Origin of the sequence: Huintestinicola sp. (assembly GCF_050874005.1) — a bacterium.
GTDB lineage: Bacteria > Bacillota > Clostridia > Oscillospirales > Ruminococcaceae > Huintestinicola.
The window spans coordinates 1-56770 of record NZ_JBNMJV010000002.1 but is presented as its reverse complement, the minus strand read 5'-3'; the positions used below and the strand labels follow the sequence as shown (position 1 = coordinate 56770).

The window sequence follows — 56770 nt, the reverse complement described above, 5'->3', positions numbered from 1 at the left end:
TCCCATCATCACATTTTTCGTTCACTACTTTATCTATGACGTGGGAGCGCCCAGAGCGCTTCTCCACACAGGACTTGTGCTCTGCACCAGCCTGCTTCTTATCTATATGCACCGCTCTAATATCCAGCGCCTGAAAAACGGCACCGAGAATAAATTCGGCAGCAAGAAAAAGGCGGACGGCGTAATGAACGACTCGGACGAAGTGAAATAAATCAAGGAGGATATGTCAATGGATAAAGCAAATATAATGGTTCTCGGCTCAGGCGGTTTCGGACTCAGCCTTGCGGTAATGCTGAACGGTATGGGACACGACGTTACCGTTTGGTCAAAATTCCCCGCCGAGCTTGACGATATCAGACGTGACGGCGAAAACAAAGCCAAGCTCCCCGGAGTAAAGATAAGCGAAAAAATAAGGCTCACCGACGATATTTCCGAAGCAAAAGGCAAGGACCTTGTGATATTCGGAATACCCGTAAATTTCGTAAGGTCTGTGGCAACGGAAGTTGCTCCATATATCGACGAAAAAACCGTCCTTGTGAATACGGGAAAAGGACTTGAAGGCGGCTCACTTAAATTCATAAGTCAGGTTATTTTCGAGGAAACGGGCAAGAAAATAGTAGTTCTCACAGGACCCTCCCACGCCGAAGAGGTGGCAATCGGAATGCCTACCACCGTAATAGCCGCATCCGAAATACCCTCACAGGCGGAATATGTCCAGAGCGTAATGTCAAACAGTACCCTCAGAATTTACAATAACGATGATGTTATCGGCTGCGAGATAGGCGGAGCGCTTAAAAATGTCATCGCCCTCTGCGCAGGAATATGCGACGGAATGGGCTTTGGCGACAACACAAAGGCAGCCCTTATGACCCGTGGAATATGGGAGATAACCCGTCTGGGAATGGCTCTCGGCGGCAAGCAGGAGACCTTTGCGGGACTTTCGGGAATAGGCGATCTTATCGTTACCTGCACCAGTATGCACAGCCGCAACAGGCGTGCGGGAATACTTATCGGACAGGGCGTTTCCCCCGATGAAGCAGTAAAGCAGGTGGGAACAGTGGAAGGCTATTTCTGCACCAAAGCAGCATATGAGCTGTCGAGAAAATGCGGTATATGTCTGCCCATAACCGAAAAGTGCTACAACGTGCTTTATAACGGAGCAAGCCCCCGAGACGCAATACGTGAGCTTATGGCAAGACCCAAGCGCCAGGAGAGCGAGATATCTCTTTACGATCTGAAATAAATTTTTTTCAAAGCCGCTTGAGTTCAAAAGCGGCTTTGTTATATATAATAGCACATCTGTACCAATTTGTCAATATCAAAAAGAACAAAAGTATCATATAAATTCAATTTCGTACAAATAACCAAAATCCACCGAACAAAATCATATAATCAGCACAAAAGTGCCAAGCGTATCGTTCACCCCTCCACCCTGTGAACGATACGCTTATTTTTTAACCTCAAGCATAAAACATTCCGCAGCCGAATAGAATGTACAAACAAAGGAAAGGAATGATATAAAAATGACGGCAGTTTCAAATGTTCTCAGATATTTCAGTCCCCGTATCGCAAAAGCCCTCACCGAAGTAAGAGGAAACATCAGCGAGATAAGGCTCCGTTCGGGAGCACCCCTCAGTATTACTCTTCCCGACCAGTACATCTATCTCACAGAAAACGGCGCATATACCACCTCAGCGGACAAAGCCCTGCGTATCACAATGGAGGATATCAGACACACGTTTGAAGCAGTTTGCCGCTATTCGGTGCATAGCTGCCAGAGCCAGATAAACAACGGCTTTGTCACCGTAGCAGGCGGTCACAGAGCAGGACTATGTGGCACAGCAGTCTACTCTCCCTCGGGAAATATAGAAAACCTCAAATACATAAACGGCATAAATTTCCGCATAGCAGGAGAGATGCGTGGAGCGGCAGATGAAATAGCCCGGAGTGTTATGAAGAACGGACTAAAAAGCGTCCTCATATTCGGCGCCCCCTGCTCGGGCAAGACCACCATACTCCGGGACCTCTGCCGTCAGGTGGGGGACAAGTACCCCGTCTCCCTTGTGGACGAGCGTTTCGAGATAGCCTCTGTCAGCGGCGGAAATGCGAATAATCACGTGGGAGCAAATACCGATGTTTTCAGCGGCTTTTCCAAAACCGACGGGATACTGACAGCCATACGTGTAATGTCCCCGAGAATGATAATCTGCGACGAGATAGGCTCAGACAGCGATATCTCTGCGCTTAGGCAGGCGTGGATAAGCGGAGTAAAGATAGCCGCCACAATGCACAGCGGCAGCGTGAGGGAGATCATTGACAGCAGCGTATATCCTCTTATCGCCTGCAAAGCCTTTGACTTTGTTGCCATAACGGAGGACAGGCAAATAAAGCGGATATTCAAGTCCGAGGAGATTATAATGCTTAAAGAAAGCGGTGGTGAATAATGATAAAGCTCATAGGAACGCTCCTTCTGCTCATAACATCGGTAATGACAGGCTCTCTTGCGGCAGAGGGGCTGAAAGCCAGGGTCAGCGCATTAAAGCAGGTTCGGATAATGCTTGAGTCCTTACGGCTTATGATACGCTACGAAGCCCTTGAGGTCTCCGAAATAGTCCGCCGTCTGTCCGAGGACAGGGAACTGTCGGGACTAAAATTTATTTCGCCTTTAAAAAAATATTCCGATGACTGCTTTGAAAGCGGACTTGTCACCTTTGACGAGATATGGGGAAGGGCATTATCCGAAAATACAGGCGACCTTACCACCGAGGGTGTTTCCGTATTATCAAGAACAGGAAAAATACTCGGCTCCTGCGACTGCGATGGTCAGCTTTCCGCCCTCACCATACTCTGCGAGGAAACGGACAGGCTCATTGCTGAAGCAAAGGAGCAGTATCTTGCCAAAGGAAAGCTGTACAGAGCGCTTGGAGCGGTGGCAGGCGCATTCATAGCAGTAATAGTTGTATAATGCGTTAATAACGAAAGGAACGGTAAAGCAATGGATATCGAGCTTATTTTCAAGGTGGCAGGGGTAGGGATAATCGTGTCGGTGCTGAACATTCTGCTTAAAAAGGCAGAGCGTGACGAGCAGGCGCTTATGACGACCCTTGCAGGGCTTGTGGTGGTGCTTATGCTTATGATAAGCGAGATAGGCGAGCTGTTCGAGACCGTCCGTGAGACCTTCGGTATATAGCTATGGCAGGGGATAAGCTTATAATAATAGCAGGGGCGTGCATATTCGCCGCCGTAATGTGCCGTGTGTTCGACAGTACAGCAAAGGAGTACGGCGTTCTGATAAAAACAGCCCTTGCCGTAGGTATTGCCGCAGTTGTTATCGGCAGTCTCGTTCCCGTAATAGAGCGGATAGAGGATATGTACAGCAGAATTTCCGCCGATGAAGCCTACCTTACCATAATGCTGAAAGCCCTGGGCATATGCTATCTCACCCAGCTTGCTTCGGATATCTGCCGTGACAGCGGCGAAGGCACTCTTGCGGTACAGTCGGAAATGGCAGGCAAGACCGCTCTGCTCCTTATCTCGCTCCCGCTTTTTGAAAAGACAGCACAGCTTGCGCTGGAACTAATATACTAAAGGAAAATAAAATGAAAAAGCTAATACTTGCCATAATAACAGCGGCACTTGCCGTCCTGCTGTGTTCCTTCTCGGTATCCGCCGAAGAGATATCCCTGGGCGAACTTGCAGAGGAATACGGCATAAACGAAATATCCGAAGCCTTGCCCTATGATGCCGAAAGCTTTCTGAGGGATAAGGGCATTTCCCCCGATGACCCCGACAGCATAACAAAGCTCACTCCAAAGACCGTAATTTCCTATATGTGGGAAAAGCTTAAATACAGCGCCGCCGCTCCCGTAAGACTGTTCGGGATAGTCCTGTCGGTCATAATTCTGGGAGCCGCCTCGGGAGCGGCGGCAGACTCAATTGGAAATAAAGGCAGCACCGGGCTTTACAGAACAATAACCGTAATGACAGCCATAATACTTACCGTTCCCTCAATGGAAAGCTGCATAAAAAATGCCGCCGCCACACTTAAAAGCGGCAGCGAATTTATGCTCTGCTATGTGCCCGTCTTTGCGGGCATATCCGCCGCCGCAGGAAACGCCGCCTCGTCGCTCAGCTACAATGCCATAGTCCTGCTCATTGCCGAAGCAGCCGTAAAGATCGCCTCGGATATGCTTATGCCCGTCATATCCGTCTGTATGGCAATGAATATCATCGACGCAGTAAACCCCACATTCAGCCTGTCATCGGTGACGGGGCTTATGAAAAAGATGACAACACTTCTTCTCGGTTTTGGAATGACCGTTTTTACGGGGCTTCTGTCCATTCAGTCCATCGTGGGAGCTTCGGCGGACACTCTCGGCGTAAAAGCGGCAAAATTTGTGGTGTCAAACTTTGTCCCCGTGGTGGGAAGTGCTGTAGCGGACGCATATTCCACAATGCGCTCGGGTCTGGGGCTTCTCAGGGGAGCGGCAGGAGCTTTTGGGATAATCGCTCTCTGCGTGACACTTCTGCCACCCGTCCTCGAGACCCTCTGCCTTTATCTTGCTATGACCGCAGGGGAGGCGGCTGCGGAAATGTTCGGGGTAAAGGAGCTTGGGACATTTTTCAAAGGCGCAGCTTCGGTTATGTCTCTGACAGCCGCAATACTTGCCTGTTTCGGGGTGATGTTTGTGATATCCACCGTCATACTTATGGCGGCAGGTCTCGGGACTGTAAATGCATAGGAGGGAAAGCTTTATGGATATGCTCTGTCAGATGTCGGCATCGGCGTGTGTGCTTGGGATATTATTTTCCGTAATAAGCAATATGACCCCCTCGGAAAAATTTTCACGTCAGATGAATATAATTTTTTCTCTTATCCTTATCCTGGTTATCGTCACACCCTTTGCGGACGGTGAATTTGACCTTGAAATGTCCCAGATCTCCGAAAGTACCCCCGAGGATTATTCGTACATATACAATGAGCAGACGGACAGGCTCATAAGCGAAAATATCAGCGATAATCTTGGACAGGCGCTGGCGGAGAAGGAAATTTTCCCGTTAAAAATATCCGTAGATATAAATAATTCCGCTGATGGCAGCATATCTATTATTGGAGCAGAGATCATTCTCCCGGAAGGTTCGGACAGTGAAGGAGCTGCAATGCTGGCGGCGGAGGCACTTGGAGTTGAAAAGTCGCTCATAATCGTAAAAACGGAGGATAAGGACAATGGAACTTCTTGAAAAGCTGAAAGGTATATGCAGCAGGCTCACAAGCAGCAAAAAAGCAATGACAATAGCTGCATTCCTGGGCATTGCAGGAATGATGATGATATTATTTAGCGGAGGTAAGGAAGATGAGGTACAGAAAGAGAGCGTCCCCGAAACGCCCGAAGAAAGCGTGTGGACAGACTATTGTGCGGACACGGAGCGGCGGCTTGAAGAGCTTCTTTCCGCCATAGACGGGGTGGGGGAGGTAAAGGTGATGATAACAGTCAGCTCCACCGAGGAGTACATATATGCACAGGCTGAAAGCGTAAACGGCGACAAAAAGGAAAACGAGTACGTGACAGTCAGAACCGAAAAAGGAGAGGAGGCGCTTTTAAAGCAGGTCAATACGCCTGTAATAACAGGTGTTGCGGCAGTCTGCGAGGGCGGAAAGTCGGACAGGGTGCGTGAGGAGATATACCGCACGCTCACAGCAGTCCTTGACATTCCCTCAAGCAGGATATACGTTACAGCTATGGAATAAATTTTTTAAAACGGAGGAAAAACTTATGCGCAAACCAAATCTTATCATCGGAAAAAAGCAGATAATACTTGCAGGTCTTACCCTTGTACTTGGAATAGCGGTTTATATGAACTATGTATTTTCCGAGGTGGGCGAGGAGATCGCGGCAGATGCAGATATCTCATCTGCCGAGAATGCCAGAGTGAACTACGGCGAAGCAGCCTTTGTGAATTCCGAAAGCCCCGAGGAGGTAAAGGATGTCTCCGCCGAGGTGGACTCATCGGATTACTTTGCCCAGGCAAGACTTTCGAGAATGACCTCCCGTGACGATGCCGTACAGACCCTTTCGGCAATACTCGGCGGCGGAGACCTTACGGAGGAAGAAAATGCGGCATACACAATGGAGGCTGTAAACCTCTCCCAGCTTTCCGAAAGCGAAAGCAAGATCGAATCACTCATCAAGGCACAGGGCTTTGAGGACTGCGTTGTATATCTTGATGGGGAGACAGCAAGCATAGTTGTCCGTTCCGAGGGGCTTGCCGCCGATGAAGCAGCACAGATAAAGGACATTTTGTTAACAGAGGTGACAATTCCTGCGGAAAATATCAGAATTTTTGAAGTTAAGTAGTTGTGTATTTCTCAAAGATGTGATATAATAAAAATAGTGAATATATTTGCCGCTTTTGCATAGTAAAGCGCCGAATGTAAGAACAAGCCTGTAGAGTACCGAAAAAAAATCGGTATTCTCACAGGCTTTAGGGCGTATGTTACATAATCACATCTGATTACGGGAAAGGATATTTAAAATATGGGTAAAGCATTAAAGAGAAGTCATATAAGAGAAGCTGCATTTCTGCTTATTTTTGAAAAGATGTTCAGGGACGACAGCTGCGATGAGATAATCGACTCCGCAAAGGACGCAGACGAGTATGATTTCAACGATGAGGTCTGCCGTATCTTCAAGGCAGTTACCGAAAAAGCCGAGGAGCTTGACAGTATCATCTCCGAATACAGCGAAAAGCGTAAGGTAAACAGGATAGGCAAGGTGAGCCTTGCGGTTTTAAGACTTGCCATATATGAGTGCCTCTATGAGGAGACAGTTCCCACAAGCGTTGCCATAAGCGAGGCTGTTGTGCTTACAGAAAAGTATGCCTTTGATACAGACAAGCAGTTTGTAAACGGCGTTCTCGGCTCATTCTCACGCAGCGGAAAAATACCCGAAAAGAACATTCCCGAAAAGTCCCGGGGAGACGAGGAATAATGCCGCTTTTCTTAGGGCTTGACACCAGCAATTACACCACCTCGGCGGCGGTTTTTGACAGCGAAAGCAGAAAAATGCTGTCACATAAAAAGCTTCTTTCCGTAAAAAGCGGAGAAGCGGGACTTCGCCAGAGCGACGCCGTGTTTCAGCATACAAAGCAGCTCCCCGAGATAGTAACGGGACTTTTTTCGGAGCTTGGCGAAAACACCGGTATCACCGCTGTAGGAGCGTCATTCAGACCACGTAATATCGAGGGTTCATATATGCCCTGTTTCTTATGCGGAGAGGGGCTTGGGGAAAGTATCGGAGCGGTGAGCCGAATTCCCATTTATAAGACCTCACACCAGATAGGGCATATCCTTGCCGCTTTGTATTCGGCGGACAGGCTTTCTATGATAAATGCGCCATTCATCGCCTTTCACGTAAGCGGCGGAACAACGGACTGCCTTTACTGCGAGCCTGATGAAAAGGAGCTTATCAAGGTCACCGAGACCGCTTCCTCACTTGATCTGAAAGCAGGACAGCTTATCGACCGCACAGGGCTTATGCTTGGGCTTGATTTTCCCTGCGGAGCCGCACTTGAAAAAATAGCTCAAAAGGCGGATAAAAGCATTAAGGCGAGGGCCGTGATAAAAAACGGTTCCTGCTGTCTTTCGGGCTTTGAAAACAAGGCGCAGGCAATGCTCCGAAGCGGCGAGACCCCCGAAAACACCGCAAGATATATCCTTAATGCAGTCTTTTCCTCGGTGTATGAAATGACCGAATATGCCTATGGGGTGTACGGAAAGCTCCCCGTTATTTTTGCGGGGGGAGTTATGTCAAACGGATATATCGGAAAGCTTTTATCACAGAAGCTTGATAATGTTTATTTCTCCGCCCCCGAATTTTCCTGCGACAACGCCGCAGGCATTGCGCTGTATGCGTATTATACTTACGAAAGGCAGATAAAATGAGCAGCATATTGACCGTATCACAGCTCAACAGATATATGTCCTTCAAGCTCAAAGAGGACAGCAAGCTGAGAGGACTTCTTGTCAAGGGCGAAATATCGGGCTTTACCCACCATATGCGAACGGGTCATTTCTATTTCACCCTAAAGGACGGGCAGTCCTCTGTCAAGGCGGTAATGTTTAGCAGCTATGCGAGCGCCTTGAAGTTTATGCCCCAGAGCGGTATGAACGTTATCGTTATGGGCAGCCTGCAGGTGTTCGAGCGTGACGGAGTATATCAGCTTTACGTGACCGATATCCAGCCCGACGGCATAGGTGCACAGTATCTTGCCTTTGAGCAGCTAAAAGAAAAGCTTGCCGCCGAGGGACTTTTTGACCCCATATATAAAAAGCCCGTTCCGAAATTCCCCGAACGTGTGGGAATAGTTACCGCAAAGGGCGGAGCCGCTCTCAGGGATATACTTAACATTTTAGGCAGGCGTTATCCCATATGCGAGGCTGTGATTTTCCCCTGTGTTGTGCAGGGAGAATATGCCGTTGACTCGGTATGCGAAGCGCTTGAATTTGCGGATAAAAGCGGCTGTGACGTTATTATCTGCGGCAGAGGCGGCGGTTCATACGAAGATCTGTCTGCATTTAACAGCGAAAAGATAGCCCGAACCGTTTTTTCTATGAACACCCCCGTCATATCCGCAGTAGGACACGAAACGGACACCACCCTTATCGACTTCACCTCTGACCTTCGTGCTCCCACTCCATCTGCGGCGGCAGAGCTTGCAGTTCCCGATATGTCGGCACTTGCGGCGGCTGTGACTTCTTACAGTAAGGCTCTCGACAATGCCTTTTCAGCCGTTATCGCACGTAAAAAGCAGGAGCTTCTTGCCATAGAGTCGGAGCTTAAAAATTACACGCCCTCTGCGGCGATATCGGCTATGAAGGAAAGGCTTATTTCAAATGAAAAAAGGCTTGTGGAAGCGATAAACATCTGCCTTGAAAGAAAGCGGAGCAAATTCGCCTCGGGAGCCGCCGCACTTGACTCGCTAAGCCCCCTTAAAATAATGGCAAGGGGCTACAGTCTTGTATACAAGGAAAAAACTCTTATCAAATCGGCAGAGGAGCTTTCCGAGGGGGACAGGATAACTCTGAAATTTGCGGACAGCGAAGCAAGTGCCATTGTAGGCAGGTAAAGGAGATAAAATTTATGAGCTTTGAAAAATCAGTTAAACACGTTGATGAGATAATCGGCAGGCTTTCCGAGGGGGACGTTCCTCTTGAAGAAGCCATCGAGCTGTACAAAAGCGGCGCAGATGAGCTTGCTAAATGCAAAAAGCTTCTTGAGGAAGCCGAAAAAGCTGTAATGACCGTTACAAGTGCGGAGGAGCTTTGATGATGAAGGAAATTCTTGAAAAGCGCACCCAGCTTATTAACCGAAGACTAAAGGAGATTATGAGCGTTTACACAAAGGAAAACGCCGCAAATCAGCTTGTCTGCGCCGAGGCAATGGAGTATTCCCTTGAAGCCGGCGGAAAGCGCATAAGACCCGTTCTCGTCACCGAGTTTGCCCGTATTCTCGGCAATGCGAAGGAAAAGGCAGTTGACTGCGCCTGCGCTCTTGAGATGATACACACCTTTTCCCTTATCCACGACGATATGCCCTGTATGGATAACGATGATCTCAGACGGGGAAAGCCTTCCTGCCATAAGCAGTATGGCGAGGACATCGCTCTCCTTGCCGGAGACGCACTTGAAAACTACGCCTTTGATGTCATTGCCTCCGATGAAAAGATTTCTTATGAGCAAAGGGTAAGGCTCATAAAATGCCTGTCCCGTGCGGTGGGCATACTCGGTATGATCGGCGGTCAGACCATTGACGTTAAAAATGTGGGCAAGCCCTTTGACGCCCAGATGCTTCTTGAAATGTACTCTATGAAAACGGGCGCTCTCATAAAATGCGCCTGTGAAATGGGCTGTATCTGTGCAGAAAGGTATGATATGATACCAAAGGCAGAGGAATATGCCGAGGCTATGGGACTTGCATTTCAGATAGTTGACGATATCCTTGACATCACCGCAGACGAAAAGCTTCTCGGCAAGCCCGTTCACAGCGACGCCGAACTGAATAAGGCTACATATCCTGCTGTATTCGGTCTTGAAGCGGCAAAGCAAAAGGCGGAGGAGCTAACAGAGAAGGCAGTCAATATAGCGAAAAGCTTACCCGACAGCGATTTCCTGTCACAGCTCACTGCATATCTCCTCAAAAGGGAATTTTAAAGGAAAGGGAATGTTATCTGATTATGGAGTATTATAATTATATCCTTGTAACTTCCATTCTCGGCTGGTGCATAGCTCAGCTTCTCAAAACCATCATCAATCTTATAAAATACAAGAAATTCAGCGTTGAAAGGCTTTTCGGAGCAGGAGGGTGGCCCAGCGCACATTCGGCAATGGTATGTTCGGCGGCTGCGGGAGTTTACCGTGTCGAGGGCGTGGCTTCCACCCAGTTTGCCATAATGTGTATCGTTGCGCTCATAACAATGTATGACGCAATGGGAGTGCGCAGAGCCGCAGGACAGCACGCCAAGGCTATCAACAGGATTAACCGCATACTTGAAAGCAAGCCTGCTTCTTCGGGCAAGCCCCTTGAGGATATCGCCCAGGCAGCCAATACAAGCATTGCGGTGATGAAGGAATATCTGGGACATAATCCTTTTGAAGTGGCAAGCGGTGCCGTACTCGGAATAATCCTGGCATTTGTTATGCCCATAAAATTATAATAAGGAAAAAATAAAATGAAAGATAATACTACCGTAAGGCTTGAGGAGCTTCATCTGCCCGAAGATCTCAAAAAGCTTTCCATACCCCAATGCATAAGCCTGTGCAGGGAGATACGGGATATTCTTATAAATACGGTCGCAGAAAACGGGGGACACCTTGCTTCAAATCTGGGCACAGTAGAGCTTACAATGGCTCTCCACCGTGTTTTCTGCTCGCCCTATGACAAAATTATCTGGGACGTGGGACATCAGGCATATACCCATAAGCTGCTCACAGGGCGACTTGACGAGTTTTCCACGCTCAGAACGGAGGGCGGGATATCGGGCTTTGCAAAGCCCTCAGAGTCGGAGCACGATATTTTCATAAGCGGTCACAGCAGCAATTCCATTTCCGCCGCCTGCGGTATCGCAAAGGCAATGCGGCTTCAGGGCGACGACCATACTGTTATCGCCGTTATCGGAGACGGCGCATTTACAGGCGGAATGGTTTATGAGGGTCTTAATAACGCAGGCAAAAGCGACGATAATCTTATCGTTATCTTAAACGACAACGAGATGTCCATTTCAAAGAATGTGGGCGCTCTGGCAAAATATCTGTCCTCCCTTCGGGGCAGGAAAGCCTATGTGGAAGCAAAAAAAAGCGTTGAGAACGTACTTGACAGAACTCCCGTTGTGGGCAAGCCCGTGAAGGAGCTTATGCTTGCATCAAAGGACGCTGTAAGGTGGCTCCTTTACCATTCAAACGGACAGCCTGCGGGTGCGACAATGTTTGAAAATTTAGGCTTTGTTTACTTAGGACCCGTTGACGGTCACGATCTGAAAAGCCTTGAGGAAACTCTTGAGGCTGCCAAAGCGGCGAAAAAGCCTGTGCTTATCCACGTAAATACGGTCAAGGGAAAGGGCTACCGTCCTGCGGAAAAAAATCCCGGAGCGTTTCACGGGCTTGCTCCCAAAGCTATGCGGCAGGGTGATCCCGAAATAATAAGCAGCGACAGCTTTTCGGCGGTTTTCGGCGAGGAGCTTGCAAAACTGGGAGCTGCCGACAAACGTATCTGCGCCATTACTGCGGCAATGAAATACGGAACGGGGCTAAACCGCTTTGCAGATGTATGCCCCGACAGATTTTTCGATGTGGGAATTGCCGAGCAGCACGCTGTCACCTTTGCGGCGGGGCTTTCGGTAAGCGGAATGATACCCGTTTTTGCGGTGTATTCAAGCTTTCTGCAAAGAGGATATGACCAGATAATTCACGACGCTGCCATAAGCCGCACTCATATTGTTCTCGGCATTGACCGTGCAGGCATCGTAGGCGAGGACGGGGAAACACATCAGGGCTTGTTTGACGTTCCTATGCTTACCTGCATACCGAATATCACAGTTTTTTCCCCCTCGGATTATGACGAGCTGAGACTTTGTCTTCGAAAGGCATTGTATGATACTCCGTCAGTTGCGGCGGTAAGATATCCCAGAGGTTCGGAAAGCGGCAAAGCAAAAATGAAGCTTGACGAGAACAATATGCTTTGCTTTGAAAATAACGGCGGAAAGGCTCTGGCAATAGGCTACGGCAGAACGGGAAGTACCGTATGTGAAGCTGTAAGAGACGGTAAGCTCGATGCTGATGTATTAAAGCTTGTAAGGATATTCCCGCTTGAAAGCTATGTCATTGACCTTTGTATGAAGTATGACAGGATAATCGTATTTGAAGAATCACTTCAAAACGGCGGGATAGGCGAGCATCTTACGGCGGCTCTTGCTCTTAGGGGATATAAGGGCGATATCCGCATAAATGCCATACACGGATTTGTGAAGCAGGCGAAAACGGAAAGCGTTCTGAAAAGATTTTCCCTTGATAAAGAGGGGATAGAGAAGAAAATTTCAGAGCTTTTATCAGACTGAAACTTGGGAGGCAGACTATGCGGCTTGATGTGTTCTTGTCGGAAAAGGGGCTTGTAAAAAGCCGTGAAACGGCAAAAAGAATGATAGCCGAGGGCGGAGTTTCCGTTAACGGCGATATTGTCACAAAGCCCTCAAAGGAGATATCCGAAGGTGATGATGTGAAATTGTGCGCTCCTCTCCCGAAATATGTGGGCAGGGGCGGACTGAAGCTTGAAAAGGCTCTCGGGTGCTTTGACATATCCGTAAATGGGCTTGTGTGTATGGATATAGGCGCCTCCACAGGCGGCTTTACGGACTGTATGCTGCAAAACGGCGCAGAGTATGTCTATGCCGTTGATGTGGGTCACAGTCAGCTTGATGAAAGCCTTGTAAATAACAGTCGTGTCAAAAATATGGAGGGCGTAAATATAAAAGATGTTTCTCCTTCGGACTTTGACAGAGAGATTGGGTTTATTTCCACAGACGTATCCTTCATTTCCCTCAAAAAGGTCATTCCGAAAATTTCGGAGCTGCTATGCGAAAACGGCAGGGCTGTAATGCTTGTAAAACCCCAGTTTGAATGCGGCAGGGCGGACATAGGCAAAAACGGCATTGTCCGCTCGGAGAAGGTGCACAAGGCAGTTTTAGGCGATATCATTTCTTTCTGCGGTCAGTACGGACTTTCGGTTATGGGAGCGGACTTTTCACCCATTCAGGGCGGCGACGGAAATATCGAGTATCTTATCTCTGCACAAAAAAGCGGCATTGCGGGCACGCCAATAGACTGTGCCAAAATAATATCCGAGGCTCACAGAAGCTTTAAGAAAGGCAAATAAATGAAAACTGTAATCTATCCTAATTTCTCAAAAAAGAACGCATATGAGACAACGGGAAAGGTCTGCTCAATGCTCCATAATATGGGCTTTGAGATATTCTGCGGAGATAATCTCAGGGAGCGTTTTCCCGTAAAAAAATATGTGAAGTTTATGCCACTTGACGAGGCGGCGGAGCAATGCGACCTGATAATTGCCGTTGGCGGTGACGGAACAATTCTCGAAGCCTCGGCGTATGCGGCGGAAAACGACAAGCTCCTGCTTGGGATAAATACGGGCAGGCTTGGGTTTATGGCTTCTATGGAGCCTGACGAGCTGTATAATCTTTCGAGACTTATGAGCGGCGATTATGTGGTGGAAAATCGTATGATGCTCGACTGCGAGTTTGCGGGCGGAGGAAGAAAGGACAGCTTTACGGCGCTTAATGACATCGTTATATCAAGCCAGTTTGGGCGGCTTGCGGATTATTTTGTGGAGATAAACGGCAGCAACGTAAGCACGCTTCGGGCGGACGGAGTTATCTTCTCCACTCCCACAGGCTCAACAGCGTATGCCCTTTCGGCAGGAGGACCTATCCTTGAACCGGGACTTGAATGTATCCAGATGACCCCCGTTTGTCCCCATTCACTTGTATCGAGGACAATGCTTTTTTCAACGGACAAAAAGCTCGAGGTCACATTCAAATCAAGGGACAATACACCGCTGTATCTGAGCATTGACGGACAGGTGTGCGAAAGCGCAGAGCAGGACGACAGGCTTATCATCACACGTTCACGCAAATCCCTGCGGCTCATTGATATTCAGGGCAATTCGTTTTTCAATGCGGTTAACAAAAAGCTTTTAAACCCCATTAAGGATATTTGATAAAGGTCGGTAGTCGGAATGAATAAGTCGGAGAGACACGAAATTATTCTTGAGATAATTAAAAATAATTCCATCGAAACTCAGGAAATGCTCAGAGAACAGCTTTTAAAGCGTGGTATCGAGGTCACCCAGGCAACTCTTTCACGTGACATAAAGGAGCTTGGGCTGATAAAAAAGCAGGACCGCTATTTTGTGCCCCAGAAAAGCTCCGCAGAGATACCTGCGCTTATCAGAGAGAGTGTAAATTCCGTGGACTATGCGCTGAATACGGTGGTTTTCAAATGTCACGCAGGAATGGCTATGGCTGCTTGCGCAATGTTTGATAAGCTGGGCTACAGCGGCGTTGTGGGTACCTTGGCAGGGGACGATACCATTTTTATGGTAATGCGTTCGGAAAAGGACGCCGCCGCATTTGTCAAGGAAATGCAAAGCGTTATCTTCAAGAGTAAAAAGGGTGATTTTGATGCTCAGTGAGCTTTATATAAAAAATCTTGCAATAATCGAGGAAGCGTCTATCCCGTTTTCGGATAATTTCAACGTCTTTACGGGTGAAACGGGAGCGGGTAAGTCTATTCTCATAAACGGGATAAACGCCGTTCTCGGGCAGCGTATCACAAAGGATATAGTGAGAGCAGGCTGCGACAAGGCTGTTATCTCCGCTTTGTTTACGGAGCTTTCGGAAAATGTATGCAAAAAGCTTGACGAGCTTGGGATATCCCACGAGGACGGTCAGCTTATGCTCACACGTGAGATAAGCTCTGACGGCGGCAGCATTGCAAGGGTAAATTCCCGTACATCAACGGTCTCCGTGCTCCGTGAGATAGGGGAATGTCTTGTAAATATCCACGGTCAGCACGACAATCAGATACTTATGGACCCGGAAAAGCACCTGTCAATTCTTGACAGCTACGGCGGACTTGAAAAGCAGACGGAGGAGTATCACGAAAGCTTTAAGCAGCTTCAGGAAGTATCCCGCAGGCTGAAAAAGCTCACTCTTGAACGTAAAGAGAAAACCGAACGAGAAGAAATGCTTCGTGAAAAAATCGAGGAGATAGGCAGTTTGAGCATTGAGGAAAACGAGGACGAAGCTCTTGAGGCAGAGTATAAAATTGCTCAGAACAGCGAGGACATATGCGCCGCTCTGAACGAGGCACACAGCTTTTTAAACGGCGTCGATGACAGCGAGATACCCGGAGCGGTAGAGCTTGTTTCCAATGCCTGCGGCGATATTTCGGCATTTTCGGAAGCACTTCCTTCTCTTAAAACTCTCTCCGACCGACTTGAAAATGTGAGGGTGGAGCTTGAGGATATCGTTTCGGAGATATCTTCGGAGCTTGATAAGATAGACATTGACGCCGAAAGATACGCTTTTCTTACCGACCGCCTGAACGAGCTTAACAGGATAAAAAAGAAATACGGTCCCGAGCTTTCGGACGTGCTTGAATGTTACAACAATGCGGCAGAGGAGCTTGACGAATTCGAGTCCTCTTCGGACGAGATAGAGCAGACCGCCGCTCAGAGAGAAAAGCTTCTTGCGGACGTTTCCGAGAAAGCAAAATGCCTTTCTGCGGCAAGGGCGGAAGCGGCGGAAAGATTTTCCGCACAGGTGGAGGAAGAGCTTAAATTCCTTGATATGCCCAATGTAAAGATATGCGCCGCAATGGAAAAGGGCAAGCTTACCGCCGCAGGTATGGATACCGTAGAGTTTATGATATCCACAAACGTGGGCGAGGGAATGAAGCCTATGTCAAAAATTGCCTCGGGCGGTGAGCTTTCAAGAATAATGCTTGCGCTCAAGAATGTAATTGCCGAAAAGGACAATATCCACACCCTCATATTCGACGAGATAGATACGGGTGTCAGCGGCAGGGCGGCTCAGAAGATAGGCATAAAGCTCCGACAGGTATCAAAGCACCAGCAGGTATTGTGCGTTACACATCTTTCCCAGATGGCGGTAATGGCGGACAATCATCTGCTTATTGAGAAAAAGACCCGTGACGGCAGAACATATACCTCTGTCCATCGTCTTGATTTTGAAGAGCGCAAGCGTGAGATAGCAAGGATAATGGTTGGCGAGAATATCACCGACACCGCTCTGAAAAATGCCGAGGAGCTGCTTCTGAGCAGCAAGGATATATAATAACAAAAGCAGCCTTTGAAAAATCAAAAGCTGCTTTTTTAAGTAAATAAAGCTTACGGCTCAACAGGATAGTCATTTCCGCCGTACATAAACGCTAAAGTCTTTGATATCTCCACAGGGTCGGTAACGGGGGCAGGCTGCCAGTTGTTGTGCTCGCCCGAGTATACGTAAAAGGGAGTGAAGCTTTCCTCCTGAGATATGTAGGCTCCGCTTTCATCAAAGTTAAATGTCTCGGTAAGTATAACCGTTTTGTTTTCGGGACTTCTGCTTCCGCCGTAGCAGAAGTTGCCCAGAGAATATATTATATCAACGCCGTTATAGTTCTCCATAGGTCTGAGAACGTGGGGGTGGGAACCAACAATGAGGTCTGCGCCCATATCCGCATATTTATGGCACATCTCGACCAGCCAGTCCTCGGGAACGTGTTCCTTTTCGGTGCCGCCGTGGAAAAAGAGTATCTGTATGTCGCTGTTTTCCTTCAGCTCTTCAAGCTTCGGGGTAATGACAGGCTCGTAATTCGCCCCGAACATATTTGCACAGAGGATACCGAATGTAACTCCGTCCTTTTCCACATAAACAGGGTGGTCGATATCGCCCCACATTATCCCTGCATTGTCAAGAGCCTCGGCAGTATCGTTATAGCCTGCGGTACCGTAATCCATAGTATGATTGTTGGCAATGGAAACAATGTCAATGCCGCCGCTTTTCAGGATATCGGCTGTGCTTGTGGGGGACTTGAACCAGAATGCCGTTCCCGTTTTTGAAGTCTTGGAAAGGCTTCTGTCGGAAAGGACAAACTCATTGTTTGCCACCACAAAATCGCTGTCTTTGTAAACGGGGAGAGCCTTTTCAAAGAAATAAGAAGCAGGCTTTTCCTCGGCATATGCCTTGAATGCGTCGGGACGGGTATCTCCCGAATTGGAGGCAAGGAGACAGTCGCCTAAAAAGGTAAAGGTTATGCTTTTTCCTGCGGTGAGGGAAAGCTCCTTGTCCGACACAGGCTCGGTTATTACCTCTGTGACCGTTTCGGCAGGAGGAATGGTTTCCGCTGCCACATCTGCGCCTGCAATGTCTCCTGCGCCGCCGTTCTTATACAGCTTGCGGCAGCCGTAGACCATTACCGCCGTCACCGCAGCAAAGCATACTGCGGTTTTTAATATCTTCATTCTATGTAACATCTCCTGATGCGGACCGTAAAGGTCCTGTTTCTTTTGTTCTTTCTTTGCGGATTGTTTCCGCATTTTTCTGTGTATATTTATATTATAGTACCTTTACCGATGAAAATCAAGTTAAAATTTGGTTACAATTGCAGAAGAAGTCACAAATTCCTTGACAAATCGGCTGACTGTGGTATAATAAACAAGTAATCCCTTTACGGAGGTCGTTATATGTCAAGCAACGTTACCTATAAATATATTAAACAAAATCCCGATATCCACACATATATAAAAAACGCCGACGCTGCTGTTGCGGTGCAGGGCTATACGGAGCATTCCTTTGCCCACGTGGAAAAGGTTGCGGATACCGTTAAGATGATACTCGAGGGTCTCGACTGCGACGAGAGAAAGGTCGAGCTTGGAATGATAGCGGCTTATATGCACGATATCGGCAATGTGATAAACCGTGTGGACCACGCTCAGAGCGGCGCAGTTATGGCATTCAGACTGCTCGATAATCTCAATATGCCTGCCGAGGAGATATGCGACATCATTTCGGCTATAGGCAATCACGATGAGGGCACGGCTCAGCCTTTAAATGCAATTACGGCGGCTCTTATCATTGCGGACAAGACCGATGTACGCCGCAGCCGTGTGAGAAATATAAACGATCTGGCACAGGATATCCACGACAGAGTTAATTTTGCAGTTGAAAAATCGGAGCTTAACTTCAACGAGGACAAAACCGAGCTTATTCTCGAGCTTACCATTGACAACAGGATATCTTCGGTTATGGAGTATTTTGAGATATTTATGAATCGTATGATACTTTGCAAAAAATCGGCAGAATTTCTTGGCGTAAAATTCAGGATCAGGGCAAACGGCTCGGATCTTGTCTGATTTTGGAAGGACAGATGTTTTTTATGCAGACTATTCCATATGTTGGCTACAGTCTTTATCAGTTGTTTTTAATGTTTTGTTTCTGGAGCTTTGTGGGCTGGTGTATCGAGGTCATTGATATGACCTACGAGACAGGCGAGTACCAGAACAGAGGCTTTCTTAATATGCCCATATGTCCTATTGAAGGCGTGGGAGTAATAATGGTGACGGTGCTTTTTAAGCCTATAAGCAATACCATAATACCGCTTTTTATTGCCTGCACTATTCTCTGCACCGCATTCGAGCTGTTTATGGGGTGGGGTATGGAAAAGCTTTTCCACGCCCGCTGGTGGGACTATTCAAATATGAAATTCAATTACAAGGGTTACATATGTCTCAGAAACTCCCTTTTCTTCGGAGCAGGCTGCGTTGTGGTCATCAGATGCATTCAGCCTATGGTGCTGAGGGCGATCGATGCTATCCCGGTTAAGGTGGGAATGTCGATCGTCGTTATTATGGCGGTGCTTATTGCGGTGGATACGGTGGTCTCGCTTATGGCTGTCAAGAAGCTGAACGAGAGATTCAGACGTATCGATGAGATATCAAAGCTTATGCTCTCAGGCTCTGTTAAGGTGGGTATGAAGCTTGCTTCGGGCACTCTCAAGGTCAAGAGCAATGTGGACAAGATAATAGATGTCAAGGATAATGTGGTAGAAAAGGTTCAGGATATGAACTCCGCCAATATGGACAGGCTGAGAAGCGAGTACAGCCGTCTTGTGGAGGAAAAGGACGCATTTACCGAAAGACTTGCAAAGACCCTTATTTCCCATAAATATTCCGAGTCCCTGAGGGCGGTGAAGGATAAGCTCAAGGGAAAAATAACGGAAATAGGCTATTCTGACGACAGCGATGATGAAAAAAGTGAGTGATTGGCAAATTCATCAAAAATTCATTGAATTTTATGTTGACTTTGGCTTAATGATGTGATATAATATATCAAGATAAATAAGCAACCTTTAAGTCGATCCCGTGAGTTCGACAAGGCAGCTTGAATTTGATATTTGCGGCAAAGCTGTGCAAAAGCGTAAGCTTTGCGGTTTTATATGAATTTTCAAAACTGTCTGTCGGGATCCGGCGGGCAGTTTTTTTACGGAGGTACCCTGCAATGCTTCAGAAAGCGGTCATTCTTGACGAAAAATCTATGAACCGTGCCGTCGCACGCATTTCCTGCGAGATAATCGAGCGCAACAAGGGCGTTGACGGCCTTTGCTTCATAGGGATAATGTCAAGGGGCGTTTACATTGCAAAACGCATTGCTTCACGTATTAAGGAAACAGAGGGCTTCGATGTTCCCGTTGGTATTCTTGATATCACCGCATATCGTGACGATATCAAGGCTTCTGACAGGGACAGGTCCTCTGTTTCTTTTGATGTAAGGGACAAAAAGGTCATTCTTGTGGACGATGTGATATTTACGGGCAGAAGCTGCAGAGCCGCCATTGACGCTGTTATGAGCCGTGGCAGACCCCGGAATATCCAGCTTGCCGTTTTAGTGGACAGGGGTCACAGGGAGCTTCCCATAAGACCCGATTACGTGGGCAAGAATGTTCCTACATCTCGTGAGGAGACTGTCAAGGTCATGGTCAGAGAGGCGGACGGCTGCGACAAGGTGGTCATTCTTGAAAACGAAGCCGATTTGAAAGGAATGGATAAATGAAAATACTTTACAAAGATCTGACTGTTTACAGCGAAAAGGAAGTTATCAAAGCCGATATTCTGGTTGACGGAGACAAGATAGCCGAGGTTTCGGAGAATATTGCCGAAAGCGCCGACCTTGTTTACAACTGCAGGGGGCTTTCGGCGTTTCCCGCTCTCTGCGACATTCACGTTCATTTCAGAGACCCGGGGCTTACCTATAAGGAGGACGTGGTCTCGGGCTGTGCTGCTGCGGCGGCAGGCGGATTTACCGCTGTTGCCTGTATGCCTAACACCAAGCCCGTATGCGACAGCGCAGAAACTGCGGATTATATTATGAAAAAGGCTGAACCTACGGGAGTTAAGGTATATCCCGTTTGCTCCGTAACAAAGGGTATGAACGGCGCAGAGCCTGCCGATTATGACGAATATGTCAGAGCGGGGATAAAGATGATATCCGACGACGGCAGACCCGTTGAAAATGCGGAGCTTATGAGACAGGCTCTTGAAAAGACAAATGAGAACGGTCTGCTTGTGGCTTCACACTGTGAGGACCTTGCAATTATAAACGGCGGCATAATGAACAAGGGGAAAATTTCCGAAAAGCTTGGCGTCAAGGGAATGGACAGAGCCTCCGAGGACAGCATTACCGCCCGTGAGATAGCCCTTGCGGATTCCTGCGGCGCAAGGATACACATATGCCACGTGTCCACAAAGGGCAGCGTGGGCATTATCAGAGACGCAAGGAAAAGGGGAGTGAAGGTCACCTGCGAAACTGCTCCTCACTACTTTATGTTTACAGATGAAAAGCTGCTTGCAAGGGACGCAGATTTCAGAATGAATCCGCCTCTCAGAGAGAAAGAGGACGTGAGGGCGGTGCTTGAAGGCGTAATGGACGGCACTATCGACTGTATCGTTACCGACCACGCTCCCCACAGCCCCGAGGAAAAATCCGATTTTCTTAAAGCTCCCAACGGCGTTGTGGGACTTGAGACCTCCTTCGCCGCTTCATATACTGCATTGTGCAAAAGGGCAGGACTTCCCGTTACAAGGCTTGTGACTCTTATGTCCGCCGCTCCGAGACGTATCCTCGGCATTGAGGAAGCACGTATCGAAAAGGGTGCAAGGGCAGAATTTATGATTGCAGACCTTAACAGGGAATGGACTGTTAAACCCGAAAAATTTGCTTCAAAGTCCCGAAACAGCGTTTTCAAGGGCGAGAAGCTTACGGGAAAGGTGCTTCTTACCGTTTCGGGAGGAAAGGTAATTTACGAATATCCGTCAGCAATAAAAAGGAGTGATAGTATGTCATTTGACAGACTTATTGACAAAATAATCGAAACTCAGAACCCCACAGTTGTGGGCCTTGACCCCAAGCTTGAATATATTCCCGAATATATCAAGGAAAAGTGCATTGCAAAGCACGGTACAGGCTTCAAGGCTGCGGCAGCAGCTCTTTACAAGTTCAACAAGGGCATTATCGACGCTGTATGCGACGTTGTTCCTGCTGTGAAGCCCCAGGCGGCTTATTACGAGATGTACGGCTACTACGGCGTAAAGGCGCTGTACAAGACCATCAAGTACGCTCAGTCAAAGGGTATGTACGTTATCCTTGACGGAAAGAGAAACGATATCGGCGCAACTATGGAGGCATACTCCTCGGCATATCTTGGAAATACCGATGTTTTCGGCGAGAAGGAGGCTGCATTCGGCGCTGACTCACTTACCGTAAACGGATATCTTGGCACAGACGGTATCGCTCCTGCGCTTAAAACAGGCGGCAGCATTTTCGTCCTTGTAAAGACTTCCAACAAGTCCTCGGGCGAGCTTCAGGACAGACGTCTATGCGACGGCAAGACCATTTACGAGACTATGGGCGATATGTGCGAAAAGTGGGGCGCTGACAGCATCGGCAGCTACGGCTATTCCGCTGTTGGAGCCGTTGTGGGTGCCACCTATCCCGCTATGCTTGCGGAAATGAGAGAAAAGCTTCCTCACACCTTCTTCCTTGTTCCCGGCTACGGCGCACAGGGCGGCGGTGCAGAGGGCGTTGCTGTAGGCTTTGACAAGAATGGTCTGGGTGCTATCGTAAACTCTTCCCGTGCAGTAATGTGTGCATACAAGAAAGAGGGCTGCGATGAGCGTGAGTATGCCGCTGCCGCAAGACGTGAGGTGCTGAGAATGAAGGAGGATATCACCTCTCACATTCCTAAGATAAAGGCACCCGAAAATAACTGAAAATAAAGCCGTATTTTTCGGCAATCTATAAATTAGGAGGATAACTTATGTCTTTATTCAATATGGGAGACAAGGCTTATGTTATGCTTGCCAACGGACGGATATTCGAGGGATATTCCTTTGGTGCAAAGGGAACATCTATCGGTGAGATCGTCTTTGCAACGGGTATGACCGGCTATGAAGAAACCTTATCCGACCCCAGCTACTACGGTCAGATCGTTACCCAGACCTTTCCGCTTATCGGAAACTACGGTGTGAACGATTCGGATTACGAGTCTAAAGGCTCCTGCGTAAGCGGCTACATTGTAAGGGAATGGTGCAATTCCCCCTCAAATTTCAGATGCGAGGGAAATGTGGACGAGTTCCTTAAAAAGCATAATATCATCGGTATCCACTCCATCGACACCAGATGTCTTACAAGAATAATCCGTGAAAGCGGCGTTATGAACGGCGTTATCACCACTGAAAATGTCTATGAGAAGAAGGACGAGCTGCTTGAGCAGATAAGAGCCTTCTCCATAAAAAATGCGGTGAAGTCCGTTACCGTAAAGGAGCCTGAGGTGGTTAAGGCTGAGGATCCTCTTTACAATGTTGTTCTCTACGATTTCGGCTACAAGTTCAACATCAGGAGAGAGCTTGTTAAGAGAGGCTGTAATGTTACCGTTGTTCCTGCGGGCACTCCTGCGGAAGAGGTAAAGGCTATGAACCCCGACGGAATAATGCTTTCAAACGGTCCCGGCGACCCTTCCGAGAATACTGAGGTCATTGAAAATCTCAAGAAGATAAAGGAATATAACATTCCCATTTTCGGAATCTGTCTCGGTCATCAGCTTATGGCGCTGGCAAACGGCGCTAAGACCGAAAAGCTCAAGTACGGTCACAGAGGTGCAAATCAGCCTGTTGTGGACATTGCTCTTGACAGGACTTTTGTTACTTCACAAAATCACGGTTATGCGGTAATTAACGACAGTATCTCTCCCGAGGTGGGAGAGGTCTCCCACAAGAACGCCAATGACGGCACCTGCGAGGGTGTAAGATATAAGAATTTCCCCTGCTTTACCGTTCAGTTCCACCCCGAAGCCTGCGGAGGTCCTCAGGACACCGCTTATCTCTTCGATGAATTTATTGATATGATCAAATCCTCAAAGGAGGTCCAGTAATATGCCGCTTCGCAGCGATATTAAAAAGGTTCTTGTTATCGGTTCTGGTCCCATTATTATCGGACAGGCTGCCGAATTTGATTATGCGGGTACTCAGGCGTGCCGTGCCCTCAAGCAGGAGGGACTTGAGGTAGTTCTTATCAACTCAAATCCTGCTACTATTATGACGGACAAGGCTATGGCGGACAAGGTGTACATCGAGCCGCTGACCCTTGATGTTGTAAAGAAAATTATCAAAATTGAAAAACCCGACAGCATTCTTTCCACTCTGGGCGGACAGACAGGTCTTACCCTCTCAATGCAGCTTGCGGAGTGCGGCTTCCTTGAGGAAAACAACGTAAAGCTTCTGGGTGCAAATCCCGAGACTATCCACAAGGCTGAGGACAGACAGGCGTTCAAGGACACTATGGAAAAGATAGGCGAGCCTGTTATCCCCTCAAAGGTGGTTGAGACCGTTCCCGACGCTGTAGAATTTGCAAAGGTAATTGATTATCCCGTTATCGTCCGTCCTGCCTTTACTTTAGGCGGCACAGGCGGCGGTATCGCTTATAACGAGGAGGAGCTTATAGACATTGCCACAAATGGTCTGAGACTTTCTCCCATTACTCAGATACTTGTTGAGAAGTGCATAAGCGGCTGGAAGGAAATTGAGTTTGAGGTCATCAGAGACAGCAAGGGAAATGTTATCACCGTCTGCTCAATGGAAAACTTCGACCCCGTTGGCGTTCATACGGGCGACTCTATCGTTATCGCTCCTGCCGTTACCCTTACGGATAAGGAATATCAGATGCTCAGAACTGCGGCTCTGAACATTATCTCCGAGCTTAAGGTCGAGGGCGGCTGCAACTGTCAGTTTGCACTTCACCCCACCTCATTTGAATATGCGGTCATCGAGGTAAACCCCAGAGTTTCCCGTTCCTCTGCTCTTGCATCAAAGGCTACAGGTTATCCTATCGCAAAGGTAGCCACAAGAATAGCTATCGGCTACAGCCTTGACGAGATAATCAATCAGGTAACGGGCAAGACATATGCCTGCTTCGAGCCTGCTCTTGACTATGTTGTTGTTAAATTTCCCAAGTGGCCCTTTGATAAATTCGTTTATGCAAAGCGTACTCTCGGCACTCAGATGATGGCTACGGGCGAGGTAATGGCTATCGGTACTTCCTTTGAGCAGGCTATGATGAAGGCTGTACGCTCAATCGAGCTGGGTCTTGACTCTATGAACCTGAAAAAGCTCAAGGATCTGTCCGACGAGGAGATCTACAACAGACTTTACAATGTGGACGATGAACGCTCCTTTGTGGTTTTCGAGGCTATAAAGAGAGGCGTGGCGCTTGAGAAGATACACGAGATCACTATGATAGATATGTGGTTTTTGTCAAAGCTTAAAAATCTTGCAGATCTTGAAGCTTATCTTGCAGACGGCGAGCTGACCTGCGAGAAGTATGACCTTGCAAAGAAATACGGCTATCTTGACAGCACCATTGAGCGTATGAGCGGTCAGAAATGCCCCAAGAGGACAAGAGCCGTATTCAAGATGGTAGATACCTGCGCAGGCGAGTTCAAGGCTGAAACACCTTATTTCTACTCCACCTTTGACGAGGAAAACGAGGCAAGACAGTTCATCGACCGCACCGATACGGGCAAGAAAAAGGTCATCGTTTTCGGCTCCGGTCCTATCAGAATCGGTCAGGGTATCGAGTTCGACTACTGCTCCGTTCACTGCGTATGGGCGCTTAAAGAAATGGGCTATGACGCTGTTATCTGCAACAATAACCCCGAGACCGTGTCTACAGACTTTGACACGGGCGACAGGCTTTACTTTGACCCTCTTACCAAGGAGGACGTTGAGGCTATTATCGAGACCGAGCAGCCCTACGGCGTTGTTGTTCAGTTCGGCGGTCAGACTGCCATCAAGCTTACAAAGCACCTTTCCGATATGGGCGTGCGTATTCTCGGTACCTCTGCCGACAGCATTGATGCTGCGGAGGACAGAGAGAGATTTGACGAGCTGCTGAACAAATGCGGCATTCCCCGTCCTGCGGGTCACACCGTTATGAACACCGAGGAGGCTCTTAAAGCCGCTCAGGATCTTGGATATCCCGTTCTTATGCGTCCTTCCTATGTTCTCGGCGGTCAGAATATGATAATCGCTCACTCCGATCAGGATATTATCGAGTATATGGATATCATTACCAGAACTGCTCTGGAAAATCCTGTGCTTATCGACAAGTATATGATGGGCAAGGAGGTTGAGGTTGACGCTATCTGCGACGGCACCGACTTCCTCATTCCCGGAATTATGGAGCATATCGAGCGTGCAGGCGTTCACTCGGGCGACTCTATCTCCGTATATCCCGCTCTTACCCTTACAAAGAAGATAAGGGAGACCATTATCGAGTATACAAGACGTCTTGCAACGGAGCTTCACGTTATCGGTCTTGTAAATATCCAGTATGTGGTTTATAATAACGAGGTATATGTTATCGAGGTAAACCCCCGTTCTTCGAGAACTGTTCCTTACATTTCAAAGGTAACGGGCGTTCCTATGGTGGATATTGCCACAAAGATAATGTTCGGTCACACCCTCAAGGAGCAGGGCTATGAGAGCGGTCTTTACAAGGAGGCTGATTACATTGCCGTAAAGGTACCCGTATTCAGCTTTGAAAAGCTCCACGATGTTGATACCGCCCTGGGTCCCGAGATGAAGTCCACAGGCGAATGTCTCGGCATTGCCCGAACCTTCGAGGACGCATTGTTCAAGGGACTTATCGCCGCAGGCTACAATATGAAGAAGGACGGAGGCGTGCTTATTACGGTACGTGACACAGACAAGCAGGAGATAATCTATGTTGCCGAGAAATTCGAGCAGCTTGGCTTTGATATCTATGCTACAGGCGGAACTGCGGCTACACTCAACAAGAATATGGTTGCCGCAAACGTTGTCCGCAAGGCCTCCGAGGAAAAGCCCAATGTTATGACCCTCCTCGACAGCGGCAAGATAAATTACGTTATCTCCACATCTGCAAAGGGACGTATCCCTGCTTACGACAGCGTTAAGATACGCCGAAAGACTGTTGAGCGTTCCATCTGCTGTCTGACGGCTATCGACACCGCAAATGCAGTTGCGGATATACTGGCAATGGGCAAGAATATTGACGATATGGAAATGATAGACATAACTAAGATATGACGGTTTAAACAGGCTGTAACCGAAAGTTTCTGTTACAGCCTGTTTTCATAAAAGGAGATGACATTTATGAACGAGCTTGAAGAAGACATTATCCGTGAGCATATGTACGAGGATCACAGGCAGAGAATGGAAAAAGTCAGAAAAAATCTGAAAGGCACAAGGGTCTATAACGTTTATGTTAATCTCCTTGTTATTTTCATCAGCGTTTTCGGTCTGTATCTCTGGTTCTGCTACACCAATGCGGGAATAAAGATGGCACTTACTCTTGCTGAGGAAGTGGGGCAGATATCCTTCCCCTGGTATGGGGTGACCTTTTTTCTCACTCCGCCTGTGGCTTTGATGAGCTATCTTGCGGACATATATCTGAATAAAAAGCTGAACATTGCCTGCGAGATCATCTATCTTGTTATACTGCTTTTTTCGGTTGCAAATCTGTTTTTAAGGTTTGAGCCTATGGCAATTCTCGGAATTTTACTGCTTATAGTATACTCGGGACTGGGACTCTGGACGCAGGACCTGTCGGTGAGAAGCTATAAAGAGCTTGATTATCTCCGCACTCAGGAGGGCTTTCCCGATTTTAACTACGGCATTGAGCGTGACAGACATTCACGGTTTGTAAAATATCGTGAGAAATGGCTTAAAAATCAGAAAAAGCAGGACTATTATTCCGACAATGAAAAGCCTGTTGCAGATTTTTCGGTTGTTCCTGCCGAAAAGACTGATCGTATGGACGGTATCAGCGTTGATACGGAGGTTTGCAGCGACTGGTTCGAGGGAAAGGACGAGGCTTCTGCAGATGAAAAAAAGGATACTGCCGATATGGAGCAGCTTGAGGCTGATCCGTCTCTGCTTCCCGACAGCTCGGAATATATTGTAGAAGACGTAAGACATAAACCATTATAACGAAAGGACGGCTGTTTATATGAAATACACCCAGGGGCTTTACCCCATTATCAGCAAAAAGTCAATTGCGGCTGAGATATATGATATGACTATCCGCTGTCCCCATATTGCGGGGGCGGCGGTATGCGGTCAGTTTGTAAATATCAAGGCTGACGGATTTATGCTCCGCAGACCTATTTCCATATGCGGTATCGACAAGGAAAAGGGCACTCTCAGAATAGTTTTTGAGGTAAGAGGAAAAGGCACAAAGGCGCTTTCTCAGCTTTCCGAAGGTCAGCTCATTGATATTGTTGCTCCTCTCGGCGGCAGGGGATTTACCCTGCTTGAAAAGGACAAAAAGGCTGTTATCATCGGCGGGGGAATAGGCAATCCTCCTATGCTCCCAATTGCCGAGCATTACGGCAAAAATGCTGTTGTAATAAGCGGTTTCAGAAACGCTTCTGCGGTTATTTTACAGAAAGATTTTGCCGCTTCGGGAGCCGAGGTCATTCTCTGCACCGACGACGGCTCGGCGGGAAGAAAGGGCTTTGTTACCGATGCGCTTGCAGAGGTTTTACAGAGAGAAAAGCCCGATATCATTTATGCCTGCGGTCCTTCGGTAATGCTTAAAAGAATAATTTTGCAGGCAAAGGAAGCGGGCGTAAAGTGTGAGGTCTCCCTTGAGGAGAGAATGGGCTGCGGCGTGGGCGGCTGTCTTGTATGCGCCTGCCGCACCATAAGAGACGGTGAGGAATATTACGCTCACGTATGCAAGGACGGACCTGTTTTTGATGCAGAGGAGGTGCTTTTCGATGACTGATATGTCAAGGCTTGGAATTGATTTTGCAGGCGTTCATTTTAAAAATCCCATTATCCCTGCTTCGGGAACCTTCGGCTATGGAAAGGAATTTGAGGAGTTTTATCCTCTTTCCGAGCTTGGCGGTATATCCGTAAAGGGTACAACGGGAGCAAGGCGAAACGGCAATCTTCCCCCGAGAATTGCGGAAACTCCCTCAGGTATGCTCAACAGCGTGGGACTTCAGAACCCGGGTATCGACCATTTCATTGCCGAGGAACTGCCTTATCTTAAAACAAAGGACACCGTTATTATCGCAAATATAGCAGGCAGTACGGCTGACGAGTACCGTGAGATAGCCGAAAAGCTTGACAGCACCGATGTGGATATGATTGAGGTGAACATTTCCTGCCCCAATGTCAAGGCAGGAGGAGCAGCCTTCGGAGTATCCTGCGAGGGTGCGGCTCAGATAACAAAGATTGTGCGTAATGCCACCAAAAAGCCTGTAATGATGAAACTTTCCCCAAATGTGACCAGCATTGCGGACATTGCAAAGGCGTGCGAGGCTGAGGGCGCCGATGCGGTTTCTCTTATAAACACGCTCCTCGGAATGAGGATAGATATCCGTACAGGCAGACCCATTCTTCACAACAATGTGGGCGGTCTGTCGGGTCCTGCGGTTTTCCCTGTGGCGGTGAGAATGGTATGGCAGGTTGCAAATGCTGTTAATATCCCCGTATGCGGAATGGGCGGCGTTTCAAGCTGGGAGGACGCTGTGGAAATAATGATGGCGGGAGCTTCCCTTGTTCAGGTGGGTGCGGCTATCTTTAACGACCCTATGACCCCCGTTAAGATAACAGAGGGACTTTCCGCTTACTGCAAGGAGAAGGATATTATGCTTAGTGACATTATCGGAGCTGTTAAGCCTTGGTAAGGATATATCTTGTACGTCACGCCGAGGCTGAGGGGAATGTGAGGGAGTTCTTTCAGGGTCGTATCAACACAGATGTGAGCGAAAAGGGACAGTTGCAGCTTGAAAGGCTTGCGGAAAGGTTTAAGAATATCCCCATTGAAGCCTTGTACTCAAGCCCACTTAAAAGGGCGATGTCCACCGCAGAAGCCGTTAACAGATATCACAGTCTGCCAATAATCACAGATGATATGCTTATGGAGATAAACGGCGGAGACTGGGAGGGCGTGAAGTGGGCTGAGCTTCCCGAAAAATTTCCCGGGGAATACCGTATGTGGAAAGAGGAGATAAATCATTTTGCCGCTCCGGGCGGCGAGTCCACCAAACAGGTATATGACCGTATGAAAGCAGCAATGAGACGTATCGCTTCGGAAAATAATGGCAGGACTATCGCTGTAGTTTCTCACGGAATGGCTATAAAGGCATACCTTAACTGTGCCGAGGGCAGGGAGTGGGAAAACTATGCAGACCCCGGCTGGGCTGACAATACGGCGGTGTCGCTCATTGAGTATGATGATAATCTCATACCGAAAATTATTTTCAAAAATGACGGTTCTCACCTTGGGGAAGGACTGTCCACCTTAGCGGTATCAAAATGGTGCAGCGATGAACTGGAGGAAGCGAAATGAGAATAATGAGCGTAGATTTCGGTGACAGCCGAACGGGTATTGCCGTTTGCGACAAAAGCGAATTTCTTGCTTCACCGCTGACGGTCATATTTGAGAAAAACTTTGACCGCTGCCTTGAAAAGACCGCAGAGCTTGCAAAAAAGGAGCAAGCGGAGCTTCTGGTGGTTGGCTATCCAAAGAATATGAACAACACCGTAGGGGAGAGGGCGGAAAAATGCGCTCTCTTCGGTGAAAAGCTTGAGGAGCTGACAGGGATAAAGGTGGTTATGTGGGACGAGCGCTGCACCACAGTATCGGCTCACAACTATCTGAACGAAGTAAACGTCAGAGGAAAAAAGCGTAAAAACGTAGTTGACGCAGTTGCCGCCGTTATTATCCTTGAAAGCTATATGGGCTACAGAAAGAACAGCGGTTCACAATCATAAAATTTCATAAATGTCAAGACGGCAATTTATACAAAATTGCCGTCGCTTTTTGTAAATCGGCGCTGTTGACAAGATGTCTCAAATACTATATACTATAATTTAGTGTGTGTATATTACTATATATTGTGTTTTAATATTCAGAAAGACGGTTTTAAAATGATAACTCATATCGTAAAAAGAGACGGACGAAAAGATACATTTAATATCGAAAAGATCGCCAAGGCTATATACAAGGCTGCCGAGGCTGTGGGAGGCACCGACTACAACGCTTCAATGGAGCTTGCGGTCAAGGTATGCGACCTGTGTGAAAAGCAGTACGGCAGCAGCAGTACTCCTACCGTTGAGCAGATACAGGATCTGGTGGAAAAGGTGCTTGTGGAGGAGGGGCACGCAAAGACTGCAAAGGCGTATATCCTCTACCGCTCCGACCGCACCCGTTCACGTGAGATGAACACAAAACTGATGAAGATTTACGAAAATCTTACCTTCAAGGCGGCAAGAGACAGCGATATAAAGCGTGAGAACGCCAATATAAACGGCGATACGGCAATGGGTACGATGTACAAATACGGCTCGGAGGGCGCAAAGCAGTTCTACAGTATGTACGTTATCGACCCTGCTATTGCAAAGGCGCACGAGGAGGGGGATATCCATATCCACGATATGGATTATTATACTCTTACAGCCACCTGCTGTCAGATAGACCTTATCAAGCTTTTCAAAAACGGATTTTCATCGGGTCAGGGACATCTGAGAGAGCCGAATGATATCCTGTCTTATTCAGCGCTTGCCTGCATTGCAATTGAGTCCGACCAGAACGATATGCACGGCGGACAGAGCATTCCGAATTTCGATTATGCAATGGCTCAGGGCGTGGCAAAAACCTACAGAAAAAAATATTATGAGAATGAGGCTCGCTGTCTGGAGCTTCTCTGCGGCTGTGAAAATGCCGAGAAGACGGCTGAAAGGATAGCAGGGGAGATATTTTCCGATGAGAATATTTACCCCGTTATGGATAATAATAACGGCTATAAAGAGGCAGAGCTTTCAAAGCTTCTTGAGATGACAGACAGGGAAACTGCGGAGCGGATACAGTCCTACTGCTGTACCGAAGCCTTAAAGGAGACGGACAGGGAAACTTATCGTGCAATGGAATCATTTATCCATAATCTGAACGCTATGAACAGCCGTGCGGGTGCACAGGTTCCATTTTCTTCCATAAATTACGGAACTGACACCACTACAGAAGGCAGAATGGTCATAAAAAATATCCTTCTTGCCAATGAAGCGGGCATCGGAGACGGTGAAACGCCCATCTTTCCCATTCACATTTTCAAGATAAAAGAGGGGATAAATTACAACCCCGAGGATAAAAATTACGACCTTTTCAAGCTTGCCTGCAAAGTGTCCGCAAAGAGACTTTTCCCCAATTTTTCCTTTATCGATGCGCCCTTCAATCTGCAGTATTACAAGCCCGGGGACTACAATACCGAGATTGCCACAATGGGCTGCCGCACGAGAGTTATCGGCAACCATTACGACCCCGAGCGTGAGATAGTTACGGGCAGAGGAAATCTTAGCTTTACCTCAGTAAATCTCCCGAGACTTGCAATCAAAGCCAACGGAAATGTGGGCGCCTTTTTCGACAGCCTTGAGGAAATAATGGATATGGTATGCGAGCAGCTTATGCACAGATACCGTATACAGGCGCAGAAAAAAGTGCGGAATTTCCCCTTCCTTATGGGACAGGGCGTGTGGATAGATTCCGAGAAGCTTAGTCCCGATGATACGGTGGGCGAGGTGTTAAAGCACGGCACATTGTCAATGGGATTTATCGGCCTTGCGGAATGTCTCAAGGCGCTTATAGGAAAGCATCACGGCGAGTCCGAAGAAGCACGTGCGCTGGGACTTGAGATAGTTACCCGAATGAGAAAGCGTATGGACGAGGAATCTATTCGCACGGGAATGAATTTCTCACTTCTTGCCACTCCTGCCGAGGGACTGTCGGGCAGATTTGTGCGTATGGACAGAAAAAAATTCGGCAGCATCGAGGGAGTTACGGATAAGGAGTATTATACCAATTCTTTCCATATCCCAGTTTACTACAAGCTCAGCGCATTTGAAAAGATAAGGATAGAAGCGCCCTATCACGAGCTTACGAACGGGGGACATATAAGCTATGTGGAGCTTGACGGCGACCCGATGAACAATCTGGAGGCATTTGAAAAGATAGTCCGCTGTATGAAAGAAGCGGGTATCGGCTACGGCTCCATAAACCACCCCGTTGACAGAGATCCCGTATGCGGATATACGGGCATTATAGGCGATGTCTGTCCCAAATGCGGCAGGCGTGAGGAAGAGCACGGCTATGTTCACGAAAGGATAAAGAGAATTGCAAACTGATACGGAAAATAATGTCAGACTGCGTATTGCGGGGATAACAGACGACTCTATCGTCGACGGTCCCGGAATAAGGCTTACCGTTTTTGTTCAGGGCTGTCCCCATAACTGTGAGGGCTGTCAGAACCCTCAGACTCACGATTTTTCTGGGGGGACTGAAATTACTCTCGGGGAGATAATGGACAGGATAAATGCAAATCCTCTTCTTGACGGGGTCACATTCAGCGGGGGAGAGCCTTTCTGTCAGGCGGAGGCTCTTTCCAAACTCGGGAGAATGATACGCAAAAAGGGGCTTAATATAATTACCTACAGCGGATATACCTATGAATATCTGAAAGAAAACTCCGACAGCCAAAACTCTTTCGGAGAGCTTCTTGATGTGTGTGACTATCTTGTGGACGGTCCTTTTATTTTAGCTGAAAGAGATCTGACACTCAAATTTCGTGGCAGCAGAAATCAGAGGATAATTGACATAAAAAAATCTGCAAAGTTCGGCAGGGCTGTAACGGCTGAAATTTAAAATATAAGAAACGAGGGACGGTATGAACAGGAAGGCTTTATTTTTTACGGCTGCTCTTGCTGTGCTGTCCTTTTGCGCCTGCGGAGGAGAGGACGACGGTGCGGACGGGGAGTTTTATGCCGTAATTTCGGATAATCCGCAAAATCTCGACCCTCAGATGGCGGTAGACAAGCAGTCGATGTTCGTTATCAGGAACACCTATGCCCTGCTTATGGATACGGACGGAGACGGACGGCTCATAAACGGTGCGGCAAAAAGCTACAGCGTTTCGGAGGACGGTCTCATATATACATTTGAGCTGAGAGAGGGGCTTTGCTGGTTCGGAATGAACGGCACGGACGGAGTGCCCTTGACAGCTTACGATTACGAATACGCTTTCAGAAGAATATTTGACGCCGGTACTCATTCGCCCTATGCAGAGCTTTTCTCCTGCATAAAAAACAGCAAGGCGGTTTACGGCGGCGCTAAAGATAAGTCGGAGCTTGGTGTGCGTGCAGAGGACGAGCATACTCTTGTGATAGAGCTTGAGTATCCCGACTGCGATTTCCTAAAGCTTATGTCGCACACCGCCGCCGCACCCTGCAATGAGGAGATTTTCCTGTCCACAAGGGGAAGATACGGCTTGTCTGCGGCAGATACCTATTCCTGCGGCGCATTTTACATCAGCGACTGGAACTATGACCCCTACTGGACGGACAATCACATTACCCTTGAAAGGATAAACTGCAATTCTTCCGATGGGTATCGGACATATCCGCAGCTGGTGAATATCATCATTACAGACGAGAGAGCAAGTGCGGAAAAATCCAAAAATTTCGAGACGGACGCTTATGCTGCTCGGACAATCCTTGAGTATGATAAAAATACTGCAAGGGATCATTACATCAAGGAATACGTCTGCGGTACCGCCTGCCTTTTTCTAAATTCGGATATTGAGCCGTTTAATGATGTTGAAGTGAGAAAGGCGTTTTTCTCGGCTGTGGATAAATCGGAAATGGCGGCGGAACTGAGCGATGATTCCGTTTTGGCTTGGGATATCGTTCCCGAGGCGATAACCGTTTCAAATAAGAGCTTCAGGGAGCTGTTCCCTCAGTCGGAAAGGGGGATAAAGGGTTCGGCAGCGGTATGGAAGAAAATGGTTTCCGAGCATCCCGAAACGGATTTCAACAGCAGTATCCTGCTGGCTTCGGACGCTCTTAAATCTCAATCCATACCCTATTCGGTGGTTTCAGACCTTGAGGAAAAACTTGAGCTTTACTGTTCTCCGGTTTTTATGAATGAGAAAGATTTCCGGAAAGCGCTGCAGTCGGGGGAGGAGACCTTTTATATTGATACGATCACCGGAGACATAAACCTTGCCGAGAATTTTCTTGAGAGCGTTTATGAAGCCTGCGGATTTGAGGATAAGGAGCTTGAAGATGATATTGTCCGTATGCAGCGGTGTTCAGACCTTAACGAAAAAAAGGATATCATAAAAAATGCCGAGGACCGCATTATTGATAATGCATATGCCCTGCCCCTTGCCTATGAAAAAAAGTATTTGCTGTGCCTGACCGAGTCCCGTGATATTTACTTTGACCCATACACCGAGACTATGTTTTTTAAATATGCCAAGAAATAGCAGATGTTAACAAAATGTAAAATTATGCTTTGCGCTTGACAACAGTAAAAAATAGGTGTATAATAATTAAGTAATGCGGATATGGCGGAATCGGCAGACGCGCTAGATTCAGGTTCTAGTGGTAGCAATACCGTGTGTGTTCAAGTCACATTATCCGCACCAAGGCTTAACGAAGCCATTTAAAGCCCCTTGCAGATTTGCTCTGTAAGGGGCATTTTTTCGTGTACTTTTTTTCGTGTCCTAGTGTTTTTCTCGGTCAGAAAACGGAGAATTTATTTGCTGTTATCCTTCGGCTCGTCAATATACCGTTCAACTCTTAGCCGAAGCTTGTACTTGTCTCTGAGCATTGCGATCTTTTTCATCATTTCCGATTTGTGATGAATGTCAATGGCAGCCTGATCTTTCCAGCGGTCTATAAGAAGCACCGTTTCGGGGTCGCTCATAGGGAAAAAATACTCATATTTTTCGTTGCCCTCTTCGGCTCTGACAGCATCGGCAATGCCGCTCGATTCCATTTCCTCCGCAAATTTACGGGCGTTTCCGCCTGTGCCTGTGTAGTAAAGATTTACGGTTATGCTCATTGAAAAAACTCCTTTAATTTTTTATTCTTCTTTTCCCGATATATACCCCAAGAAAATATCCTCCCGCAAATCCGATAAGTTCAAACAGGGCAAATGGAAAATACGCTGTCCCGAATGTTCCGATAAGGTAAACCATACCGAGAATAACTGCTGCAAGCATTACGGGAAGCCATATGTCACGCTTCTTCAAAATTGCGGCGGAAAATGCTGAGGATAAAAATGTTGTGACGGGAACGGCAAACAGGCTCAGGATAAACGCCTCAATGCCGTTGTCCGAGCAAACGCTTATTAGCAGGACTGCACCTGCGGACAGGGCAATGCTCCCGAAGGCAAGCAGAAGCTGTTTTGTGATATTTTTTATTACGGCTTTATTCATAATGTCTCCTTTACGTGTCAGGGTGGAGGACGTACATTGCGTACTCTTTTTCGACCTCTATAATGTTTTCAAAATTTTTTTCGAGGACGGGCAGGGGACGGGGACAGTAATTCAGAAGCTGCAAAGCATCGTTTACCTGCTCTGCATTTTTTGACGTTACCGCAAATTCTTCAAGGAGAGTAAAGACCTCGTCTTTATGGGGAATGTCCTGCTTGTAATAGGGGTCAAGAAAATAATCAAGGCAGAACAAAAGACTGTCGGTCTCCGCAGAGTCCGAGCCGAAAAGCACCCTGCGGATTTCACAAATACCGCTTTTCACAATGTCCTTATGCTTTTTTGAATATGTGACTGTCTTAGCATTCTGAGCTGTCATACCGCTCACCTTCCTTTTCATCATCATAACATATACTGACGGTCAAGTCAACAGATACCCGAAAAAAGTCTCTCCCGAAAAACGGAAAGAGACTTTCATCAATAAGTATCACATCATAATATAAATAAGCGCCGCAAGTATCACCCAGTCTGCGCCGCTTCTTGCGAGTATCACAATAAGTGCGATAAGAATGAGCTTTTCATTGTCGAGACCGTTTATGCCGAGAAATGAAAGGGGATCGCTCCTTGACGGCTTGCTTTCATCGGGCAGAGTGTCGGGTGACTTCTGAGCGGTGCTTGTATTCTGAGATGTGTTCTGCATCGGGGCATTGGGGTGATATTCTCTGCCAACTGACGGCTGAGGACGGGGCGGAGCCATTCCCATTGCATTATACCGCATATTTCCCGAGGGCGGACGCTGCTGCGTTTGCTGTCCCGGACGCTGAAGCAGTCCGCTGTTTCGGGGAGCATACCCGTAGGGAATATTTTCAGCCAATTTGTCCACACCCTTTCCGATAAAATTTACAGAAGCTTATCCAGATTTCCCAGCATACCGCTTTTTTTCAGCTCGGAAAAAACGGCGTACATTTTCAGAAGCTTCACCGCCTTGTCTGCCTTTGCCTGCCGCTCCGAGCTGAGATAGGGCTTCAGGGCAAGTATAAGCGCACGGTTTTTGTCATCGCTTCCTGCCGCCGATACCGCACCCATCAGACCCATAAGCATTGCAGGGTCAAATCCACCCGAGCTGTCCTCGGAGGATTTCTGAGCAGGCGGCTCTGTTTCCGTGCCGCCTTCCGTCTCGCTATTCAGCAGATCGGCAAGCTCCTTTATCTGCTGAAGGCTTTCGGGATCGCCGAGAACGGAGTTAAGCATTTCGTTCATATTGTCCATAATCGGCACCTCCCCAAAAAGCGTATTATCTGCCGCCCGTCAGCTTTTTGTAAAGAGCCTGAGCCTGAGGCGCACTCATCATCTTCTCAAGGAGCTGTGGATTTGACAGCACCTGATTGAATTTCCGAGCCTCCTCTGGCTTCATATTCTTCATTGCATTGTCGAATTTGCCTTGCATAAGCTCCTGTCTCAGCTTTTCGGGAGGAATGCCCAGCTTGCCGCTTACGGTTTTAAGCAGAGCGTCCACGTTCTGAGGGTTAGTTCCTTTGATATCCATAAGTTATCCTGCCTTTCAAAAATTGTTGTTCAGAATGTTTCCGAATTTTCTTTATATATTTATGTTATGATAAAGAAAAACAGAACGACCGCCTGATATCATAATATGCGTAAGGAGAATAAATGTGAGAATTGTTGCAATGTCCGACTCCCACGGAGACAGCTATGCTCTGGAGAGAATTTTTGAAAAGACGGCAGATACGGGAAATATTTTCGTTCACTTAGGAGACGGTGAACGGGAGCTTGATATGATGAGACTTAAATATCCTAATCTTGACATAAGACACGTTGCAGGCAACTGCGATTACATGTCGATGTCTCCGAATATTGAAATAATCTCAGCGGGAGATGTGAAGATACTCTGCACTCACGGTCATCTTTACGGCGTGAAATACGGGACTGAAATGCTCCGCTCTCTTGCAAGGGACAACGGCTGCAAAGCAGTTCTTTTCGGGCATACCCATTGCCGCTATGAGAGCCTTGAGGACGGGATATATATGCTCAATCCCGGAAGCTGCTCCTGCCCGAGAGATTATGAGGACCCCTCATTCGGGTGGATAGATATTACTCCTGCGGGGATAATTACAAATATTGCCAATGTGTGAGAACAAAATATTTTTTACGAGCATCTGAAAATACAAAAAATGCGCCCAATATGGAGCGCATTTTTTAACAGAACATAAATTGCTGATATATCCCACAGCAGGGGAGAGTAGAAATATTACGATATAAGCCCGAACAGCACGCCGTCAAGCTCATTGTACTCCTCTTCTGTCAGTTCAAAGGTGTAAAAGCTGCCGCCGTAGGCAAAGCAGATGTATCTGCTGCCCATATAAATACGCATGGCATTTCCCTGTTTGTCAGCGTAGTCGATAATGTAGCGGCTGTCCGAGGGGGCTTCTTCTGCAAGAGAGCCTTCTCCCTCCTCGGCATATGCGGAAAGCTCCTTGTTGAGGTTCAATAGCTTTGTAACGCTTCTGACCTCCTTGGATTCGTATGTCACAACTGTTCCGTCCTCTGAATTTATGTCCTCAAATGTGGGAGTTATCACCGCCGTGGAGTTTTGTGCAGGAAATTCGGAAACTGCTTCTTTGGGAGAAAATGACGCTGCTCTGGATCTATCTGCGGCAGATGTGATGTCTGTCGGAGCTTCCTCAACAATTTCCTCATCGTTTTCGCTGTCAGCTTCCTCTTCCGCCTCGGCTTCTTCAGAAAAAGGCTCAAGTATCAGTACAGTTTCCAGCGGCAGCTTGTTTTCGTTTTCACCGTTGTCATATGCGTAGGGGGCAATTCCTGCACCTTCTACGGGTGCGGCTTCCACAGGTGCTTCGGGAGCAGCTCCCACGGGCACTTCTTCGATCATTTCGTCAACATCTTCTGCGGCAGGTCCTTCGCCAGGAGCAGATGTGGTTTCAGCCGAAATTGCTGCCGCTTGAGTTTTTGTATCTGCTTTTGTTTCTGTCACGGCGGAGATCTCGGTAACCGCTTCTGTCTCGTTTACGCTTTGAGAAGCGGTCTGCGATATTGTTTCGGGAGCCGTTGTTTCCGCATATTCGGATATTGCTGCTCCTTCTGTTGTAAGCACATCTTCGGAAAAGCTTTCATCTGCAGTTATCTCGGCTTCGATAATGTCCGTAGCTTCGGTAACGATACCGTCTGTCGCAATGACCGATGGGTCTGAGTCCTTGTCAAAAACGCCTGCATTGTTCAGCGCAACGCCTACCGTAAGGCAGGCTGCCGCCGCCGCTGCGGTGGATATCACCTTGATAAGCTTTATCCTGCGTGATGTCTTTATCTCATTTCCCGAAACGCTGATGTGCTCTGCCAAAGGCAGGTTTTCCTCGGCTGTTTCGGGAATAAGCTTTTCGCTGTCACGAAGCTCTGTCATAAGTCTTGCTGTCCGTTCCTTGAAATCGGGAGATATTTCCTGATATTCAAGGGCATTTTTGTATTTATCCGAAAAATCGGGCATCAGAAATCATCTCCCAGTTTTTTCTTTAAAAGCGCCCGTCCCCTGGCAAGCCTTGTGCCTGCGGCGGCGGTGCTGATCCCATTTGCGGCGGCTATTTCTGCGATACTGAGTCCCGTGTAGTAATACATATGGATGACCGTTCTGTATTTTTCAGGAAGCTCCATAACAGCGTCAAATACAGCCCTGGAGGTATCGTCAAGACCGCTGTCCTCCTGCCCGAGAGCAGGGGACGACAAATTATCATCTATTGAGCTTGTTTTGCTTACCCAGCCCGATTTAAGGTGATTTTTGCACTTGTTGACCGCAGTTTTAATAAGCCACGCTTTTTCGTGATTTTCATCGGTAAAAACGGGCTTTCGCTTGATTATCTCGCAGAAGGTCTCCTGCGCTATATCCTCTGCGTCGTGCATATTACGGACGTAGGAGAAGCATAGTCTAATTATCGGCTCCGAGTAGGCGTCAAGCACATATCTGATGTATCCGTCGTCAAAGGTACCTTTTGAGCCGGAATACATATCGTAGGTTCCCCCTGTCTTTAAAGCGCTTCTGATATATAAACAATCATAAAGCACAATTTTTTTCAAAAAACATTATAAAATGCTGCACAAACTTATAATGCTATATTTGTTGATATTGCCTATATAAAAATTCTCCCCATCAGGGACAGGGAGAACTATGAATCATAAGTATTATTTTGCTGCGGAATTTTTATCATCGTTCAGAAGATCCTGAAAGGTGCAGGAGGCAAGCTTTTTGTTGACCATTTCGCTTATCTCGTTAAACACATTCTGATAGCAGCAGCAGCCCTTTGCGCCTCTTGTGCATACAAAATCCTCTTCGTGGCATCGGTTGAGGTAATAATCACCCTCCACCGACTCGATAACGCTAAGCATCGTTATCTCCGAGGGAGCCTTTGCCAGCTCATAGCCGCCCTGCATACCCTTATAGGACCTTACCAGACCTGCGGACACGAGCTTTCGCAGAATTTTAAGTGAAAAGCGCAGACTGACGCCTGTGCGTTCTGATATATTTTTTGCGTCGATACGCTTGTTTTCGGCGGCAAGACAGCCGATTATCCTGACAGCGTAATCCGATTCGAGAGTCAGACACATCTGATTTTATCATTCCTTTCGGCGTTATCAGTCAAGGAAATCCTTGACCTTTTTGCTTCTGCTGGGGTGACGGAGTTTTCTGAGAGCCTTTGCTTCGATCTGTCTGATACGCTCTCTTGTTACGTCAAATTCCTTGCCGACTTCCTCAAGAGTACGGGAACGTCCGTCCTCAAGACCGAAACGAAGTCTCAGAACTTTTTCCTCACGCTCTGTAAGAGTGGAAAGCACTTCTCCAAGCTTCTCCTTGAGAAGAATGAGAGAAGCGGCGTCCGCAGGTGCAGGGGCGTCATCATCGGGGATAAAGTCGCCGAGGTGGCTGTCCTCCTCCTCACCGATAGGTGTTTCAAGAGAAACGGGGTCCTGTGCGATACGCATTATCTCACGTACTCTTTCAACAGGGAGATTAAGCTCTTCGGATATCTCCTCGGGAGAGGGGTCGTGGCCGTTCTTGTGAAGGAGCTGGCTTGAAGCCTTCTTGACCTTTGTAATAGTCTCCACCATATGAACGGGGATTCGGATAGTTCTTGCCTGATCGGCAATAGCCCTTGTGATTGCCTGTCTTATCCACCAGGTAGCGTATGTGGAAAACTTAAAGCCCTTGGTGTGGTCGAATTTCTCAACAGCCTTTATAAGACCTAAGTTTCCTTCCTGGATAAGGTCGAGGAACTGCATACCTCTGCCCACATATCTCTTTGCAATGGAAACAACGAGACGAAGGTTTGCCTCGGCAAGTCTCTGCTTAGCCTTTACATCGCCTACAGCCATACGCTCTGCAAGCTGTATCTCCTCTTCGGGAGTAAGCAGGGGAACACGTCCTATTTCCTTTAAATAGATCTTTACGGGGTCGTCAATAGCGATGCCCTCGGTGGAAAGAGCAAGCTCCAGGTCGTCCTGTAAGGAGATATCGTCTATTGCAAGCTCTTTTTCTGCGTCGAAGTCCTCGATGATATCAATGTTCATACTCTGGCAGTTATCGTAGAACGAATCGATCTGGTCAACGTCCAGATCAAGCTTCTCCATCACGTCGTTTATCTCGGTGGTGGTCAGTCTGCCGTGAGCACGGCCCTGTTCCATCAGGGTCTCCATAGCCTTATCTGTATTGTTCATATATTTTACAGTCCTTTCGGTTGGTATTTATGATCATTTTCTGCTGCGTATTTTTTGCGCAAGAGAAAGAAAATCGTCATCGGAAAGCGCCGAGGGAGGAGCCGCCGACTGCTCCCGTTCACGCCGTTCATTAAGTATCCTTATGTAATCTTCGGCGGCATTTCTGTTCAGTTCAAGGGTCTGGGCTTCCGATAATATCCCGGTTATTTTGCCCATTTCATCGGCAGGAAATTCACTTTGAAGCGATAATATGTTAAAATCCGCCGACTCTTTCATACCCGATATCAGCTTTTCATAGACCTTTTTGTGGAATTCTGTCAGAAAGCTGTCGGGAGACAGATTTTTCTCCACATATGAAAGCTCCTCGGGGTGAACGCAGAGGTAAGCGATAATGCCCTGCTCCGCCTTATATTCCTTGGGGAAATTCACCGCCGCAGGGTCGGTCTTTCGCTTTTCGGAAAAGGTGCGTATCTCGTTCCAGTTCTGCTTTTTGTCGGCGTTTATCCTCTTGCGGATAACCGAGTTCACCTGAAGCTCCAGAGCGTCCCGTGAAATGTTCTGCTCTTTTGCTATCTTCGAGATATACACGCTCCGTTCTACGGGGGAGGCTATCTGTGAAAGCACGTCAACACAGCGTTTCAGATATTCCACCCGTCCCGTATCGCTGTCAAGGTCAAGGTCGTTTCCGCATTTTGACAGACGGAAATTTATGGCTCCGTCGGAGTTGTCAAGGAGCTGCTTGAAACGGAGTGCGCCGAATTTTTTGATAAATTCATCGGGGTCCTTTGCGCCCTCCATTTTGATTATTTTTGTTCTTACTCCTGCCTCGCTCAGAAGATTTATGGCTCTCTGAGTGGCTTTCTGTCCCGCTCCGTCCGAGTCGTAGGCGATTATCACCTCGTCGGCGTACTGGGACATTATCCTTGCCTGCTCGGGTGTGAGAGCTGTTCCCAGAGTGGCTACCACATTTTCAAAGCCTGCCTGGTTGACGGCGATAACGTCCATATAGCCCTCGGCAAGAATGAGCCGCCGCTCGTCCGACCGCTTGGCAAAATTCAGGGAGAAAAGATTGCGGCTTTTCTTGAAAACGGGGGTGTCCGAGGAGTTAAGATACTTGGGACCCTCGCCGTCAATTATTCTTCCGCCGAATGCGATCACATTTCCTCTCAGGTCGATTATGGGGAACATCACCCTGTCACGAAAGCTGTCGTAAACACCGCCTTTCTGACTATGCCTTGCAAGGTTTGCGGCAATAAGCTCCTCTTCGGTGCAGCCTTGAGATTTCAGATAGTCAGTGAGATACCGCCATTCATCGGGGGCATAGCCAAGACCATATTTGGTGATGGTCTTGACGGTTAGCTGACGGGATTTAAAGTACAGCCTGCCCTTTTCGCCTCTGCTGTCCTTCATCAGGGTCTGATGAAAATAACGGGCAGCCATACGGTTTATTTCAAGTATTCGGGCTTTGAGCCTGCTGAGGTCGTTGTTTTTTGCTTCCTCGGGCATACTCATTCCGGCACGCTGAGCGAGAAAGCGCACAGCTTCAATATATTCAAGATTTTCCGCTTTCATCACAAAGGTGATGACATCGCCCCCTGCTCCGCAGCCGAAGCAATGGAAAAACTGCTTTCCTACGTTTATATGGCAGGAGGGGGTCTTTTCCGAATGAAAGGGGCAGAGACAGACATAATCCCTGCTGCTTCGTTTCAGGCTCACGTATGAGCTCATCACCGACTCAATGGGATTATTCTGCTTAAGCTGCATTATAAAATCCTCGGGCAGGGGCATAGGTCAGCCTCCTTTCGGGAAAATGCCAAGAGAATTTACTGAATGTGCCAGCATTTCGGCACGAAAAGATCGTTATAAAGATTTATGGCATAGCCGTCGCTCATACCCGAAATATAATCGCACACCGCCCGCTCCTTGGAGAAACGGTTCATAATGTTTTTATATTCCTCGGGCATTTTGTCGGGGTTTTTGAAATAATAGCGGAAGAGCTTTTCCACAAGCATTTTCGCCTTGACTTCCTCGTCCTTGGCAGCGTTGTTGTGATAAACGTGCTCAAACATAAAGGCGTAAAGCTCGTCCTCGGCGGCTTTGATGTGATCCTCAAGCTTTATTTCCTCAACGCCGCTTTTTACCACCGACATTATAAGGGTGGTTATTCTTTCGCTCTTTGAATGCCCGAGAACGCTTACCGCATTTTCGGGGAGCATATCCTCGGTGATAACGCCTGCTCTGAGGGCATCGTCAATATCGTGATTTATGTATGCGATCTTGTCGGCAAGACGGACAACACAGCCCTCCTTGGTAACGGCTGTCCTGTTAGTGTGGCAGGCAATTCCGTTTTTTACCTCATATGTAAGGTTAAGACCCATACCGTTTTTCTCGATATAGTCCACCACTCTTACGCTTTGCAGATAATGCTTGAAGCCGAAGGAGCATATCTCATTGAGGATAGCTTCTCCTGCGTGACCGAAGGGTGTGTGACCCAGGTCGTGACCTAATGCGATGGCTTCGGTGAGGTCTTCATTAAGTCTGAGTGCCCGTGAGATAGTCCTTGCTATCTGTGATACCTCAAGAGAATGGGTGAGCCTTGTTCTGTAGTGGTCGCCTACGGGGGAGAGGAACACCTGAGTTTTGTGCTTGAGCCGTCTGAAGGCATTGCAGTGGAGTATGCGGTCTCTGTCACGCTGAAATTCTGTGCGGATAGGGCATTTCGGCTCGGGGCGCACCCGTCTGCCTGTGTGCTTGGAAGTGCAGGCGTCCTCACAGAGAGTGCCCAACTCGATTATCTCAAGCTCTTCACGAATAGTCATACATATCAACCCTTTCCCCAAAATCGCAATCTGTATATATATACTCAAAAAAGGCGAAAAAACTTTTTTTGAAAATAATATTTGTAGATGTGCACAAAATTATGCGAAATTCTCAAAGGATTCTTCGCCCTTCTGCACAGTTATCCGGCCGTTTGCCGTATCAATGAGCTTTTCGGTCAGGGCATCGGCAAGAGATGAACGGCACAAGAGCGAAATAGTTACATTATCCGCAAACCGGGTATCGGTTATCTTTACCTCAAACTCGGGGAGGATATTTGTCAGCTTGCCGTAGAGGTTGTAATCGGCGGTTATCTCAAATGGGTAGCAGGAGCGCATTATCATAGGCTCTGCGGCGTCTATGGCTATCTTTGCGCTGTGGGAATAGGCTCTCACAAGACCGCCGCCCCCCAGAAGTATGCCGCCGAAATAACGTGTCACAACGCAGCACACATCTGTCAGCCCCTCTTTGCGGAGTACCTCAAAAACAGGCACTCCTGCGGTTCCTTGGGGTTCGCCGTCGTCGCTGTATCTGGTAACGCTGCCGTTTCGGAGAATGTATGCGTAGACATTGTGGGTCGCCTTGCGGTGCACCCCTCGTATCTCGTTAATAAAAGCCACCGCTTCTTCGTCTGTTTCAACGTGGCGGATATAGCCGATAAATTCGGACTTTTTCTCGGTAAAGGAAGCCTCGGCGCTGCCTTTTATCGTCTGATAATCGGGAGCGTTCATTTTGAAAACCCCTTTCTAAAAAAATTGCCTGCGTTATGTTACGCAGGCAATTTATAAATTCTGACATTACTTGTCCATACCGAAACGCTTCTTGAAACGGTCAACACGTCCGCCTGTATCAACGAGCTTCTGCTTGCCTGTGTAGAAGGGGTGGCACTTGGAGCAGATTTCAACTCGGATATTCTCCTTGGTGGAACGGGTCTTGATCACGTTGCCGCAAGCACAGGTGATGGTTGTTTCAACGTAATTGGGGTGAATTCCCTCTCTCATTGTCAGAGCACCTCACTTTCATCTGAAAATAATATGACCGACATAGCAGCCCATCACATTACTTCGGACAGTAGTGCTACATAATCATTTACGGATATAAATTATAGCACATTATTCTGCATATTGCAAGGGGTTTTAAAATTTTGTTGTAAATTTTTTGTGAATGAGCAGACGTCGAAATGTTTTGAGTATTTTTTTCAAATATCCCTTGCAAATATTTTTAATGTGTGATATAATAAAGATTATTATGGGTAAATGTTGTTATGATTTGCGTTTACCGTTTATTTCCAATTACTTTCAAAGGACGGTCGAATAATGAAAACTTACGGAATTATCTGCGAATACAATCCCTTTCACAACGGTCATATCTATCAGATAGAGGAGACAAAGAAGCAGACCGGTGCAACTCACATTGTTGCTGTTATGAGCGGAAACTTCGTTCAGAGAGGCGAGCCTGCCCTTATGGACAAGTTCAAGAGAGCCGAGATCGCTGTCAAGAACGGCGTTGACCTTGTTATCGAAATGCCTGTTCAGTACAGCCTTGCAAATGCAGAATTTTTTGCACGCTGCGGCGTTATGCTGCTGGGCGCACTCAGATGCGTTGAGGGAATTTCTTTCGGCAGCGAGTGCGGAAGCATTGAGCAGCTCTCTCAGTGCGCTGATGCTGTTCAGGAGGTAACTACTCCCGAGAACATCAAGCCCCTTATGGAACAGGGCATTCCCTTCCCCGACGCTGTTCATCAGCTTGTGTCATACAAGTATGGTCCTATGGTGGGCGATATCCTTAATTCTCCCAACAATATCCTTGCTGTTGAGTATATCAAGTCCCTTAAAATTCTGGGACTTCTTGACAAGATAAAGCCCTTTACTGTTAAGCGTGAGGGCGCTGAGCACGACTCCGACAGCCACAGTTCCACTATTGCCAGCGGCAGCTATATCCGTCAGCTTATTGATGACGGCGAGGATTTCTCCGCATTCGTTCCCAAGGAGACTGCCGACGCTGTGGCAGAGTATGAGGAAAAGGAGCTTCTTTGCTGGTTTGAGAATTTTGAGAGAGTAATTCTCTATCGTCTGAGAACAATGTCTCCTCAGGAGCTTTCTATGACTCCCGATGTTGGTCAGGGCCTTGAGAACAGAATATTCCAGGCTGCAAGAGTGGCTACATCTCTTGAAGATCTTCTCGACAAGATAAAGGTTAAGCGCTATCCTATGTCCCGTATCAAGAGGATACTTTTCAATGCCCTCTTCGGCATCAGAACAGACGACCTCAAGGTTCCTCCTACCTTCGGACGTATCCTTGCTCTTAATGACAAGGGTGCGGAAATTCTTAAAATGGCAGGTTCTCTTCCCGAGGACAAGCTTTCCATTCCTTTCAGCTCCTCCCTCAAGGATTTCGTTGAGGCAGGCAAGCAGAACAAGAATGTTATGCGTGCAGTCGGTATGACTACAGTTTCCAGCGATATTTATACTATCGGTTCAAGAAATATCCGTCCCAGCGGTATGGACTTTACCGGCAAGGTGACTTTTGACAAGATCGAGGGATTTGTTTCCGAGCTTCCCGAGGATATGAAAACTACGGCTATGTCCGGTACAGCCGAAGAAGTTGAAAAGATGAGAGCCGAGAGAGCTGCTGCCAAGGCTGCTGAAGCAAAGGCTGCCGAGGAAGCTTCCTCCGAGGATAAGCCCGAGTCCGAGGACAACAGCAATGACTAAGGAAAAAATTGACCGTATCAACGAGCTTGCAAGAAAATCCCGTGAGCAGGGCCTCACCGATGAGGAGAAGCGTGAGCAGACCGAGCTTCGCTTCGAGTTCCGCAGGGGCGTTGTGGCTAATCTGAAATCTCAGCTTGACAACATCGAGTTTGTTGACGCTGCGGACGATAATAAAAAATGATTTATGATACTGTCGGACAGTTTGCGGGTGCCTTCGTGCGCTCCATTGCCGACAGTATTTTTGAATGTGGAAAGGATGGTCTCTATGCCCGGTTTTGATGTGAGCTCGGTAAAAACGCCCTGCTATGTGGTGGACGAAAGACTGCTTGAGAAGAATATGAAGATACTCCGAAGCGTGTCAATGCGGACGGGGTGCAAAGTGCTTCTTGCGCAGAAGGCGTTTTCAATGTTCAGCACTTATCCGCTTTTATCACAGTATCTTGACGGCACTACCGCAAGCGGTCTTTTTGAAGCAAGGCTGGGGTATGAGGAAATGAAGGGGAAGGAAGTTCACATTTTTTCTCCTGCATACCGTCCCGAGGAATTTGAAGAGATAACCGAGATCTGCGGTCATATCGTATTCAACAGCTTTGCTCAGCTCAGAAGATTCAAGCCTATGCTGGATAAGGCGGCTGAAAATGGCAGAAAGATAGAATGCGGTATGAGAGTAAATCCCGAATATTCGGAGATCGAGACTGCCATATATGACCCTTGTGCAGGAATTTCCCGTCTGGGTGTCAAGGCGGAGGACTTCGAGGAGGAAATGCTTGGAAGTCTGAGCGGACTGCATTTTCACACTATGTGCGAGCAGAACAGTGATGTTCTTGAGAGGACTATCCCGCATTTTGAGGAGAAGTTCGGAAAGTATCTTCCGAAAATGAAGTGGGTGAATTTTGGCGGCGGTCATCACGTTACAAGAGATGACTATGATGTGGACAGGCTTGTGAGAGTTATAAGCTATGTGCAGGACAAGTACGGTGTTCAGGTGTATATTGAGCCGGGTGAGGCTTGTGCTCTTAATGCAGGGTGGCTGGTGGCTACCGTTCTCGAGGTTTATGAGAGCGGAGGACATTCCCACGCCATAATCGACGCTTCTGCCGCCTGTCATATGCCCGATGTTCTGGAAATGCCCTATCGTCCGAGGATAATCGGGGCAGGTGAGACTGGCGAAAAGGCGTATACTTATTTTATCGGTGCGGCGACCTGTCTTGCGGGGGATTCTATCGGGGAATATTCCTTTGACAAGCCCCTTTCCGTTGGTGACAGGCTTGTGTTCTGCGATATGGCCATTTACACGATGTGCAAGAACAACACCTTTAACGGTATCGGTCTGCCTTCGATCTACCGCATTGATACGGAGGGCAGAATGAACCTTGAACGGGAGTTCGGCTACGGGGATTTCAAGGGCAGATTGTAATGCGAGGTTTTTGATATGATTTGCGTTATGGGTGATACTCACGGCGATTACAGTCGTTTTTCCCACAAGTCGGTGAAGCAGCTTAAAAAGGGGGATTTCCTTATTATCTGCGGCGATTTCGGATTTGTGTGGGACGGCTCGGACAAGGAAAAGGCTGTGCTTAAAAAGATAGGCGGAAAGCGGTTCACTACCCTTTTTCTTGCGGGCAGTCACGACAATTACGACCTGCTGGAAAAATATTCCGAGGAGGAGTTTCTTGGCGGCAGGGGGCGGCATATATGCGGCAATCTGTTTATGCTTTCCTCGGGGGAGATCTTTGACATTGACGGAAAAAAGGCTTTCGTTTTCGGGGGCGGTCAGGCTTCGGACATTGACGCCCGTATCGAAAATGACACCTGGTGGGAGCAGGAACTTCCCGACGAGGAACATCTTGACGAGGGCAGGAAAAGGTTATCCGCTTTAGGGGACAAGGTTGATTACATATTTACTCACGAGCCGCCCGGCTCTATTGCGGAGTTTTTAGATATGGGCAGGTCGGGCAGCCTTCCTATGAGCAGGCTGAATATTTATTTTGACAAGCTGAAAAATGAGGTGGGCTTCAAGCTGTGGTTCTTTGGTAAGCTTCATAAAAATAAAGTTGTTCCGCCCAAATATGCGGCGGTTTTTGACGAGCCGTATATTATTTTATGATACAAATGTACTGAAATAATAGCAGAAAGTTTGTTTGATTTGCGGATTGACAAATCAGAATATTTGTGCTATTATATAAAAAGGACGAGGCTATGGATTACGAAGTTAAAAAAGAGGGCATTATTCTTTTTGAGGAGAATATGTCCCTTGATGATACTCTTGACTGCGGTCAGGCTTTCAGGTGGGAGGCTGTTCCCTCCGACTATTACCGTACATACAAGGGATTTTTCAAAAATATACCGCTGACTGTCTCCGAGACGGAGCGTGACAGCGGAAAATTCATTCTTCACGGAGTTTCCAAGGAGGATTTTCTGAATATATGGTTCGACTATTTCGACCTGGGAACGGATTACGGCGAGCTGAAGCGGCGCTTTTCCGAGGACGAGACATTATCAAAGGCTTGCAGATATGCAAAGGGTGTAAGGCTTTTAAAGCAGGACGGGGAGGAGTGTCTGATTTCCTTTATCTTGTCCCAGAACAACAATATTCCCCGTATCAAGGGGATAATCGGCAGGCTGTGCGAGATGTACGGCGGATTTCCCGATTTTGAGAAGATGAAGGGTGTTACTGCCGATGAACTTGCAACCCTTCGGGCAGGCTTTAGGGCGAAGTACATTGAGGACTGCGTAAGGCGTGTGACAAGCGGTGAGGTGAGACTTGAGGACATTGCCAAAATGCCTACGGAAGAGGCTAAGAAGGCGCTTATGACCGTTAAGGGAATTGGTCCTAAGGTGGCGATGTGCGTGCTGCTTTTCGGATTTTACAAGACTGACGCTTATCCCGTTGATGTGTGGATAAAGAGAGTCAACGAGAGGTTTTATCCGAATGGTCTGCCCGAATGTGTGAAGGGTGTTGAGGGCATTGCCCAACAGTATCTTTTCCATTACATCAGGACGGCGGGGGAGGATATTATTTCTCCTGAGGTTTAGTAGTATACATCGACGGAATATATGGCTGTGCCCGGTATTATGATACTGCTTGTTATGCCGATGTAGGCGTCGCTCCAGAGGGTTATGGTTACGTCGGTATTTTCGGAATAGAAAGGGATATAGCTTGATGATGTGTCTATCCGAAATCTGTCTCCCGATTTTCCGAAGAAGGTATCCTGTGTGAGTATGCCTTCGGCGGAGCTTGTCATTCGTGCGGTGAAGGTATAATCGGCGTATCTTTCGGTAACGGAGGTCTCGACAAATTCCCAGGATGATATGATGGGTTCACTTTCGGATATTATTTCGCTGCCTGCGATACTTTCAGGTTCGGGTTTGGTAATTATCCTCAGAGAATAGCTGCCGCTTATCTGTTTGCTGCCCTGCTCGATTTCGTGGTCGGGAGTTTGGAGCATAAGGTCGGTTATTTCGGCGGTGCTGTCAAGCTCGATCTCGATTATATTGCTTACCTCGAATTTTTTGCCTGAGGGGACGTTTACGAGGACGGTCTCTCCCTTGTCCCCGAAGACTGTATATTCGTTCAGAGTGCCGATGATGTATGTATCGGCTGTGCTTGTTACGGTGAGGGTGAAGCGGTCGGCAGAGACAGGTTCGATATTTACGATGTCCCGGTCGGATATCTGACAGGGGAAGGTCTCCGCAATGACGGCGTTTTCCGAGATGGTCAGGACTATTTCGCCGCTGTCTGTGGTGTACATTCCTTTGGGTACGGTGATATCTACGGGGTCGCCCTTTTTGCCGAAAAATGAGTCCTCGCACAGCTCGCCCCTTGTGCGGTCTGTCATTTTTATGCGGAAGGATAGTTTGACGGGTGAGGGGGCTTCGGTGATTTGAGTGACGGTTGGCTGAGTTTCGGTCTGAGCGGCTGTTTCCGATGTCACGGTCTCTTCGGTGAGCGGTTTGAAGGGGATAGAGGTCGGTTCGGTTTCCGTTGTTTCGGTTTCAGGCGGTTTGGCAGTCTGTTCGGCCTCGGTCATTATGGTGGGTTCTGTCTCGGTGATGATATCGGTATCCTCGGGCGGTTCGTTTTCTGCTTTTGAACAGGCGGTGAGAGCGAGGACGGTCAGAAATATCATTAAATGCTTTTTCATATTCATCATTCCATTCCAGGGTAATTTTACCCTTTACTTATAAAACAAATTTCATCTGCAAAAGGTTACACGAAAGTTGTAAAATAATTGTGAATTTTAAGGAGTAATATGGCTATTATCATTTCAGGCGTTTCCCTGCCTGTGGGAACGGGTGACGGGGATATCATTGCCGCCGCATTGAAAAAAGCAGGCATTTCCCGCAAATGTGCGGTGAGGACGGGGATACACAAGATATCCCTTGACGCACGAAAGCAAAACGATATACGGACGGTCTCCTCGGTCTGGGCGGAGCTTGAAAGTCCCGAGGAGGAGCGGAAGATATGCGGCAGGCGGGATAACTGCGCTTTGGTTGACATTTCACCCTTTGTGCCTGTTATTTCGGGCGAAAAAATACCCGAGGGGAGAATTGCTGTTGCGGGATTTGGTCCCGGGGGAATGTTTGCGGCGCTTGTGCTGGCAGAGGCAGGGTACTGTCCTGTGGTTTTTGAGCGGGGTGCAGATGTTGACAGCAGGACTGAGGCGGTAACAGGTTTCTGGAAGGGCGGCAGCTTTTCTCCCGAGACAAATGTACAGTTCGGAGAGGGCGGCGCAGGCACATTTTCCGACGGAAAGCTCACCACTCGCATCAAAGACCCTCTTTGCAGGTTCGTTTCGGCAAGGCTTGTAGAAATGGGCGCTCCCGAGGAGATACTTACAAAGGCAAAGCCACATATAGGCACGGACAGGCTGAGAGGTGTTGTCAAAAATATCCGCAAGAGGATAACCGAGCTTGGGGGAGAGGTTCGGTTCAATTCACGGGTGGAGGATATTATTGTCAGAAACGGGAGCATATGCGGCGTGGCGATGAACGGGGAGGAAATTCCCGTTTCCGCTCTTATTCTTGCGGTGGGTCACAGCGCAAGAGACACCTTTGAGATGATGTATTCAAAGGGGATAGCTATGGAGCCTAAGCCCTTTGCGGTGGGGGCGAGGATAGAGCATACACAGGAGAGTGTTAACAGAAGTCTGTACGGCATTCATTCGGGTGACCCTGCTCTGCCGGTGGGGGAATATCAGCTTAGCTACACGAGAAACGGCAGGGGAGTTTACACGTTTTGTATGTGTCCCGGGGGAACGGTGGTGCCTGCTCAGAGTGAGGAAAATTCGGTGGTCACAAATGGTATGAGCGAGTTTGCGAGAGACGGGAAGAATGCAAATGCGGCTCTGGTGGTCAGCGTTTCTCCCGATGATTTCGGCGGGGGAGTTTTAGACGGAGTGGATTTTGTCCGCAAGATAGAGAGGGCGGCTTTTATTGCGGCCGGAAAGAGCTATGCCGCTCCCGCTTCTACTGTCGGCGCATTTCTTGAGGGAAAGGGCGGGATAGTTTCTCCCACGGTTACGGGGACTTATGCAAGGGGAGTTGTTCCCTGCAATTTTGACGATGTTCTGCCGCCCTTTGTTACGGATATGATGAGGGTCGGACTTGGGGTATTTTCAAAGAGAATGGCATGCTTCGGGGACAAGGGTGCCTTGCTTACGGCTCCCGAAACAAGAACATCCTCTCCTGTGAGGATCCCACGAAGAGAGGATATGTGCAGCTTATCGGTCAAGGGGTTATATCCCTGCGGTGAGGGTGCGGGCTATGCGGGGGGAATTATGTCTGCGGCGGTGGACGGAGTAAGGCAGGCTTGTGCGGTCATGAGGGAGTTTAAGCCGGAATAAAATTAGCATTATTGGTTATCTGTATTATCCGCAAATGAAGCCTTATATTCGGGGAGTATGACCTTGATAAAAACAAAAGCATTAACAACAAGCAGCACACCGAATATTATCCTTGCCGCCGCTTCGGGAATGAGCAGGGATATGCCGTTCATATCTCCGCCGCCGAAAAAGCCGCAGAGAATGCTTAGATAAACGGGGTCGAGGAGCAGCATAATTATTGATGTATAATACATAACAGAGCGGAAAACGGGGCTTTTTGCGCTGCATATCCTTTTTCTGAGGGCAAGGAGGATATATGCTCCTATAAGGCTTGCTGCCGCTCCCGCAATGCAGAAAATGCCCATTTGAAAATCGGACATTCTGTCGTTAAAGACATCTATCTGAACGCCTATGCCCATAAAGTTTATCTGCTTGAATACGCCCATTGCAAGGGCTGTCAGCAGATGTGCGCCCTCGTGAATGACATAGTATATCACTACTGCCAAAATTATTCCTATGTATTGTCTTGCTCTTTTGCCCATATGATCGTCCTCCTGTATTGATGAAGTTTTAGTCAAGATCGTCCTTCTCAAGCACATCAAGGTCGGCTACATATTCGGTCTCGGAAGCAGTCTGCTTGTCAGCCTGCTTTTTGTATTTGTCAATGGCTATGGTCGCCTTGTTTACGGCGCAAAGGGTTCCTGCGCCTGCCACACAGCCCCCGGGGCAGCCCATTCCTTCAAGAAGATAGCCCTTGTATTTTCCTGCCTTTGCAAGCTGGAGCATTTTTTTGCACTCATGAAGTCCCTGCGCCGAAGCAACCTTGACTTCTCTGTCGGGGGCGATGCGCTTTATTTCCTCGGCTACTGCTCCCGCAACTCCGCCGCTTACCGCAAAGCCTCGTCCTGCGCCTGTTCCCTCGTTAAGAGGTACATTTTCGCTGTCGGGGATATTTTCAAGGTCTACCTCCTTTGCGGCGAACATTCCCATAAGCTCCTCAAAGGTGAGGACGAAATCCACGTGGCTGCGTATGGTTCTGCGGCTGGCTTCAAGTTTTTTTGCGGCGCAGGGTCCGATAAAGGCTATGCGGCAGTCGGGATCCTTTTTCTTTTCAAGTCTGGCTGTAAGAACCATTGGTGTCAGTGCCATTGATATATTTTTTGCAAGCTCGGGGAAAAGCTTCTTTGCCATTACCGACCAGGAGGGACAGCAGGAGGTAGCAAGGAAATCCAGCTTGTCGGGGACATTTTCCACAAAGTCCTTGGCTTCTTCAATGGTACAGAGGTCTGCTCCCACAGCTACCTCCACAACGCTGTCAAAGCCCAGCTGCCTCATTGCGTAGGTGAGCTTTTCGGGAGTTACCTTGGGTCCGAACTGTCCGTAAAATGCGGGGGCTACTATGGCAACTACTCTTTTGCCAGTTTTTATTGCGTGAATAAGCTGGAATATCTGTCCCTTGTCGGCTATGGCTCCGAATGGGCAGCTTACGAGGCACATTCCGCAGGAAACGCATTTATCGTAATCTATCTTTGCTCTGCCGTGCTCGTCGCTGCCGATGGCATCCATTCCGCAGGCTTTTGCGCAGGGACGCTCAACCTTTAATATGGCGTGATAGGGGCACACGTCCTTGCATCTTCCGCATTTTATGCACTTGTCCTGGTCGATCTTTGATTTGCCGTGGCGTATCTGTATGGCTCCCTTGGGGCATACCTCCTTGCAGGGATTTTCAAAGCAGCCCTGACATACCTCGGTAACGTGGTAATGCTTTGTGGGGCAGGCGTTGCAGGCAAAGCTGATGATATTTACAAGAGGGGGATCGTAGTACTTTTCGGCAATTGCGCTTTCGTTCACGCCCTTGGAGACGGGAGCGTGCTCGCTTACACTTCTGAGCGGCAGACCCATTGCAAGGCGCAGACGTTCTTCAACGATTGCTCTTTCGAGAAAAATGGACTCACGGTGTGTTGCCACGTCTCCCGGGACTATCTTGTAGGGCAGATCCTCCATTCTTGTATAATCGCCGCCCTCGTAGGCGAGCCTTGCGACTTCGGTGAAAACCTTTCGGCGCATATCTGTGACAGATGAATATATTCCTCTCATGATCCTAAAATTCCTTTCCGTATGGTCGTAAAACGGGGACGAAAATCATAGTTTTATTTTACACCCAAATCGTATAAATGTCAAGGCAGGCAAAGGTTTTTCGGGACTGCAGCTTTCTGATAATTTTTGTTAAAATCCACACAAAAGCTATTGACGAGGAAAGAAAAATCTGTTAAAATGGTATTATAATCTATATGGCTTTACAGTAATATGCGAGGAAAAAATATGAGCATAAATTTTCATCTGCCCGATTTCTGCGGCAATTATAAAATGAATCTTGCCTTTATTGACGCAATAAAGGAACGTCCCGAGCTTTTTTATGACGGCATTAAGGTCGCTTCGTCATATGGCTGTTTCCCTCCTGCGGCGTGGAACGGGGGCAGGGCGGCGGTGGGCGCTGTCAGACGTGAGTTTATCGACTTTATCATCAAGGAGTATAACTCACGTGGCATTCCCATAAGGTACACCTTCACAAACCCTCTTGTCACCGAAAAGCATCTTTCCGACCCATTCTGCAATATGATAACAAAGGCGGCGGCAAACGGGCTTAATGAAATCATCGTGAATGTTCCCGTTCTGGAGGAATATATCAGGAAAAATTATCCGCAGTACCCGCTTATTTCCTCTACCGTTAAGCAGATAGAGGACAGGGGACAGCTTCTTTCCGAGCTTAAGAAGGACTACAAGCTTGTGGTTCTAGATTACAACTGGAACAACCGCTTTGACGAGCTTGAGACCCTGCCCCACAAGGATAAGATCGAGCTGCTTGTAAATTCCTACTGCACGCCCCATTGCAGGCGGAGAAAAAAGCATTATGAGTTTCTGGGAGAGCTGCAGTTTAAGCTTAACAGGCAGGTTTTCGGTTCGGAACGTGATATGATGAAGCCCATTCCCGATACGGAGTTTTCTTGTCCGAATACCGATCTTAATTTTTACGACACACTTGCTTTTGAGACGCACATCTCGCCCCGGGATATATACGAGAAATATGTGCCTATGGGCTTTGAGAATTTCAAGATAGAGGGCAGGCTTATGCACCCCGTAAATATCCTTGAAAGCTATCTTTATTATCTTGTAAAGCCCGAGCATAGAGACAGGCTCAGGGTGGATATGCTGAGAGCGCTGCTGGGAAATAAAAGGTGACGGTTATGGGACTATTTGATATTTTCAGGAAAAAGTCTCCCAAGGAGCAGCCGCTTAAAAAACGGCTTGCTTCGATGAAATGCAAGCTTGTTAACTATGTTGCCGATGATTTTGAGGCACTTTGCGGTGAGATGGACAAAAGCGAGGAATATCTTCTGAAGCTGAAGCCTGTGAATTACTATGCTCTAAAAAGCGAATATATTGAAGCGGCTTTTTATTCCGACAAGGGACACGAGGAAAATTATGTGATTTTCCGTCTTATGAAGCTTGACAAGCCCGTAATGGCAAGCGGTATATATAAAATTTCCAAGGATGTTCTTCGCAAGGCGTACACAAAGCTTGGTGCGGTGGATTTCTGATTTAGCAGGCTGAGCCTGCAGCCGCTCGTTCTGTGATCTTTTCGGGCGGCAGACTGACGGCTCGGTAACGATACAAACACGGTGTCCCAAAATTATGATTTAGCAGGCTGAGCCTGCAGCCGCTCGTTCTGTGATCTT

The 56770-nt window shown here is 47.8% G+C and carries 62 protein-coding genes, 1 tRNA gene and 1 pseudogene (1 of these 64 cut by a window edge); 46 read left to right on the top strand and 18 right to left on the bottom strand.

Annotated elements, in window-relative coordinates; all coding sequences use genetic code 11:
• From plsY to recN, 21 genes are all read left to right on the top strand, one after another.
• A protein-coding gene (plsY, locus tag ACR0QN_RS01280; RefSeq protein WP_432649372.1) for a glycerol-3-phosphate 1-O-acyltransferase PlsY crosses the window boundary here: on the top strand, positions 1-211 show its final stretch. Its footprint begins 497 nt before the window's first position; the window shows 211 of its 708 coding nt (coding positions 498-708); its start codon lies beyond the left edge, outside the window; the stop codon is at positions 209-211.
• An 18-nt stretch (positions 212-229) separates the two neighbouring features.
• On the top strand, positions 230-1243 hold the full coding sequence (locus ACR0QN_RS01275) for an NAD(P)H-dependent glycerol-3-phosphate dehydrogenase (RefSeq protein WP_432649371.1): 1014 nt from the start codon (positions 230-232) through the stop codon (positions 1241-1243).
• Positions 1244-1523: 280 nt separating this feature from the next.
• Positions 1524-2444, top strand: coding sequence for a hypothetical protein (locus tag ACR0QN_RS01270; RefSeq protein ID WP_432649370.1), 921 nt, complete (start codon positions 1524-1526; stop codon positions 2442-2444).
• Positions 2444-2965: a stage III sporulation protein AB gene (locus tag ACR0QN_RS01265; RefSeq protein ID WP_432649369.1), complete on the top strand. Its 522-nt coding sequence runs from the start codon at positions 2444-2446 to the stop codon at positions 2963-2965. Before ACR0QN_RS01270 ends, ACR0QN_RS01265 begins: the two co-directional genes overlap by 1 nt.
• Before the next feature lie 30 nt (positions 2966-2995).
• A complete protein-coding gene (gene spoIIIAC, locus ACR0QN_RS01260) occupies positions 2996-3190 on the top strand; it encodes a stage III sporulation protein AC (RefSeq protein ID WP_432649368.1) in 195 nt (64 codons plus the stop codon).
• Positions 3191-3192: 2 nt separating this feature from the next.
• Entirely contained in the window at positions 3193-3588 is a 396-nt protein-coding gene (locus ACR0QN_RS01255) for a SpoIIIAC/SpoIIIAD family protein (RefSeq protein WP_432649367.1), read from the top strand.
• Between the two features lie 11 nt (positions 3589-3599).
• Positions 3600-4742, top strand: coding sequence for a stage III sporulation protein AE (locus tag ACR0QN_RS01250; protein WP_432649366.1), 1143 nt, complete (start codon positions 3600-3602; stop codon positions 4740-4742).
• A 13-nt stretch (positions 4743-4755) separates the two neighbouring features.
• Positions 4756-5241, top strand: a complete 486-nt coding sequence (locus tag ACR0QN_RS01245; protein WP_432649365.1) for a hypothetical protein — start codon at positions 4756-4758, stop codon at positions 5239-5241.
• Positions 5228-5749 carry a hypothetical protein gene (locus ACR0QN_RS01240; protein ID WP_432649364.1) on the top strand — a complete coding sequence of 174 codons (522 nt, stop codon included), beginning with the start codon at positions 5228-5230 and terminating at the stop codon, positions 5747-5749. The genes ACR0QN_RS01245 and ACR0QN_RS01240 overlap by 14 nt, the downstream gene beginning before the upstream one ends.
• A gap of 25 nt (positions 5750-5774) precedes the next feature.
• The gene (locus tag ACR0QN_RS01235) at positions 5775-6356 is read left to right on the top strand and encodes a SpoIIIAH-like family protein (protein WP_432649363.1); all 582 of its coding nucleotides are present in this window, start codon (positions 5775-5777) and stop codon (positions 6354-6356) included.
• 180 nt (positions 6357-6536) lie between these two features.
• On the top strand, positions 6537-6989 hold the full coding sequence (gene nusB / locus ACR0QN_RS01230) for a transcription antitermination factor NusB (RefSeq protein WP_432649362.1): 453 nt from the start codon (positions 6537-6539) through the stop codon (positions 6987-6989).
• Positions 6989-7942 (top strand): peptidase M22, encoded by a 954-nt coding sequence (locus tag ACR0QN_RS01225; RefSeq protein ID WP_432649361.1) that lies wholly within the window; start codon positions 6989-6991, stop codon positions 7940-7942. The genes nusB and ACR0QN_RS01225 overlap by 1 nt, the downstream gene beginning before the upstream one ends.
• Positions 7939-9126 (top strand): exodeoxyribonuclease VII large subunit, encoded by a 1188-nt coding sequence (gene xseA, locus ACR0QN_RS01220; RefSeq protein ID WP_432649360.1) that lies wholly within the window; start codon positions 7939-7941, stop codon positions 9124-9126. The genes ACR0QN_RS01225 and xseA overlap by 4 nt, the downstream gene beginning before the upstream one ends.
• Before the next feature lie 14 nt (positions 9127-9140).
• Positions 9141-9326: an exodeoxyribonuclease VII small subunit gene (gene xseB / locus ACR0QN_RS01215; protein ID WP_432649359.1), complete on the top strand. Its 186-nt coding sequence runs from the start codon at positions 9141-9143 to the stop codon at positions 9324-9326.
• Complete coding sequence (locus ACR0QN_RS01210; RefSeq protein WP_432649358.1) at positions 9326-10210, top strand: polyprenyl synthetase family protein; 885 nt, start codon at positions 9326-9328, stop codon at positions 10208-10210. Before xseB ends, ACR0QN_RS01210 begins: the two co-directional genes overlap by 1 nt.
• Before the next feature lie 23 nt (positions 10211-10233).
• Complete coding sequence (locus ACR0QN_RS01205; RefSeq protein WP_432649357.1) at positions 10234-10713, top strand: divergent PAP2 family protein; 480 nt, start codon at positions 10234-10236, stop codon at positions 10711-10713.
• A gap of 15 nt (positions 10714-10728) precedes the next feature.
• Positions 10729-12609 carry a 1-deoxy-D-xylulose-5-phosphate synthase gene (dxs, locus tag ACR0QN_RS01200; protein WP_432649356.1) on the top strand — a complete coding sequence of 627 codons (1881 nt, stop codon included), beginning with the start codon at positions 10729-10731 and terminating at the stop codon, positions 12607-12609.
• Positions 12600-13424, top strand: coding sequence for a TlyA family RNA methyltransferase (locus ACR0QN_RS01195; protein WP_432649462.1), 825 nt, complete (start codon positions 12600-12602; stop codon positions 13422-13424). Before dxs ends, ACR0QN_RS01195 begins: the two co-directional genes overlap by 10 nt.
• Entirely contained in the window at positions 13425-14285 is an 861-nt protein-coding gene (locus tag ACR0QN_RS01190) for an NAD(+)/NADH kinase (RefSeq protein WP_432649355.1), read from the top strand.
• Positions 14286-14303: 18 nt separating this feature from the next.
• Positions 14304-14759 carry an arginine repressor gene (locus ACR0QN_RS01185; protein ID WP_432649354.1) on the top strand — a complete coding sequence of 152 codons (456 nt, stop codon included), beginning with the start codon at positions 14304-14306 and terminating at the stop codon, positions 14757-14759.
• The gene (gene recN, locus ACR0QN_RS01180) at positions 14749-16425 is read left to right on the top strand and encodes a DNA repair protein RecN (RefSeq protein WP_432649353.1); all 1677 of its coding nucleotides are present in this window, start codon (positions 14749-14751) and stop codon (positions 16423-16425) included. Before ACR0QN_RS01185 ends, recN begins: the two co-directional genes overlap by 11 nt.
• Before the next feature lie 53 nt (positions 16426-16478).
• Here recN and ACR0QN_RS01175 read toward each other — a convergent pair whose 3' ends face one another.
• The gene (locus tag ACR0QN_RS01175; protein WP_432649352.1) at positions 16479-17591 is read right to left on the bottom strand and encodes a CapA family protein; all 1113 of its coding nucleotides are present in this window, start codon (positions 17589-17591) and stop codon (positions 16479-16481) included.
• 222 nt (positions 17592-17813) lie between these two features.
• Between ACR0QN_RS01175 and ACR0QN_RS01170 the strand changes: the two genes are divergently transcribed.
• The 16 genes and pseudogenes from ACR0QN_RS01170 to ACR0QN_RS01095 all read left to right on the top strand — a co-directional run bounded on the left by ACR0QN_RS01170 (position 17814) and on the right by ACR0QN_RS01095 (position 35152).
• Positions 17814-18482, top strand: a complete 669-nt coding sequence (locus tag ACR0QN_RS01170; protein WP_432649351.1) for an HD domain-containing protein — start codon at positions 17814-17816, stop codon at positions 18480-18482.
• 23 nt (positions 18483-18505) lie between these two features.
• Complete coding sequence (locus ACR0QN_RS01165) at positions 18506-19390, top strand: putative ABC transporter permease (RefSeq protein ID WP_432649350.1); 885 nt, start codon at positions 18506-18508, stop codon at positions 19388-19390.
• 236 nt (positions 19391-19626) lie between these two features.
• On the top strand, positions 19627-20178 hold the full coding sequence (gene pyrR, locus ACR0QN_RS01160) for a bifunctional pyr operon transcriptional regulator/uracil phosphoribosyltransferase PyrR (RefSeq protein WP_432649349.1): 552 nt from the start codon (positions 19627-19629) through the stop codon (positions 20176-20178).
• Positions 20175-21422, top strand: a pseudogene (locus tag ACR0QN_RS01155) (dihydroorotase); the annotation flags it as partial. The gene pyrR and the pseudogene ACR0QN_RS01155, both read left to right, overlap by 4 nt.
• Positions 21423-21461: 39 nt before the next feature.
• Complete coding sequence (pyrF, locus tag ACR0QN_RS01150; RefSeq protein ID WP_432649461.1) at positions 21462-22394, top strand: orotidine-5'-phosphate decarboxylase; 933 nt, start codon at positions 21462-21464, stop codon at positions 22392-22394.
• Positions 22395-22441: 47 nt separating this feature from the next.
• Entirely contained in the window at positions 22442-23554 is a 1113-nt protein-coding gene (locus ACR0QN_RS01145; RefSeq protein ID WP_432649348.1) for a carbamoyl phosphate synthase small subunit, read from the top strand.
• A gap of 1 nt (position 23555) precedes the next feature.
• Complete coding sequence (carB, locus tag ACR0QN_RS01140; RefSeq protein ID WP_432649347.1) at positions 23556-26747, top strand: carbamoyl-phosphate synthase large subunit; 3192 nt, start codon at positions 23556-23558, stop codon at positions 26745-26747.
• Positions 26748-26813: 66 nt separating this feature from the next.
• Positions 26814-27650 (top strand): hypothetical protein, encoded by an 837-nt coding sequence (locus ACR0QN_RS01135; RefSeq protein WP_432649346.1) that lies wholly within the window; start codon positions 26814-26816, stop codon positions 27648-27650.
• Positions 27651-27669: 19 nt separating this feature from the next.
• Positions 27670-28449: a dihydroorotate dehydrogenase electron transfer subunit gene (locus tag ACR0QN_RS01130; protein WP_432649345.1), complete on the top strand. Its 780-nt coding sequence runs from the start codon at positions 27670-27672 to the stop codon at positions 28447-28449.
• Position 28450: 1 nt separating this feature from the next.
• Positions 28451-29359 carry a dihydroorotate dehydrogenase gene (locus tag ACR0QN_RS01125; RefSeq protein ID WP_432649460.1) on the top strand — a complete coding sequence of 303 codons (909 nt, stop codon included), beginning with the start codon at positions 28451-28453 and terminating at the stop codon, positions 29357-29359.
• Positions 29353-30024, top strand: coding sequence for a histidine phosphatase family protein (locus tag ACR0QN_RS01120; RefSeq protein WP_432649344.1), 672 nt, complete (start codon positions 29353-29355; stop codon positions 30022-30024). The genes ACR0QN_RS01125 and ACR0QN_RS01120 overlap by 7 nt, the downstream gene beginning before the upstream one ends.
• A complete protein-coding gene (ruvX, locus tag ACR0QN_RS01115; protein WP_432649343.1) occupies positions 30021-30449 on the top strand; it encodes a Holliday junction resolvase RuvX in 429 nt (142 codons plus the stop codon). The genes ACR0QN_RS01120 and ruvX overlap by 4 nt, the downstream gene beginning before the upstream one ends.
• A 156-nt stretch (positions 30450-30605) precedes the next feature.
• On the top strand, positions 30606-32852 hold the full coding sequence (locus tag ACR0QN_RS01110; RefSeq protein ID WP_432649342.1) for an anaerobic ribonucleoside triphosphate reductase: 2247 nt from the start codon (positions 30606-30608) through the stop codon (positions 32850-32852).
• The gene (gene nrdG / locus ACR0QN_RS01105; RefSeq protein ID WP_432649341.1) at positions 32842-33369 is read left to right on the top strand and encodes an anaerobic ribonucleoside-triphosphate reductase activating protein; all 528 of its coding nucleotides are present in this window, start codon (positions 32842-32844) and stop codon (positions 33367-33369) included. The genes ACR0QN_RS01110 and nrdG overlap by 11 nt, the downstream gene beginning before the upstream one ends.
• Positions 33370-33391: 22 nt before the next feature.
• Positions 33392-34990, top strand: coding sequence for an ABC transporter substrate-binding protein (locus ACR0QN_RS01100; protein ID WP_432649340.1), 1599 nt, complete (start codon positions 33392-33394; stop codon positions 34988-34990).
• Positions 34991-35065: 75 nt separating this feature from the next.
• Positions 35066-35152: transfer RNA gene (locus tag ACR0QN_RS01095), tRNA-Leu, on the top strand.
• Between the two features lie 110 nt (positions 35153-35262).
• Here ACR0QN_RS01095 and ACR0QN_RS01090 read toward each other — a convergent pair.
• The 6 genes from ACR0QN_RS01090 to ACR0QN_RS01065 all read right to left on the bottom strand — a co-directional run bounded on the left by ACR0QN_RS01090 (position 35263) and on the right by ACR0QN_RS01065 (position 37487).
• A complete protein-coding gene (locus tag ACR0QN_RS01090) occupies positions 35263-35571 on the bottom strand; it encodes an antibiotic biosynthesis monooxygenase family protein (protein ID WP_432649339.1) in 309 nt (102 codons plus the stop codon).
• A gap of 13 nt (positions 35572-35584) precedes the next feature.
• A complete protein-coding gene (locus ACR0QN_RS01085; protein ID WP_432649338.1) occupies positions 35585-35947 on the bottom strand; it encodes a hypothetical protein in 363 nt (120 codons plus the stop codon).
• Positions 35948-35957: 10 nt separating this feature from the next.
• The gene (locus ACR0QN_RS01080; protein WP_432649337.1) at positions 35958-36320 is read right to left on the bottom strand and encodes a hypothetical protein; all 363 of its coding nucleotides are present in this window, start codon (positions 36318-36320) and stop codon (positions 35958-35960) included.
• 108 nt (positions 36321-36428) lie between these two features.
• Positions 36429-36815 carry a hypothetical protein gene (locus tag ACR0QN_RS01075; protein ID WP_432649336.1) on the bottom strand — a complete coding sequence of 129 codons (387 nt, stop codon included), beginning with the start codon at positions 36813-36815 and terminating at the stop codon, positions 36429-36431.
• A gap of 26 nt (positions 36816-36841) precedes the next feature.
• The gene (locus tag ACR0QN_RS01070) at positions 36842-37210 is read right to left on the bottom strand and encodes a hypothetical protein (RefSeq protein WP_432649335.1); all 369 of its coding nucleotides are present in this window, start codon (positions 37208-37210) and stop codon (positions 36842-36844) included.
• Between the two features lie 25 nt (positions 37211-37235).
• Positions 37236-37487, bottom strand: coding sequence for a hypothetical protein (locus ACR0QN_RS01065; RefSeq protein WP_432649334.1), 252 nt, complete (start codon positions 37485-37487; stop codon positions 37236-37238).
• A 124-nt stretch (positions 37488-37611) separates the two neighbouring features.
• Between ACR0QN_RS01065 and ACR0QN_RS01060 the strand changes: the two genes are divergently transcribed.
• Positions 37612-38091: a YfcE family phosphodiesterase gene (locus tag ACR0QN_RS01060; RefSeq protein WP_432649333.1), complete on the top strand. Its 480-nt coding sequence runs from the start codon at positions 37612-37614 to the stop codon at positions 38089-38091.
• Positions 38092-38207: 116 nt separating this feature from the next.
• On the opposite strand, the gene ACR0QN_RS01055 is transcribed toward ACR0QN_RS01060, so the two are convergent.
• The 8 genes from ACR0QN_RS01055 to rpmE form a co-directional block, all read right to left on the bottom strand.
• Positions 38208-39458 (bottom strand): hypothetical protein, encoded by a 1251-nt coding sequence (locus tag ACR0QN_RS01055; protein ID WP_432649332.1) that lies wholly within the window; start codon positions 39456-39458, stop codon positions 38208-38210.
• Positions 39458-39973, bottom strand: a complete 516-nt coding sequence (locus ACR0QN_RS01050) for an RNA polymerase sigma factor (protein ID WP_432649331.1) — start codon at positions 39971-39973, stop codon at positions 39458-39460. The genes ACR0QN_RS01055 and ACR0QN_RS01050 overlap by 1 nt, the downstream gene beginning before the upstream one ends.
• A gap of 174 nt (positions 39974-40147) precedes the next feature.
• Entirely contained in the window at positions 40148-40570 is a 423-nt protein-coding gene (locus ACR0QN_RS01045) for an RrF2 family transcriptional regulator (protein ID WP_432649330.1), read from the bottom strand.
• A 27-nt stretch (positions 40571-40597) separates the two neighbouring features.
• Positions 40598-41677, bottom strand: coding sequence for an RNA polymerase sigma factor RpoD (rpoD, locus tag ACR0QN_RS01040; protein ID WP_432649329.1), 1080 nt, complete (start codon positions 41675-41677; stop codon positions 40598-40600).
• A gap of 33 nt (positions 41678-41710) precedes the next feature.
• A complete protein-coding gene (gene dnaG / locus ACR0QN_RS01035; RefSeq protein ID WP_432649328.1) occupies positions 41711-43465 on the bottom strand; it encodes a DNA primase in 1755 nt (584 codons plus the stop codon).
• Positions 43466-43500: 35 nt separating this feature from the next.
• Positions 43501-44496 carry a deoxyguanosinetriphosphate triphosphohydrolase gene (locus ACR0QN_RS01030; protein ID WP_432649327.1) on the bottom strand — a complete coding sequence of 332 codons (996 nt, stop codon included), beginning with the start codon at positions 44494-44496 and terminating at the stop codon, positions 43501-43503.
• 99 nt (positions 44497-44595) lie between these two features.
• On the bottom strand, positions 44596-45225 hold the full coding sequence (locus ACR0QN_RS01025) for a YigZ family protein (protein ID WP_432649326.1): 630 nt from the start codon (positions 45223-45225) through the stop codon (positions 44596-44598).
• 66 nt (positions 45226-45291) lie between these two features.
• Entirely contained in the window at positions 45292-45495 is a 204-nt protein-coding gene (rpmE, locus tag ACR0QN_RS01020) for a 50S ribosomal protein L31 (protein WP_178726512.1), read from the bottom strand.
• Positions 45496-45810: 315 nt separating this feature from the next.
• On the opposite strand from rpmE, the gene ACR0QN_RS01015 reads away from it, so the two are divergent.
• The 5 genes from ACR0QN_RS01015 to ACR0QN_RS00995 all read left to right on the top strand — a co-directional run bounded on the left by ACR0QN_RS01015 (position 45811) and on the right by ACR0QN_RS00995 (position 50244).
• Positions 45811-47208 (top strand): tRNA(Met) cytidine acetate ligase, encoded by a 1398-nt coding sequence (locus tag ACR0QN_RS01015; protein WP_432649325.1) that lies wholly within the window; start codon positions 45811-45813, stop codon positions 47206-47208.
• Positions 47201-47389 carry a DUF896 domain-containing protein gene (locus ACR0QN_RS01010; protein WP_432649324.1) on the top strand — a complete coding sequence of 63 codons (189 nt, stop codon included), beginning with the start codon at positions 47201-47203 and terminating at the stop codon, positions 47387-47389. The genes ACR0QN_RS01015 and ACR0QN_RS01010 overlap by 8 nt, the downstream gene beginning before the upstream one ends.
• A 75-nt stretch (positions 47390-47464) precedes the next feature.
• On the top strand, positions 47465-48625 hold the full coding sequence (gene nspC / locus ACR0QN_RS01005; RefSeq protein ID WP_432649459.1) for a carboxynorspermidine decarboxylase: 1161 nt from the start codon (positions 47465-47467) through the stop codon (positions 48623-48625).
• Positions 48626-48640: 15 nt separating this feature from the next.
• Complete coding sequence (locus tag ACR0QN_RS01000) at positions 48641-49315, top strand: metallophosphoesterase (RefSeq protein WP_432649323.1); 675 nt, start codon at positions 48641-48643, stop codon at positions 49313-49315.
• A gap of 92 nt (positions 49316-49407) precedes the next feature.
• Positions 49408-50244, top strand: a complete 837-nt coding sequence (locus ACR0QN_RS00995) for a DNA glycosylase (RefSeq protein ID WP_432649322.1) — start codon at positions 49408-49410, stop codon at positions 50242-50244.
• Here the strand turns inward: ACR0QN_RS00995 and ACR0QN_RS00990 are convergent.
• A complete protein-coding gene (locus ACR0QN_RS00990; protein ID WP_432649321.1) occupies positions 50241-51353 on the bottom strand; it encodes a hypothetical protein in 1113 nt (370 codons plus the stop codon). The genes ACR0QN_RS00995 and ACR0QN_RS00990 overlap by 4 nt on opposite strands.
• Positions 51354-51461: 108 nt before the next feature.
• On the opposite strand from ACR0QN_RS00990, the gene ACR0QN_RS00985 reads away from it, so the two are divergent.
• Entirely contained in the window at positions 51462-53054 is a 1593-nt protein-coding gene (locus ACR0QN_RS00985) for an NAD(P)/FAD-dependent oxidoreductase (RefSeq protein ID WP_432649320.1), read from the top strand.
• A gap of 8 nt (positions 53055-53062) precedes the next feature.
• Here ACR0QN_RS00985 and ACR0QN_RS00980 read toward each other — a convergent pair whose 3' ends face one another.
• Together ACR0QN_RS00980 and ACR0QN_RS00975 are read right to left on the bottom strand one after the other, a co-directional pair.
• Positions 53063-53575: a hypothetical protein gene (locus tag ACR0QN_RS00980; protein ID WP_432649319.1), complete on the bottom strand. Its 513-nt coding sequence runs from the start codon at positions 53573-53575 to the stop codon at positions 53063-53065.
• Between the two features lie 28 nt (positions 53576-53603).
• Positions 53604-55130 carry a 4Fe-4S dicluster domain-containing protein gene (locus ACR0QN_RS00975; protein WP_432649318.1) on the bottom strand — a complete coding sequence of 509 codons (1527 nt, stop codon included), beginning with the start codon at positions 55128-55130 and terminating at the stop codon, positions 53604-53606.
• Between the two features lie 225 nt (positions 55131-55355).
• On the opposite strand from ACR0QN_RS00975, the gene ACR0QN_RS00970 reads away from it, so the two are divergent.
• Together ACR0QN_RS00970 and ACR0QN_RS00965 are read left to right on the top strand one after the other, a co-directional pair.
• Positions 55356-56273, top strand: a complete 918-nt coding sequence (locus ACR0QN_RS00970) for a hypothetical protein (RefSeq protein WP_432649317.1) — start codon at positions 55356-55358, stop codon at positions 56271-56273.
• 5 nt (positions 56274-56278) lie between these two features.
• On the top strand, positions 56279-56632 hold the full coding sequence (locus ACR0QN_RS00965) for a hypothetical protein (RefSeq protein WP_432649316.1): 354 nt from the start codon (positions 56279-56281) through the stop codon (positions 56630-56632).
• Positions 56633-56770 lie beyond the last annotated feature (138 nt).

Coding starts and splice junctions, on each gene's coding strand:
- ACR0QN_RS01210 (WP_432649358.1), top strand. CDS start 9,326: ATGATGAAGGAAATTCTTGAAAAGCGCACCCAGCTTATTAACCGAAGA.
- nusB (WP_432649362.1), top strand. CDS start 6,537: ATGGGTAAAGCATTAAAGAGAAGTCATATAAGAGAAGCTGCATTTCTG.
- ACR0QN_RS01165 (WP_432649350.1), top strand. CDS start 18,506: ATGCAGACTATTCCATATGTTGGCTACAGTCTTTATCAGTTGTTTTTA.
- ACR0QN_RS01240 (WP_432649364.1), top strand. CDS start 5,228: ATGGAACTTCTTGAAAAGCTGAAAGGTATATGCAGCAGGCTCACAAGC.
- ACR0QN_RS01255 (WP_432649367.1), top strand. CDS start 3,193: ATGGCAGGGGATAAGCTTATAATAATAGCAGGGGCGTGCATATTCGCC.
- carB (WP_432649347.1), top strand. CDS start 23,556: ATGCCGCTTCGCAGCGATATTAAAAAGGTTCTTGTTATCGGTTCTGGT.
- ACR0QN_RS01130 (WP_432649345.1), top strand. CDS start 27,670: ATGAAATACACCCAGGGGCTTTACCCCATTATCAGCAAAAAGTCAATT.
- xseA (WP_432649360.1), top strand. CDS start 7,939: ATGAGCAGCATATTGACCGTATCACAGCTCAACAGATATATGTCCTTC.
- recN (WP_432649353.1), top strand. CDS start 14,749: ATGCTCAGTGAGCTTTATATAAAAAATCTTGCAATAATCGAGGAAGCG.
- dxs (WP_432649356.1), top strand. CDS start 10,729: ATGAAAGATAATACTACCGTAAGGCTTGAGGAGCTTCATCTGCCCGAA.
- ACR0QN_RS01000 (WP_432649323.1), top strand. CDS start 48,641: ATGATTTGCGTTATGGGTGATACTCACGGCGATTACAGTCGTTTTTCC.
- ACR0QN_RS00980 (WP_432649319.1), bottom strand. CDS start 53,575: ATGGGCAAAAGAGCAAGACAATACATAGGAATAATTTTGGCAGTAGTG.
- ACR0QN_RS01070 (WP_432649335.1), bottom strand. CDS start 37,210: ATGGACAATATGAACGAAATGCTTAACTCCGTTCTCGGCGATCCCGAA.
- xseB (WP_432649359.1), top strand. CDS start 9,141: ATGAGCTTTGAAAAATCAGTTAAACACGTTGATGAGATAATCGGCAGG.
- ACR0QN_RS01245 (WP_432649365.1), top strand. CDS start 4,756: ATGGATATGCTCTGTCAGATGTCGGCATCGGCGTGTGTGCTTGGGATA.
- ACR0QN_RS00965 (WP_432649316.1), top strand. CDS start 56,279: ATGGGACTATTTGATATTTTCAGGAAAAAGTCTCCCAAGGAGCAGCCG.
- ACR0QN_RS01110 (WP_432649342.1), top strand. CDS start 30,606: ATGATAACTCATATCGTAAAAAGAGACGGACGAAAAGATACATTTAAT.
- ACR0QN_RS01270 (WP_432649370.1), top strand. CDS start 1,524: ATGACGGCAGTTTCAAATGTTCTCAGATATTTCAGTCCCCGTATCGCA.
- ACR0QN_RS01030 (WP_432649327.1), bottom strand. CDS start 44,496: ATGACTATTCGTGAAGAGCTTGAGATAATCGAGTTGGGCACTCTCTGT.
- ACR0QN_RS01085 (WP_432649338.1), bottom strand. CDS start 35,947: ATGAATAAAGCCGTAATAAAAAATATCACAAAACAGCTTCTGCTTGCC.
- ACR0QN_RS01010 (WP_432649324.1), top strand. CDS start 47,201: ATGACTAAGGAAAAAATTGACCGTATCAACGAGCTTGCAAGAAAATCC.
- ACR0QN_RS01025 (WP_432649326.1), bottom strand. CDS start 45,225: ATGAACGCTCCCGATTATCAGACGATAAAAGGCAGCGCCGAGGCTTCC.
- ACR0QN_RS01205 (WP_432649357.1), top strand. CDS start 10,234: ATGGAGTATTATAATTATATCCTTGTAACTTCCATTCTCGGCTGGTGC.
- pyrR (WP_432649349.1), top strand. CDS start 19,627: ATGCTTCAGAAAGCGGTCATTCTTGACGAAAAATCTATGAACCGTGCC.
- ACR0QN_RS01065 (WP_432649334.1), bottom strand. CDS start 37,487: ATGGATATCAAAGGAACTAACCCTCAGAACGTGGACGCTCTGCTTAAA.
- ACR0QN_RS01145 (WP_432649348.1), top strand. CDS start 22,442: ATGTCTTTATTCAATATGGGAGACAAGGCTTATGTTATGCTTGCCAAC.
- ACR0QN_RS01265 (WP_432649369.1), top strand. CDS start 2,444: ATGATAAAGCTCATAGGAACGCTCCTTCTGCTCATAACATCGGTAATG.
- ACR0QN_RS01175 (WP_432649352.1), bottom strand. CDS start 17,591: ATGAAGATATTAAAAACCGCAGTATGCTTTGCTGCGGTGACGGCGGTA.
- ACR0QN_RS01235 (WP_432649363.1), top strand. CDS start 5,775: ATGCGCAAACCAAATCTTATCATCGGAAAAAAGCAGATAATACTTGCA.
- pyrF (WP_432649461.1), top strand. CDS start 21,462: ATGTCATTTGACAGACTTATTGACAAAATAATCGAAACTCAGAACCCC.
- ACR0QN_RS01045 (WP_432649330.1), bottom strand. CDS start 40,570: ATGTGTCTGACTCTCGAATCGGATTACGCTGTCAGGATAATCGGCTGT.
- ruvX (WP_432649343.1), top strand. CDS start 30,021: ATGAGAATAATGAGCGTAGATTTCGGTGACAGCCGAACGGGTATTGCC.
- ACR0QN_RS01090 (WP_432649339.1), bottom strand. CDS start 35,571: ATGAGCATAACCGTAAATCTTTACTACACAGGCACAGGCGGAAACGCC.
- ACR0QN_RS01135 (WP_432649346.1), top strand. CDS start 26,814: ATGAACGAGCTTGAAGAAGACATTATCCGTGAGCATATGTACGAGGAT.
- ACR0QN_RS00985 (WP_432649320.1), top strand. CDS start 51,462: ATGGCTATTATCATTTCAGGCGTTTCCCTGCCTGTGGGAACGGGTGAC.
- ACR0QN_RS00975 (WP_432649318.1), bottom strand. CDS start 55,130: ATGAGAGGAATATATTCATCTGTCACAGATATGCGCCGAAAGGTTTTC.
- rpoD (WP_432649329.1), bottom strand. CDS start 41,677: ATGAACAATACAGATAAGGCTATGGAGACCCTGATGGAACAGGGCCGT.
- ACR0QN_RS00995 (WP_432649322.1), top strand. CDS start 49,408: ATGGATTACGAAGTTAAAAAAGAGGGCATTATTCTTTTTGAGGAGAAT.
- ACR0QN_RS00990 (WP_432649321.1), bottom strand. CDS start 51,353: ATGAAAAAGCATTTAATGATATTTCTGACCGTCCTCGCTCTCACCGCC.
- ACR0QN_RS00970 (WP_432649317.1), top strand. CDS start 55,356: ATGAGCATAAATTTTCATCTGCCCGATTTCTGCGGCAATTATAAAATG.
- ACR0QN_RS01275 (WP_432649371.1), top strand. CDS start 230: ATGGATAAAGCAAATATAATGGTTCTCGGCTCAGGCGGTTTCGGACTC.
- ACR0QN_RS01250 (WP_432649366.1), top strand. CDS start 3,600: ATGAAAAAGCTAATACTTGCCATAATAACAGCGGCACTTGCCGTCCTG.
- ACR0QN_RS01100 (WP_432649340.1), top strand. CDS start 33,392: ATGAACAGGAAGGCTTTATTTTTTACGGCTGCTCTTGCTGTGCTGTCC.
- dnaG (WP_432649328.1), bottom strand. CDS start 43,465: ATGCCCCTGCCCGAGGATTTTATAATGCAGCTTAAGCAGAATAATCCC.
- ACR0QN_RS01225 (WP_432649361.1), top strand. CDS start 6,989: ATGCCGCTTTTCTTAGGGCTTGACACCAGCAATTACACCACCTCGGCG.
- ACR0QN_RS01125 (WP_432649460.1), top strand. CDS start 28,451: ATGTCAAGGCTTGGAATTGATTTTGCAGGCGTTCATTTTAAAAATCCC.
- ACR0QN_RS01055 (WP_432649332.1), bottom strand. CDS start 39,458: ATGCCCGATTTTTCGGATAAATACAAAAATGCCCTTGAATATCAGGAA.
- ACR0QN_RS01050 (WP_432649331.1), bottom strand. CDS start 39,973: ATGTATTCCGGCTCAAAAGGTACCTTTGACGACGGATACATCAGATAT.
- ACR0QN_RS01015 (WP_432649325.1), top strand. CDS start 45,811: ATGAAAACTTACGGAATTATCTGCGAATACAATCCCTTTCACAACGGT.
- ACR0QN_RS01190 (WP_432649355.1), top strand. CDS start 13,425: ATGAAAACTGTAATCTATCCTAATTTCTCAAAAAAGAACGCATATGAG.
- ACR0QN_RS01170 (WP_432649351.1), top strand. CDS start 17,814: ATGTCAAGCAACGTTACCTATAAATATATTAAACAAAATCCCGATATC.
- ACR0QN_RS01080 (WP_432649337.1), bottom strand. CDS start 36,320: ATGACAGCTCAGAATGCTAAGACAGTCACATATTCAAAAAAGCATAAG.
- spoIIIAC (WP_432649368.1), top strand. CDS start 2,996: ATGGATATCGAGCTTATTTTCAAGGTGGCAGGGGTAGGGATAATCGTG.
- ACR0QN_RS01185 (WP_432649354.1), top strand. CDS start 14,304: ATGAATAAGTCGGAGAGACACGAAATTATTCTTGAGATAATTAAAAAT.
- nspC (WP_432649459.1), top strand. CDS start 47,465: ATGGTCTCTATGCCCGGTTTTGATGTGAGCTCGGTAAAAACGCCCTGC.
- rpmE (WP_178726512.1), bottom strand. CDS start 45,495: ATGAGAGAGGGAATTCACCCCAATTACGTTGAAACAACCATCACCTGT.